Genomic DNA, 57,671 nt, shown 5'->3' with positions numbered 1-57,671 from the left:
AACCTTGGCAAGGCTCGGGCGTTGAAAGACGAAACCGATGCCGCCATCGCGAAATACGAGGCTGCTCTGGCAGAAGCTCGTGAAGCCGCTCAGGCTGACATTCGCGAAGCATCGGAAAAGGCTGCTGCAGAGCAAGCCAAGAAAACCGAAGCTATGGTCAAGAAGCTGTCTAAAAAGACATCTGATGCCGAGAAGGCAATTGCGGACGCCAAAGCGGATGCAATGACGGGTGTTGCAGAAGCAGCATCGGAAATTGCCCGTGAAGCAACCGACAAACTTATCGGTGTCAAGGTTCAGGCCAAAACTGCCGACAAGGCTGTTTCGGCAATCGTAGGAGAGTAAGACAATGGCAACCCAAGAGGTTACTTTCCTTACCGATCCATACACCTGGACCACGCTTTCTTTCGTGCTGGTCGTCGGTTTTGGCGGTTTCAAAGCCGTCAAAGGGATCTCTGCCGCACTTGATAAACGTGCACAGAAGATTTCCGACGAACTGGACGAAGCACAGCGTCTTCGCGAAGAAGCCCAGGAGCTTCTGGCCAATTATCAGGCCAAACAGCGTGAAGCGCTTAAGGAAGCTGACGAAATCCGTGCGCATGCCAAGGTGGAAGCCGACCGTATGCTCGAGAACGCCCAGGCAGAACTGAAAGCGGCGCTCAAACGTCGTGAACAGCAAGCTCTGGACCGTATCTCCAACCTCGAAAGCCAGGCTATTGCCGAAGTTCGTGCACATGTTGCCGAAATCGCAGCCAAGGCCACCATGGCCCTTGTCAGTGACAAGGTTTCTGGTGCAAAGGCAGACGAGTTGGTTGATAGCGCGATCGCGGAACTCAAAGGTCGTCTAAACTGATTTTTTCCGGTTTCCGGAAACTGAAAACCCCGCAGCATCGCTGCGGGGTTTTTTTATTGTCGACTGACAGGCTTGGTGTCTTCGGAAGCGTTACTGCTTTTCAGCTGCAAGCACGAGGAATGGCGGACGCCGGCGATGATTATCCCAGCGTCCATCGTGTCCATGCTCTTGGGGTTCTCAGGCTCGAGAAGACGTAGAAGGTTAAACCCTGCGTCTAGTAACCCATTTACATAGCTTTCGACGGTCCTGTGATATTTGATGACGCCGTCAATGAACCAGCTCGTTTCGCGCGGGCCCTCATCGCGATAATTATCCAAAGGCCAGTGCAGCTTATTTCCATCGGCATCCAAAGCCCACTTTTGTGCGGCAAGCGCAGTGCAGATAGGATGTTCAACCGAAAACACAAGCCTGCCTTTGGCAGGAAGCCATGAAGCGAGCTTCAACAGAATATCTTCGTAGTTTTGTACATAATGCAGCGCCAACGAAGAGATTATGCAGTCAAATTTGTCTGTGACCTGAGGTTCGAACGTTTCAACTGCAGCATTGAGATAGGTTACTGCATCGTCGTCAGTCTTCTCGCGTGCGGCAGTGATCATATTCTTTGACGGATCAATTCCAATAACCGATGCGGCACCTTTTGACTTGGCAAAGCGCGCAAAATCGCCAAAACCGCATCCAATATCAAGCAGGTGCAAACCTTCGAGTGATTGAGGAAGCAGGCTACGAATTGCAGGTTGCTCGAGTACGTCGTTCAATGCGGTTCCCGACTTGCGAAGCTCTTCGTATCCCTTATAGAAATCGGGCTCGTCGTAAATGTTTTGCGGCTTGGGCATATAGACCTGCAACTCGTAAGCACAAAATGGCATGGGTGCCGTCAGAACAGGCTATTCTGTTCTGACGGCACCTGCCAAGTTTTTGATCATTGATGATATGCGATTTGCCGCGGCAACGTCTTAGGAAAAGCGATCCCGGCCATGCGGTTCATCAAGGTCCAGGACCGGGCCCAATGGCACCACGCCGGACGGATTGATCGTCGGGTGGCTTTCGTAATAGTGGCCCTTGATATGGTTCATAAAGACCGTCTCTTTGATCCCCGGGTGCTGATACAGGTCGCGGGTATAGGCCCAAAGATTGGGATATTCGTTCAGTTTGCGCAGGTTGCATTTGAAATGGCCGTGATAGACCGGATCAAAGCGCAACAAGGTCGTGAACAGGCGCCAGTCGGCTTCGGTAAGCTGGTTGCCAACAAGGTAGCGTTGCTTTGAAAGGCGTTCTTCAAGCCAGTCCAGCGCATCAAACAGCGTGGTGACGGCTTCTTCATAGGCAGACTGCGTGGTGGCAAAGCCGGACTTGTAAACGCCGTTATTCACATCGTGATAAACCCGTTCGTTCACTTCATCGATTTCGGTGCGCAAATCTTCGGGATAGAAATCAACCGCCGTTGCGCCAAGATCTTCAAACGCGCTGTTAAGCATGCGGATGATTTCAGCCGACTCATTGCTGACCAGCTTGTTGCTCTTCTTGTCCCAAAGCACCGGCACGGTGACACGACCGGTGTAATCAGACATCGCATCGGTATAGACCTGATGCATGAAGTCACGGTCTTCTAGATGGTCGGGAAGGCCCGCATCGCGATCAAACTTCCAGCCGTTCTCACCCATGTGCCAATGAACGACCGATACACTGATCATGTTTTCCAGTCCCTTCAGGGCACGGAAGATCAGCGTGCGATGTGCCCAGGGGCAGGCGTAGGATACATAAAGGTGGTAGCGGCCCTTTTCGGCCGGGAATTCGGCATCCTGATCGGCAGACACCCAGTTGCGAAAAGCTGAGTCCTGACGTTTGAATTTTCCGCCGTTGCTTTTGGTGTCATACCATTTGTCGTGCCAGACTCCGTCGACAAGTAATCCCATGTCCGTTTCCCAAATTTTGTTAATCGGTTCTGGCAGGCATTCTGCCGCGGTTAAGCTTTATTGTGCTTATTTGCGCGTTGAAGACAATCCGTTGATGTGACATTAATTTGTTTCCAATCGCGCAACAGTATCCCGCCCAGGAGCCGCATAATGCTGATCGGAAATCTTGACGGCATGACCGTCTTTGCCCGTGTCGTCGAGGAACGCAGTTTTTCCGGTGCGGCGCGCAAACTAGGCATGTCCAAATCCGCTGTCAGCAAACATGTAACCAAGCTTGAAGACAATCTGGGCATCCGGCTTCTGAACCGCACCACCCGTCGGCTCAGCCTTACAGATGCCGGGTCGACCTTCTATCAGCACTGCGCGCGCGTGGTTGAAGAAATCGAAACAGCCGAACATGCCCTGACCGATTTGCGCGGCACGCCGCGCGGCACTTTGCGTATTTCAGCCCCCCTGACCTTTGGGCAGATGTATCTGCCGCAACTGGTGACCGAGTTCATGGATAAGTATCCCGGGCTGCATGTCGATATCCATCTGGCCGATCATATGGTCGATCTGGTGGCCGAGGGGATTGATATGGCGATACGCATCACCCGGCTTAAGGATTCCAGCCTGATTGCCCGCAAACTGGCCGATTTTACCGGCCATGTCGTGGCCTCACCGGGGTATCTGGAACAGTATGGCGAACCCAAAACGCCACAGGAACTGGCCGAGCACCGAACGATTTCCTACACTAACGTGCCAAGCCCCAATATCTGGGACTTTGATGGACCTGATGGTCAGGTCTCAGTCCGGGTTAATCCGGTGATGTCATGCAACAATGGTGAATTCACATCCGTCGCGGCCATTCGCGGCCTTGGTATTGCCCGTGAACCGGAATTCATCGTTGCGGAGGCGCTGAGCGAAGGGCGTCTTGTCCGCATCCTGCATGATTACGATCCGCTCAGTAGTGGCGGTATTTACGCGGTCTATCCCGAACGCCGCCACCTGCCCAGCAAGGTGCGTGTGTTTATCGATTTTCTGGTCGAAAAGTTCAAAGGCGGATTGTGCAACTTCCATCAGGAAGCCTGCGCGGAATATCGTGAAGGACGCGGTCGTCAAAGACCACGACCCTAATCACTTGCTTTCGACCCGCCAGCCCAGCAAACAGATCGCCCCGATCAAAAGCGCGACAAACGGGATCGGCAGCAAGTTTGTAATGCCGCCAATCACGGTCTTGAAACTGTCGGTCTGAAGGAAACCGGCCCAGTTGCTGCCATGCCAGATACGGTCATCGGGCACATGGCGGAAGTCTGGCAACCCATCTTCGATCCGGCCGATATAGCCATCATTTTCCGCAACCAGCCCGGCCAAAAGATCCGGGGTGGAGTTGGTGTTCCGTGTTTCGGCGGTCAGGACATCACGGTCGACATGCAACGCGGTTTGACTGCGATCATCCTTATCACGCACCCGAACCCGGATCAGACCACGGGTTTCAATCGGAACAGTCGCCTGCCAGGATTGATCGGGCAGTTGTTCGAACGGCGCATTGATCTGTTCACCGGTTTCCGGATTGATCACGCTGGCTGCTTCGGGGGCCGCGCCGATCTTGCGCCAATTGAGGATCAGGCTCTCGCCATCCGGGCTGCGTTCGGTCAGCACAGTGTTCTCGTCAAGGGCTGGTTCCTTCATCAGCCAGTGCGACAAGCGCCGCAGCAATTCTGCCACAGGGCCGCCGCCATCATGGCCACGCTGCCAAAGCCACATCTGATCGGAGCTTAACATCGCCACACGGCCTTCCTCGACCCGCTGCATGGTCAGAAGCGGCAGGTCATCAACACCGGTCAAAAGCGTCATGGCATCGGGATCAGAAGTACGCGTTTCGATCTGACGATACCATTGGCCCCATTTCGGGGGGGTGTTCGGAGAACCGGCAATGGCAGTTGTAACCGGGTGCAGGCGGCCAGCCTGATTAACCCGCGGGACAAAGGCCTGCTCGATAACCCGTCCGGTCGGCGTGGCAGGCATCAGATCATTCAACGCCGTGCTGGCAAGCCCGTCCGGCCCGACATATTCCGGCCCGGCGACGACCAGTGCCGCGCCACCCCATTTGACGAAATCAACGACCTTTTCAAGATAGTGCGGCGGCAAAACACCACGCATCTGATAGCGGTCAAAAATGATCAGATCAAATTGGCGCAGGCGCACTTCAAACAGATCGCGGATCGGAAACGGAATCAGCGCCAGTTCATTGATCGGCGTGTCGTCACCCTTTTCTGGCGGGCGCAAAATCGTGAAATGTACAAGGTCCACACCGGGATCAGCCCGCAAAAGATTACGCCAGGCCCGCTCGCCCGGGTGGGGTTCACCAGATAACAACAACACGCGCAACCGATCTCGCACACCGGCGGTTTCAAGGATCAGACGGTTGTTGGATTTGTCGGTTTCTTCCTCAAGCGTATCCATACGCAATTCGGCAAGAACCGATCCGGCATGCGGCACCGGGATGCTGACCCGGCGTTGTTCGTTGGCGGGCAGGGCAACTTCGCGTTCTGTACCGTCTTCAAGCAGCATGCGTACCGGGATCGCCGTGCCGGGGGGCAATTGCGGATCGACCGCCTCGATCATGAATTCGGCATCCTTGCCGACAATGCCGTAATCTGCACTTTGGCGAATGACCAACCGGCGATCACGTTCATCACGCCCGCCACTGATCAAAACATGCAGGGGCGCGTTCAGATCAAGGCTGCTTGGCACGTCGTGAACCTGCCCGTCGGTAATCATCATGACACCACCCAGCCGTTCACGCGGCAACCCGCCCAGCAATCGATCAAGGACGGCAAACATGCGGGTATCGGTATCGCCAGGAACATCTTCAAAGCGAAGCTCCACCGATGGATCCTCGGCAAAGCGATCTTGCAGTTCGGCAATCGCCGCATCGGTTTGTGCTGCGCGGTTTGCGATATTCTGGCTTGCCGACCGGTCAACAAGGACCAGAATGATATCGCTTAGTTTTTCGCTTTCACGGTCAGTAAATTGCGGTGCCAGAAGGGTCAGAAGAACCAGCACCATCACCACCCCGCGCCAGACCGTGCCACGCAGCCGGAAGATCGTGAAGACAATGACGGCACCCAAACACAGAACAGCCAAGCCTTGCAGGATGGTGATGTCGAGAAGCGGGGAAATCTGAAGGTTCTGCCATCCCTGGTTCATCGGCCTAACCTTTCCAGAATGGCCGGGATATGGACCTGATCGCCCTTGTAACTCCCCGTCAGGGCATACATCACCAGATTAACGCCAAACCGATAGGCCATTTCGCGTTGCCGGGGGGATATGTCTTCGCTGCGCAGTTCATCGCGGCCTTCGGGAATGATCCAGGCCGATGCCCAGTCATTGCCCCCGAACAAAACCGATGCGACCCCATCCAGACGTTGACTGGGACGGGCATCAAGCCATAACGGTTCGGAAAACCGGCCAAAGGCATGATCAAGCAGATAGAAACTGCGAAACAGGATGTGATCACTTGGCGCACGGTCCAGAAGCGGAACTTCCAACCCGGCCAAAAGACGCCGCAAGCGCGCCGGTTGGACTTCGCGGTCACGGCTGTCGATCAGGATCATGCCACCATTATTCAGATAACGGTTCAATCGTTCCTGTGCGCGTTCTGAAAACGGTTCCTGCCCGTCAACCAGCGGCCAATAGATCAGCGGATAGAAACTAAGCTCGTCGGTTTCCGGATTAACGCCATCGACGGTGTTGAGGTCTGCCGCACTACGCCTACGCAGGATTTCGGTCAGGCCTGTCATCCCGGCACGGCTGAGGCGATCTACCGGCGCATTCCCGGTCTCAAGATAAGCCAGACGCGGTTGCAGGGCTGCTTCGGGCAGTGTTGCCGCCATGGATGCTGCTGGCATCATCATGCTTGCTGCGGCCGCACCAGTTATGACGGCGACCAGCAAAAGCGATGTCAGGGCATTGCTGCGTCGACTGCGCCGGAGTGAGACATTGTTGAGTACCAGCAAAATCGCGGCATCAAACAAGATCAGAATAAAGGCCGCCAACAGGCAAAGGGCGGCAAGATCAACCTGGCTTTGATCGGTGATTTCACGTGTGCTGATGCCCGAAGGCCAGACCACATCGCGTCCGATATCGGTAAGTGACGGGCCAAGGTTCAGCGCAACCGCCTGTCCGTCTTCACCGTAAATGCCCGGCGGATGGCGCGGATTGGGTGTCGGAAGCGGGGTTTGAACTGGCAGGATCAAGGCATCTGGCTGATGCGGTCGGCCAAAACCATCCAGAATGGTCTGGGCTGGCAGGCTGCTTTGCAGTTCTGCATCGCTGCGATTGCTTGGACTGGCAAGAGGAAGAAGCCGCTGCCAAAGCTCGACAAACAGGCCCGACATCGGCAGGTTCGACCAATCGGCCCAAGGTGTGACATGGAAAAGAACAATCCGTCCAGCATTGCGCGGTGTGCTGGTGATCAGGGGCGTCCCATCGGTCAGACGTGCCCAAGTCTTGCTGACAATGTCGGGGTCGGGTTCGGCCAGCAATTGTCGGGTGACCGTGATGTCGTCAGGCACTTCAATCCCGTCGAACGGGCTGTTGTCCGGAAAGTCGAGCAACCTTTTGGGCTTTTCCCACGACATCGATCCGCCAAAGTCGCGGTTACCCAGCCTGAGTGTGACGGGCAGGAAATCGTTGCCGATCTGCGACGAACTGTCGCCCGCAAACCGCACCAGCATGCCGCCTTCATTGACCCAGCGTTCCAGCGCGTCAAACTGGCTACCCAGTCCTGAAATCGGCCCGGCGGAGACCAGAACATCTACCTTGTCTTCAAGCAACGTTCCAAGCGGCGCATAAGTCACATCCGCATAGGGCGAAAGCGCCCGATCAAGGAAGAAATACTGATCAGACAACACCCCCGGACCGTCGCCAGAACTGACCACGACACCAACCCGGCGTTGTTGCCAGCGGGCACCGGTCTGAAACACCGACGCGGCACTTTCCATCCCCTCAATGCCAACGGATTGAATGGCGTTGGAAATATCGCGCGGCAACAGAATGGCGACATCGCTTTGATCACTGTCCGGCGTGATTTCCACCGCATGGCGCAGGATCACATTGCCGCGTTCGCCGCGGGCAAGAAGATTAATCTCGCGCGGTTGATCGTCGCGATTATGGGCCAATGTTGCCAACATGCCGGTACCTGACCGGCTAAGCGACCGGATGGCGATACGGTCGGTGATGGTTGGTGAAATCGTTGTGATTGGCGCGATATCAAGCAGTTCGGATGCGATTTTGGCCTTGCCGGGGTTGTCCATCTCGCTGGTTAGCCACAAGATGCTGCCAACAGCCCGGTTCATTTCCGGGCGTTCGGAAATCAAATCCGAAAGGGCGGTATAATCCGAGGGCCAAGGACGTGGTTGCAAGCGATCAAACAGGTTTTTGGTATCGTTGGGCGATACCGGCCCGACAATGTCTGGCAGTTTCCATGTGGTCGCACCTGCTGCCTCGGGCGCGGTTTGGGCAATATAGACCGTTTGCAGCTCGAACCGGGCCTGATTGGCGATCTGTTGCAATGCCGTGCGGTATTGCCGCCAGTTTGCCGCACTGTCCCAGCCATTATCGGCAATGATCAATATCGCACCATCGTTGGCGGCAAAATCATTGCGGTTCATCACCGGGCGGGCAGCGGCAATGATCAGAAGCGTCAGGATCAAACAGCGCAGAATGGTTTGCCAGATCGGTGCGCGCTGAATATCGCGGCGTTTGCTTTTAAGGCCCCGCAAAATACGCGCAGCCGGGAAGATAACGGTTTTGGGTGACCGTGGTGCCGATCTGATCAAAAGCCAGACAATCGGCAATGCCAGCAACCCGGCCAGCATCGCAGGATACAGGAATGTGATGGCCGACAGGCTCATGACATCTCCTGCGTGTTATGGCAATGCAGGTTAGGACGGCCGCGCCCGTTCGATCCGCTTTGATTTTGCCGTTCGCTCAGATGCTGATAAAGGGCCAGCAATGTCGGGCTGGCACTTTCGGATGTGACATGCCGGTCATAAAGCCAGTCATTCTGGCGCGCCGCATCGCGGACCAATGCCCGCCATTTCTGGGCGCGAAGTTTATAGCCCTCCGTGAGGTCTTCGAACTTTTCGCTGCGGAAAATCATTTGATCATCGGTATCAAACAGATCAACCCGCCCCTGAAATGGTGGGGCGATTTCTGCAGGATCAAGAATTTGCACCAGCGCACCGTCATTTTGATACTGGCCCAAACGCCGCACCGTGCGTGCCGACTGTTCGCTTTGATCCGCAAATTCAAGGAAGTCACCAAGGATCAGCACCGAATGTTTCCGACCAGGGTGAATGTTTGTCGCCTGGCCCGCGATGCTTTGCGGACTTGCCAGCATCGCGTGACCGAGTTTTTCAAGATGCTCTGCCGATGTGATGCGCGTACGTTCGCCGTCAAAGGTGCCAACGGTTTCGCCGTTGCGGATCAGAAGGTCGGCCAATGCGATGGAAATGATCAGGGTGCGTTCGGCTTTCGACGGCAGCTTGTCACCTGATGCCCAAAAGGTCGACGGCGAAAGTACCGGCCAGATCCAGTAATTATGACTGGCCTGCCACTCGGTCTGGCGGATGAAGGTATGTTCGCTGCGCGCAGACCGCCGCCAGTCAATCTGGTTGGTTGGATCGCCAGGAACATAGGGGCGGAATTGCCAGAAATCACTGCCCGGTCCGACCTTGCGATTGCCATGCAGGCCGCTGCGCAGACTGATGGCCGTTCGGCGCGACTCATCAATCAGCTGTGGCAGTTTTGCCGCAAGGGCGCGGGCGGCGGCAACATGATCCTGCACGGGGGCGGTGACCAATTAGTTTTTCTCCTGCAGGTGGGCAAGCGCATCGGTAATCAGCCCCTTGGCGGTAAAGCCTTCGGCGCGTGCGCCATAGGTCAGGCCAAAACGATGGCGCAAAACAGGAACGGCAAGTTCTTCGATATCCTCTATCGAGGGGGCAAAGCGCCCAAACAGCATCGCACGCGCCCGGCACGCCAGTGACAGGGCCTGTGCCGCACGTGTACCGGGGCCCCAGGCGACATTTTCACGAATATCGGCAAGTGATGTGCTTTCCGGGCGGCATTCGCGACACAGGGCAATGATGGTATCAAGAACGCGGTCCGGCATTGGCAGCCGGCGGACAAAGTCCTGTGCCTCTACCAGATCATCGGTTTGAAGAACCTGTCGTGGGCGGGCCGGGTACCGGCCGGTGGTTTCGGTCACGATCTTGCGTTCTTCATCAGCATCGGGATAGCCGAGACGGACTTCAAGCAGGAAACGGTCAAGCTGTGCTTCGGGCAGGGGATAGGTGCCTTCCTGCTCCAACGGGTTCTGGGTCGCCAGAACATGGAACGGTTCGGGCAGTTTGTGGCTGTAACCGGCAACCGAAACCTCGCGTTCCTGCATCGCCTGCAACAGGGCGGACTGTGTACGCGGGCTGGCACGGTTGATTTCATCGGCCAAAAGCAACTGGCAAAATACCGGTCCCTTGATGAAGCGAAACGCGCGTTTGCCGTCTGCCCCTTCTTCAAGAACTTCGGAACCCAGAATATCGGCGGGCATCAGATCGGGTGTGAACTGAACACGCTTGTCAAGCAGGCCAAGAACCTTGCCCAGTGTGTGCGCCAGAAGTGACTTGCCAAGGCCCGGCGCACCGACCATCAGCACATGTCCTCCGGATAAAATGCCGATAAGTGTTTGCTCTACGGCATCATTCTGCCCAAATATAATACTGGAAATCATTTTGCGGGCTTCGGCCAGCCGTGCGACACACTCGTCCAGACGGGCTGCATCGCGTTCAAGACTGCTTTCCTGGGAGAAACCCATTTCTTCGGGGAATTGTGGCGCGTTTGTCATGGCGGTTGACTGTGCTTCCTATGTTGCAGTGCAGGCGTTGGCAGGCCAGAGAACGCAGATGAAATCGCATAAGCATAACGGGAAAACGTCTGGTTCAGGATCAACTCTACAGCATGAATGAAAACCAAAAAACCATCGATCTCGCCGAGAAGTTGTGGACGCGCTTGCGCGGGCAGAAGCCCGACACCGGGCGGCACCCACAAATCTGCGGCGATATCCCTATGTCTATAGGTCGGGATGGAACCTGGTTCTATCAAGGTGGTCCGATTGGCCGAATTGAGCTGGTGAAGCTTTTTTCTTCCGTATTGCAGCGTGATGAGGAAGGCGGGCACTGGTTGGTGACCCCGGCCGAGATGGCCCGGATCGAGGTCGAGGACGTCGCCTTCATCGCGGTTGAAATGCAAAACGAAGGCGAAGGCAAAGATCAGAATATCTGTTTTCGGACCAATATCGACCAGTGGGTGGAACTTGATGATGATCATCCCCTGCGCGTCGAACACGACCCTGAAACCGAAGAACCATCGCCCTATGTCGAGCTTGAGCGCGGCCTTGAGGCGCGCCTGAACAGGGCGGTGTTTTATCAGTTGGTCGAATTGGCCGAAGAAATTAGTGACCCTGACCACAACATGATACGTATCGGTGTTTACAGTCATGGGAAGTTTTTTGAGATCGGTCGGATGGAGGCCACGGAATGACACCCGATGACATCGTTGCCGCCTTGCGCGCGCCAACTGGCGATGTTTTGCAGCGCCGTGGCGACCATGCGGTGGACTTTCCGGGTTCGAAATCGCGCGCACGTGCTTTTGCTGACGGGGAACTGATTTCGCGTCCGGCGGCTGTTCTGGTGCCTCTGGTCAAGCGCGAAGCGGGTTTGCATGTGATCCTGACAAGGCGTACCGATCATCTCAGTGACCATGCAGGTCAAATCAGCTTCCCCGGTGGGCGGCAGGAAGAATTCGACGCCACCCTTGAAGAAACCGCGCTCCGCGAGACAGAGGAAGAAATTGGTCTTGCCCGCCGTCACATCGATCTGGTGGGGCGGATTGATGATTATTACACCGTGACCGGCTATCAGGTGACCCCGGTTGTCGGTCTGATTACACCGCCATTTGATCTTAAGCCCGATGACCACGAAGTGGCCGAAGTTTTTGAAGTGCCGCTCAGTTTCATTCTTGATCCGCGAAATCAGAAACTGCAAACCGTGACGTTTGAGGGCACCCGCAGGCGGTATTTTGCGATTCCGTATCGCGAATATTACATCTGGGGCGCGACCGCCGGGATGCTGGTCAACTTCTCTGAAGTCATCCGGGCCAATGCGCCATCGCTTAACCGTTAATCCGAATATTAGGACAGAGCTTTATGTTGCGACAAATCATCCAGATCGGTCTTCCTCTGATCCTGCCCTTTGTGATTTACGGGCTGTGGCTGAAATGGGCCCGTGCCAAGGCCATCCGTGAAGGTCATGATATCATCCCGCCATGGAACAAGGGGCCGTGGCTGATGCTGTTTGGTTTGGGCGTGTTGCTGACCGCTGCAATCCTGATTTTCACTGCACTTGGGACTGGTGCGCCGCCCGATTCCATTTATCATGCGCCGGTATTGCGTGACGGCGTGGTCGAGCCGGGCTATTTCGAACCCAAGGAATAGAACAGCCCAGCCACCGTCGTGGCACTTGATATGACAGGTGGCAACAAGGCAACGATGACAGCACTCGAAGTAACCGGCAGATTGCGGCCATACGGGATCATGGTCGCCGATGATACCGCCCGCGTGTTTGATGCCATTGCGCAGCAAGGTGGCTGTGCGCGCTTTGTTGGCGGCGTCGTGCGCGATGCGTTGCTTAAACGTGATCTGGTCGATGTCGATATCGCCTGTGATCTCGCGCCTGAGGAAACGCAGGCCGCGCTGGAAGAGGCGGGTATCCGGGTCATCCCCACTGGCCTTAAGCACGGAACTGTCACGGCAATTACCGATGCCGGGGCGTATGAAATTACGACGTTGCGTGTCGATGTCCTGACCGATGGCCGCCACGCGGAGGTCGCCTTTACCGACAGCTGGCTTGAAGATGCCAAGCGCCGTGATTTTACCTTCAACGCCATTTACTGCGACCTTGATGGCACGATCTATGACCCGTTTGATGGCGAAACCGATTTGCGCGACGGGCGCGTGCGGTTCATCGGGGTGGCCGAAAACCGGATTGCCGAGGATTTCCTGCGTATTTTGCGGTTCTTCCGCTTTCAGGCGTGGTTTGGGCGCCCACCGATTGATCCCGTCGGGGCAGAAGCCTGCCGCAAGGCGGCAAACGGTCTTCATGATATTTCGGTCGAACGTATTCGCGACGAGATGTTCAAGCTTCTGCGCTCGCGCAGTCCTGCCGGCACGATCAATGACATGATCGGGTTTGGCATTTTGCCGGCCATTCTGCCCAAGCTGATCCACACAGATTGCCTGCGCATCATGCAGTGGCTTGATAGCACCGCCCTTGCCGATCCGGCGATCCAGCCCGATCCGTTGCGCCGCCTTGCGGCACTGTTTGCGCCGGGGGGCGATAGACGCAACAGCGACGATGACGAAGACAATCTGGCGGCGGCCGAACGCTTTGCGCGCGATTTGCGACTGTCGAACGAAGAAACCGACCGTTTTGCTGAAATGGTTGCGCATGCGCCGCTGATTGATCCGAAACTGCGGCCTGAAATCGTCCGCCGCGATCTGTACCGGATGGGGGCCGCCGCATTTCGTGATGCGGTGCTCTTGGCGTGGAGTGCGCGCGCCGCGGTGCCACCACGTTGCACACGCGCAGAAAATGACGAATGGAAAGCCCTGATTGAGGCCGCAGCAAACTGGCAACCGGTGAAATTGCCAATACAGGGCCGCGATATTCTAAAAGCTGGCCTTGCAACTGCGGGGCCGCGTGTCGGGGCGCTTTTAAGACAGGCCGAGGAATACTGGATCGATCGCGATTTCCAGCCCGGTCGGGATGAATTGATGGACTATATTGCCCGCCAGATCACGGCAGGCGATGAGGAGAACGAATGACGACAGGCGCAATTGGACATCGGATTTGCTGTTTTGGCGACAGTCTGGTCAATGGTGTTCGCGACGGTGAAAAGGGCGGCTGGCCGATGCGTTTGGCCCGGCGTCTTCTGGACGAGGCCGGGCGTGACGTCACGATCTATAACCTTGGTATTCGCGCGGAAACGTCCGAGGGGCTCAAGGCCCGCTGGCAGGTTGAAGCCAACCTTCGGATGGTTGAAGAATTCCCGACGGTCCTGATCTTCAGTTTTGGGGTGAATGACGCCAACCACGCCGAAGACCGGGGCGAGGAAACCACCATGCGAGTTTCCCCGGCAAAGTCGGCCGCCAATGCCGCCGAAATTATCGGGGCGGCTTCCAAACTGGCACCGACCCTTTGGGTCGGGCCGCAGGCCGTGATTAACGGCAGCAAATCCAGCCAGGAAATCAACCAGCGTCTGGAAGGGCTGAACCAGATTTATCTCGAAACCGCGCGCGGGTTTGATGTGCCCTATCTTGATCTGCTTGCCACGACGCTTGAAGAAGATACATGGCAACGCGCATTGCGGCGCGGGGATGGCTATCACCCGGACAAGTTCGGCTATGACCGGTTGGCAGATCTGATCTGGGAATGGGGTGCTGTGCAAAAGACCATTGGTCTTTCGGCGTCAGAGGACTAAGGGTCGGACAAACGATCAGGTCAGAATATCGAAATACTGACCACGTCCGCCGGCACCGGCGGTCAGATTATTCAACGGATCGCCAGATGCGCTGTATGTCGGTGATGAGATCTTTTCGACATAGCTGTCTGAAATTGTTTTCTGTTCGCCGTCTTTCAGGAACTGCTTTTGTTCATTGCGGTCGCGCTGATAGGACTGAACAGCGCGCTCAATCTCCTGATCCGATGTCAGGACAGAGGCGCGTGTCCCATCAATAATCCGGTTTTGCTCGGCAAAACGTTGCTCATCGCCACGTTGCTGGGCGATGGGGCTGGTCTGGCGGACGGGATTGGACAGCGAAAGATCAGAAAAAGGCGCGATATTTACCATTGACGGAACTGCTCGTTTGAACCGATTGGTGTTTTTAATTCGGCCGGAATATTACTCAGAGTGACTCGGATTTGAAGCCCTAATTTGCGCTTCAGAGCGACAAAAATGACAAGTCTTTGAAAAAGCGATCAAAGAAGTTTTGGTTCGCTGGCGTTGTTGCTGTCCGGATCATAAATACCTGCTGCGAATCGGCGTGGACTGGTCTTTGCTAGCGCCTTGAGTTTTGCCGCTTCGACCGAAATATGATCAAGGGTGATGTCGGTGCGTTCTGCCGGAATCCGGATCAGCGCGGCGCTGACACTCATCAGATCAAACCGTGCGGGTTTCCCATCGCGTCCCTTGCCCGTGAGGTATCCACTTTCACGCGTTTCCGGGTCATAGAAGCTTTTGATCTGGGCATCAAACATGGCCTGAACCCGTTGGACAGCCGCGACCGCATCCTCAAAATCAATCGATTGCACATAGGCAAAGAAATCATCACCGCCGATATGGCCAACAAACCAGTCATTCTGGCTCAGGACCTTGCCCAGGATATCCTTGAAAAGCAGGATCGCGCGGTCACCCTGGCGGAACCCGTACTGGTCATTGAACGGTTTGAAATTGTCGAAATCGAAATAGACGGCAAAACGTCGTCGGCGCGGCTCGGCCAGGGCGCGCGCGGCATAACGGTAAATCGCACTATTGCCCGGCAGACGGGTCAGCGGGTTTTCATCGCGTGCATTTAGCGTATTGCGTTCATTGACCGCGCGCAAAAGCGCACTTTGATCCAGAACCCCCAGATACTGGTCATTTTCCGTCAATATCACCCCGTCCAGCGCCTCGGTCGCGACAAAGGTTTCAAGAAGCTCCGACAGGCTGGTGTGGATATCAGCAACCGGACAACGGCGCAAAAAGCGTTTGATATTCGCGCGGTTGGCAGGGTTTTGCAGCAATTCACGGCCGAAAGGCGTGTAGATAAACGCCTTGAATTCTGAATCCCGGACAATGCCCAATGGCTTGCCATCATGGTCGACGACCGGCACCAGCGAGATATCCGGATTTTGCTGGAAGTAGCTCAGGATATCGACCGGATTGATATCAATCGGCAGGGCCGGTGTTTCCAGCAGGTAGGACCTGACAACATCATCATCGCGATCTGACTGGCGGCGCGAATCTGCGGCAATGTCGGCGGCTGACGACACAATATCGGTCTGTTCGGGAATATCGAGTGACGGTCGCGCGATAAAGAAACCCTGCACCAGATCACAGCCCAAACGCCGACAGCACAGGAACTCCTCACGGGTTTCGACACCTTCGGCAACCACCTGTGCTGCGATCATGTGGGCGAACGCCGTAATTTGCGTAACAAACAGTTCCTTGCGGCGGTCACGGTCGATGCCATCAATAAAGAACCGGTCGATCTTGATGATGTCAGGTTCGCATTCGTAAAGCGCACGCAATTGGGCAAAGCCGCTGCCGTAATCATCAATGGCAATCTTGAAGCCCTGACTGCGGTAGCGCACCAGAATGTCTTTGAGGTACCCGGCATTGCTGATGTCGTGGCGTTCGGAAATCTCAAGGAAGATGGTATCGCGTTCAAGTCCGGCATCGCTCAGCAGGGCGGCAGTTTGACCGGGTTGGTAATCCTCGGTCTTAACGACGCGATTGTCGAAATTGTAAAAAAGCTTGAGCCGCTTGGCGCCGGGAAAGCGCGCGAATTTCTCAATCGCCTTGGCGCGCAGCATCATATCGACACTGTGCAGGTTGCCAGTATCCCATGCGGTATCAAACAGCGCCTGAATAGATGTAAATCCGGCTTCTTCCCAGCGCCGCAAAAGCGCCTCATAGCCGAAAACATGACCGGTGTGCGGACTAACAATGGGCTGGAAGGCGAAGTCGACTTTTTCGACGACCTGCTGCCAGTTACGGAGCATGACCGGTTGGGTCATGGGTCGGTCGGATATCCACTGTTCATCTGCATCAAAGGTCAAATGCAGTACCCCGATCTTCAAAATGGTCGGCTTTCCCGGAAGTTGTGAGAATTAGAAGTTCCGAGGTTTGCTGTTATCCCAGATATGACAACAAGTTCATGACAGTGGGGTTACGAATATGTGACATCCGCAGAAAACATCCGCTTTTTCATCAAGAAACGGCTAGATCTCTATACAAAGGGGTTAGACAAATCGGCGAACCCGATACTGCCTCGACTAACCAATTGCCCGTGTGGCCAGCGGATGATGTTCCTGAACCAGTCCGCGCAGCCGTGACTCGAGAACATGGGTATAAATCTGGGTGGTCGAGATATCTGAATGGCCCAGCATCTTTTGCAGGCTGCGCAAATCAGCCCCATTGGCCAGAAGGTGACTGGCAAAGGAATGGCGCAAGACGTGCGGCGATACCTTTGATGGCGGGACACCGGCCTCAATCGCCAGATCCTTGATCATTTTCAGAAACATCTGACGGGTCAAATGCCCGGTTTTCCCCCGTGACGGGAAAAGGTATGAGGATTGCCCAGGGCGGTCGGCATGGCCGTTTGATTTGTCTGATGGAATGAAGGCATCACGCACTTCAAGATAATCACGCAGCGCATCACGGGCCGGATCGGAAAGCGGCACCAGCCGTTCCTTGCTGCCCTTGCCCCGCACAATCAGCATCTGCGGATCACGCGCGGCTGCTGCAAAGGGGAGCTCGACCAGTTCGGAAACGCGCATGCCGGTGGCATACATCAGCTCCACCATCGCAAGTAAGCGCTTGCCCTTGATACCCGGATGATTGGTGGCGGCGATGATCAGGCGATCAATTTCCTCAATCGACAGGAATTTGGGCAGGGTCTGCCCCTGTTGCGGGCTGTCGATATTCGACGACGGGTCATCATTGCGATACCCGTCGGAATAGAGGAACTTGTGAAACTGCCGCAAGGCCGACAGGCGCCGTGCCTGTGTCCGCGGGGCGAGCCCGGCAGACCCCAGTTCGGCCATATAGCGCCTGACATCCGCATCGCTTGCCGATACCGGATCGGCTTTGCCCGCAGTCAGCGATGACGCATAATCTTCAAGATCACGCCGATAGGCATCAAGCGTATGCACACTGGCCCCGCGTTCTGCGGCCATCATTTCCAGAAAGGCCGATATCAACGAGCTTGTCAGTGCCTTGGCCATGACCGGTCCTGCCAGTGATTAAAGAGCCTACTGATTAAACGACATCAGCAGTTCTGTCGCCAGACGCCGTGCGTCATTTTCCTGCCCGATGATCAGAAGCGATGTCACAGTATCGCTCAGGACCTTGGGGTCGGCATTATCAACGGCTGCGACCTGTTGGGCCTGAATGGCCAAGGCCGCGGTTTTCGCCTTTTGCCGCGCAGCCGCAGCTGCGTTGAGTTGATGCGAAACCGCACTGTTGGTTGTCATGCGTTCTTCGGCATAGGGGGCAATCAGAATGCTGTCCCACAACGTATTGGGGACTTCGATGCCGAAACCTTCAAACAGGTTGAAGATCAGTTCGGTATAACGTCGTGCAGCGGCCTGATCACCGCGCGCAGCCTGCATTTCCTGCCATTCGACCATGCGGGCACGATGACGGGCAAGGGCTGCTGCGCGATCAGATGCACTTTGCACATCCTCGGCCGAGGCCGAGTTGGGCATGACAGTTGCCGACGCCATGCCGCCACTTGATGTCGGTGCGCCCGGCACGACGGCGCCGCCAAGACCAAAGTTTTGCGTCGGGCCGGATTGCGGATCAGACCCAAAACTCTGCGAAGAGCTTCCATCCGATGCCATCGCGGTTGGTCGAACGGCACCTGTTTCTTCAAGGCCGGAAATCGCCAGAACCGGATAAAGCAGGCTCAGGCGAGATGAAATGTCATTCGATGCATTGGCCGATGATTTGGCAACCTGAAGCCAGTTTTCAGCCCGCTCGAAATTGTTTGCGGCAATTGATGCCCGAAGGGCGGGAACAGCAAACCACGAAAAGTCGCCATTCACCGGAATGTCGGTCATCAGGGGCGCTGCCAGCCTTGCGGCCTGCATGAAATCGCCTTCAAAATCCGCGGCTTCAAACAGGGCGGCCAGAATTTCAGCCCGTGCGGCGGCAACATCACTTTGTGCTGCGGCCTGATAAAGCTTGGCATATTGGCGCGCCTGAATGCCTTCGCTGGCATCATCAAGAACGCTTTCCAATGCCGCCGGTTCGAAATTCACCGACTGATACACATCAGCCAGCTTTTCCGGGCTGATCAAGCCAAGATTTTCAGCCTTGCGGGCGGCTTCTAGGCGAACATCGGTCGCAGTCGCATCGGCAGTGGTAATGCCAATGATGGCGGCTGGATTGTCGGTTTCAAGCTGGCTCGTCGGGATCGATTGTTTGGCAATTGCCAGAAGTGCCAGATCGATCGGACGCAAATCATTTAGCAAGTCGGCATCGGCAGTACTGCCACTGCGGATTGCGGAAACCAGACCAAAGAAGGTGGCATCACCTTCGCCACCCATTTCACGTACAAGGTCGACGGTGAAGGCCGCCGAAGTCGGGTCATTGGCATAAAACGCGCACATCGCCGCCGCCTTAAGCCAGAAAAGTTCCTCGTAACTTGCGCTGTAACCTTCAATCGCGTCACATGCCGCATCGATGTTTGAACCAATCAGAAGGGCATTAACCTCTGCCTGCGCCAGCATGGAGCCGCGCGATCCTTGCGGCGCGGCGCGGACAAGTTCGATGGCATCATCAAGCGCGCCCATCTCGATCAGTTTGGCAACACGTGCTTCAAGCAGGCTGATATCGGCCGACCCCTGTGGCAGGGCGGCTGCGGACAGGAGCATGCGTTTTTGCAAGTCACGCGCAGCATGGGTCGCCGGGGTCGCAGGCAATTCTGAAATCAGTTTTGCCGCAGACCGGCGGGTGGTGCCGTTCCACATGTCAGTGCCAAGGCCACCGCGCGATTGATCAATGGTCCCGACGGCCTCGGCGTCGACTGCACCAAGCGACAGCGATTGCACCGCGTTCGGATCCGACGGGAATGCATCAGTCTCGCTGGTGCCAGATGACGTATTGCCAAAGCCACCTGATCGCGGGGCCGATGTGGTCCCCGGATTTGTCGGGCTTGGGGCAACCTGGCGTTCCGCGTCCTGTTCTGCTTCCTGTTTTAAAAACAACGGCACGGGGGCCGAGTTTTGCGCGCTTGCAGGGGCGGAACCAAGTCCCGTTCCCGTCATCATGGCCAGTACACAGGTCTGCATTAACAGGCGGGAACGCAATGTCATCTTAGTTAAACCTCGAATTCGGGATGGTTTCTTCGATTTGGGCGGTCGGGGCAGGAATGTCCCAGGTCACCAGGAAAGTGGCACCGCCAGCAATCACGGCGATAACCAGCAACAGGATGATGCGCGATAAAATTCTCATTTTAATCCAGACTTCGAAGCGTTTAAGCGATGGACGCGAATATCAGTATGCGGACGAAAATCAAAGATGCAAGAACCGCAACCGCCAATCATTCTGGCCATCCGTCCAAGTATCTCGAACCTGTCATCGCATTGGGGTGGTCGCACTCCAATTCGGCAACTTAAAGGCAGTATAAGTGCCTGTTACTCACAGAGAGTTAATGCCATCGCGCAGAACAACATTGGGCAAAACGATGCATAGGCATGCCTAAAGTGACTGAAAGGGGCAATTTGGCGCAGTATTTTTGTCGTGTTTTCTGTCCGGTTTGCTTGCGTTCGGGGGCAAGCTGGCCTAAAGATTTGGGTAATTTGTATCTCAATGATTGAACCACAGGACTGCAAACCGAACATGGACAGCAACATTGCCGAGTCGGGTTTGCACGAAGACGTGATCGCCAAAATTCGGGACGGCCTGAAAGGCCGGACATTGGTGTTCATTGGACTGATGGGTGCAGGAAAAAGCTGCATCGGCCGGATGGTCGCCAAGGAACTCAAACTGGATTTTGTCGATGCCGACCGCGAAATTGAAGAAGCCGCTGGCTGCTCGATCGCCGATATCTTCAAGCTGTATGGCGAAGAGGCGTTTCGCGACGGCGAGGAACGTGTAATTGCCCGTTTGCTTGATGGCGAACAGATCGTGTTGGCCACAGGCGGTGGTGCGTTCATTCGCGAACGTACCCGACAATTAATTCTCGAAAAATCCGTATCGGTCTGGCTTCGTGCCGACCTTGATCTGCTGATGCACCGCACCAGCGGGCGGACCCATCGTCCGCTGCTTAATAACGGTGATCCCAGACAAATACTCGCGGATCTGATCGAGACGCGTTACCCGGTCTATGCCGGGGCAGACATTATTTTCGACTGTGATGAATCCTCAAAGGAAGCCACCCGCGATGCGGTTCTTGAACTGCTTGCGAATTCCTTTGATGACAGCGGTCATTTGATCAAGACAGGAACCTGACAGAGTGAGCAATCACGACACCCTTCGCGTCGAACTTGACGCGCGCAGCTATGACATCCTTGTTGGCAGCAACCTTTTGGCCGATACCGCCAAATATATTGCCCCGTTCGTCAAGAAGGCCGGTGTGGTCGTGATCAGCGATGCGGCACTGTCGGACAATCATTTGCCTACCGTGCTGGCATCGCTTGACGGGGCGGGTATTCCCCACCGCGAAGTCGTCGTGCCGTCTGGTGAAAAGTCCAAAAGCTTTGCCATGTTCGAAAACGTCGTCGAACAGATTTTGGCGATGGGGATCGAACGCTCCACCCTGATTATTGCCCTGGGTGGCGGGGTTGTTGGCGATCTTGCCGGGTTTGTTGCGGCATCTTTGTTGCGTGGCCTTGATTTCGTTCAGATCCCGACCACTTTGCTGTCGCAAGTCGATAGCTCCGTTGGCGGCAAGACCGGGATCAATTCCAAGTCGGGCAAGAACCTGATCGGTGCGTTTCACCAACCGCGTCTGGTCCTGGCCGATACATCCGTTCTTGATACCTTGCCGGCACGTGAATTGCGGTCGGGTTATGCCGAGGTTGCCAAATACGGCCTGATCGATGATCCGGAATTCTTTGCCTGGCTTGAAGAAAACGGGCAGGCGGTTCTTGATAAAGACGGATCTGAACGCCGTCAGGCCGTGATCAAAAGCTGTGCCGCCAAGGCCCGCATCGTGTCCGAAGATGAACGCGAAGGCGGCAAACGCGCGCTTTTGAACCTTGGTCACACCTTTGGCCACGCGCTGGAAGCCGAAACCGGATATGGCGAAAAGCTTTTGCATGGCGAAGCCGTTGCCATGGGTATGGTCATTGCCCATGACGTTTGTGGTGCCATGGGTATGGCGCCTGCCGGCGAGAAAGACCGGATTGTTGCCCATTTGAAATCGGTTGGTCTTCCGGTGATGGCGTCTGAGGTCACGGGCATGCATTGGGATATCGACAAGGTGATCAGTCACATGTCGCGCGACAAAAAAGTCCGCGACGGCGAGATCACCTTTGTCATGACCCGCGGGATCGGCAAGGCGTTTACATCCAAGGCAATGGATGTTGAAAAAATGCGTGCCGCGATCACCCGATCCTGCCGCGGTTGATCAAGATTATTCTGATGCACAATGCGTGTGGGTCGACGGACGTGCATGGTGGCGGTCACTTCGCGGTGGTGACTTTGCTGCCAATGTGTTGTTGTTAACTTGTTTAACGGCATTTGACCTTATAGATGAACACAGAACAAACTTGCTCTGTTGCAATCACCGCTTGGAGACGGCCCTGAATGACGATCACGATTGTCGTGATTTTTTTGCTGCTGATGCTTTCGGCATTCTTTTCTGGCTCGGAAACCGCGCTGACGGCGGCGTCGCGTCCGGTCATGCATCACAAGGAACAGGATGGTGACATTCGGGCCGCGATCGTCAACAGGTTGCGCCGGTATCAGGAACGGTTGCTGGGCGCGATCCTGCTTGGCAACAACATGGTCAATATTCTGGCCTCTGCCCTTGCAACATCGGTGATGATCGAACTGTTTGGTGAAAACGGTGTCGTGTATGCAACGGCCGTGATGACCGCACTTGTTCTGATTTTCTCGGAAATTCTGCCAAAGACCTACGCGCTTCAGCATGCCGATACCATGGCGTTGCGGGTCGCGCGCCCGATGAGCATCCTTGTCGTGCTGTTCGCGCCGATCACCCAGACCATTCAGGTCCTGGTGCAGGCCACCCTGCGCCTGTTTGGCAGTGGCGAGGGCCCTGGGCTTGATAGCGAACGCGAATTGCGTGGTGCCATCGAACTGCATGCCGATGACGTGGTCGTCGGTAACCATCATGCCGAACGCACGATGTTGCACGGGGTGCTTGATCTTGAAGATGTCGGCGTTTGGGAAATTATGGTGCACCGTCGCAAGGTGCAGATGATCGATATATCCCGCCCGATGGAAGAGATCCTCGATACGGTTCTGGCTAGTCCGCACACCCGTATTCCGATCTACGAAAAGGACCCGGACAATATTGTCGGCGTTCTGCATGCGCGTGAAGTTCTCAAGGCGATTGTACGAGGGGCCAAGCCCGCCAGCGCCGAGGATGTCCGCGAACTGAGTTCCGAACCCTGGTTTATCCCAGATTCAACAACCCTTGCCGATCAGCTCAAGGCATTCAAGGAACGCCACGAACATTTTGCCATCGTCGTTGACGAATATGGTGCGTTCGAAGGTGTTGTGTCGCTGGAAGACATTCTGGAAGAAATTGTTGGCGATATTGCCGATGAAACCGACGTCGAAGTGGTTGGTGTACAGCCGCAGGCCGACGGGTCGGTCATTGTGCGTGGCGATGTTACCATTCGCGACCTGAACCGTCGTTTCGGCTGGCGTCTGCCAGATGAAGAGGCCGCAACCGTGGCCGGTCTTTTGCTGTATGAAACCCGCCGTATTCCCGATGTCGGGCAACAATTCCGCTTCCATGGTTTTGAGTTTGAAGTGCTGCGGCGTATTCGCAACCAGATCACCCGGGTGCGTCTGCGCGCGGTGACCGACCCGGCTGGGGAAGAACAGGAATAATCCTTCTTCCCCGCTTTGTTGGTGTGTTGCCGGCAAACCACTATAGCGTAAAAAATTTCAGCTTTATCTACTTATGGGTTAAACTCTTGTTTCAGGGTCTTGACCCAAAGGATTGCAGGGCCACTTGCAAATAAGGGCCCGTCACACTGTGTCATCCAGTGACGTCATTTCTATATGACGTAAGTCAGTGTGAAACCAGATGATCTGATCGGGTTTGGGCATGTGGCAACAGCAACCTGCAGAGAGAGATGCATGGATACGAAAATTGTACCGGGTGTGGTCCAGGAACAATCCATCGCGACACTCAACCCCGCCGATTCCGTGATGGATGCCGTCACCATGATGGCCGAGCGTAAGATTGGCGCTGTCATCATCGTTGATAACAACGCCAGACTGGCTGGAATTTTTACCGAGCGTGACCTTGTCAACCGTGTGGTGGCAAAGGGGCTGGATGCGGCATCTGTGCCGCTATCCAAAGTCATGACCGCTGATCCCGATACGCTTGGCCCGAACGATTCCGCCATGAGTGCGCTTGACCTGATGAGTGCACGGCGATACCGCCACCTGCCGGTTGTCGATGGCGACAAGGTTGTTGGCATGGTGTCGATCCGTGACTTGTTTAACGTGGTCAAACGTCAACTCGAAGAAGATGTTCGGGAACGCGAAAAGTTCATCTTCGGCTCAGACTACGGCGTGGCCTGAAGCCACCGGTTTTCTGGATAAGGCATATGGCATCGGTCTGACGGGGAATTCCCCGTCAGGCCTGTGCGCCGTGATAAATTCCGATGAATTTCCCGAAATTCCAGTGACCGTCTTTCGCCGCCAGGTTTGGGCGGCGGGAATGACGGAAAATGCGTTTGCGACTTGACAGCGTGCAGGTGAACGTCTTTACGTTTACGTAAAGGAGAAATTCCGATGCCACTGTCCCGCCCCGCAGAACGCGAACACATCCATACCCGCACGGTGACCTGTCAGGGGTTCCGGCGCAAAGACGGCCTTTGGGATATCGAAGGCCACATCACCGATGTCAAAACCTATGGTTTTTCCAACCATGATCGTGGTGAAATCCCCGCTGGCGAGCCGGTCCACGGGATGTGGATACGCGTTACCATTGGCGATGATCTTGTGATCCGCGAGGTCGAGGCCGTAACCGATTATGCCCCGTTTTCGGCCTGCGATGCGATTGCCCCGAATTACGAAAAGCTGGTCGGTTTGAAGCTTGGCCCGGGCCTTCGCAAACAGATCCGCGACCGTGTGGGGGGCGTTCATGGCTGTACGCATCTGAATGAATTGATGGGCCCGGTTGCCACCACCGCGTTTCAGACAGTCTTCCCCATCCTTGCAAAGGAATCCCTGCAGGCGCGCGATGAAAACGATGACAAACCGCCACGACGCAATCCCTTGATCAATACCTGCCATGGCTGGCGCAGTGACGGGCCCGCCGTCAAACGGATATCTCCGGAACTCTACACCGGTGACGATTAACCGGGGCGTCTTGCAAGTGCATCTGCGCGGTCCAATATCCAAATGGTCCGTAACGTGTAATTGTCAGGTGGCGTGTGTTCATGTTGCGCCGGTGTGGAAACGCCAATAACGAGAAAGATTGCAAAGGCTTCTTGCGCCCGTTTGAAATGGCGGTGTTCTGTTGTTGTGTGACTGCCATACTGCTTCTGACGTCATCCTTGGCGAACGCGCATGATCTTGCATCGCCACAGGCAGAAGCCGGACAAGCCAATGTTGATCAACAGGATGGCTTCCTGATCTTGCAGACTAACCTGCACCCCCCCTATCAGGAACTTCAAAACGGCATACTCAGCGGATATTCGGTCTCAATCCTGAACTGTGTGTTTGATCGGCTTGATATTGGTTATGGGCTGGCGATTGCCCCCCGCCAACGCAACCGCGAAATGGTGCGCACCGGCAAGGCCGACGGCTTCTTTTTGGCTCGCATCAGCGACGCGATGGACGAATATGCCGTGGCGTCAAATCCGTTGGCGCTTGAAAAATGGGTTTGGGTATCACCCGCGATCAAATCGGATGATCCCCGTGCCAGTCGGCGGCCAAAGCCGGGTGATTTTTCTACAGTGGGGGCGATACTGGGATCGAACGAGGCCGAATGGCTGCTCGAACAGGGTTACACGGATGTCATGCGGGTACCTTCGATCGCGTCACTGGTCGGGCAAGTCGCTGCAGGTCGGGTCGAATATGCCCTCGTGGATAAGCACAGTTTTGAAATCGCCCGCAAGGAACTGAAACTGAATGCCGATAAGTTCCGGGTACAATTCGAACGCTATGTGCCACTGGTTGTGTATTTTTCCAAACATTACGTTGCGACTTTCCCGCGGCTGCTTGATGAGCTCAATGCCGTTTTGGAATTTTGTGAAACCCGCCCGATGCGTCTGGAAACCTGGGAACGCGAAGCAATCGAAAATGTTCAACTGCCCGATATTCGCCAGTTTGCAAGTTCCCTGGAACTTTGGGGCCATGTTTTTAACCAGTTGGATGGGACAGAAATACAGGGCTCTGATCAGAAACGTCTGACCGATGAAGAATGGATAACGCTATCGCGCGAAGGTGCCGCCAGTGCAATCGCGACGGAAATCCTTGGCAATGATTTATCAAAATATCTTCGTACGTTTCAGGCCAGTATTGGCGAACAAGTGGCAGAAGCATTCGTGTTTGATACCCATGGTCAGATCATCGGCATGAGCCACCTGACGTCTGATTTTGATCAGAGTGACGAAGCCCAGTTTCAGATGATCGATAGCCTTAATCGTGAAAAGGCATTGATTACCGATATTTGGTATGATGCCTCGACCCGTGCGTTCCTGTCGCACATTACGGTGCCGATCATTGACCCGGATAGTGGTCAGACACTTGCCGCCCTTACGGTGGGCCTAAACGTTTCCGCGGCATTGCGTCCGGAAAGCTGAAATCAGGCATCGGTAAATCGCCCGGATTACTTGCCGGGCGGCTCGGAAATTTCAATCGCGATATTGCTGTACCAGTCTGCCGCGGCCTGCATTTGCGCATCCGTCAGGTCCTTGGCAATCGGTGTCATCACGTCATGAACCCGCTTGCCGGTGCGAAACGCCTTGAGTTGCGTTTCGATATAAATGTTGGTCTCGCCCGCCAGATTGGGGGCGTCTTCCAGTGTCGAAATGCCATTCGCACTGTGACAGCCCACGCAAAGCTCGGGTGCATCATCCTCGGATGTGTTGGTGGGCAGGGTGCCTGATACCTCGAAATGGCTGAACCAAAGCGCAACCGTGCTTATCTGATCATCAGACAGGCCGCTTGCCACCACGGTCATCATTTCATGTTCACGTTCGCCCGTCTTGAAGGCGTTTAGCTGGGTGATCAGATAATCGACCGGCTCGCCCCCGATATGCGGCGCGATCGGAATGCGTGCCAGCCCATCAAGCCCGTGACAGGTGCGACACATTCCGGCAACTTTGCGCCCGTCCTGAAGGGCGTCGGCATCTGGCGTGGACGCATCTTGGGCCGCCACATCGGACATGCCCCCGGCGGACATAAGCCCGCCGAGGAGTGCGATCATAAATCTGCGCATCAATTGCCCTCATACCAGATGCGATACAGCGCACCGGCCAGATCATCGGAAACAAGGATCGAGCCATCACGCAATTGGGCAACGTCAACCGGACGTCCAAGATATTCCTCGTTCTCGTCAATCCAGCCTTCGGCAAATGGTTCGATGGTGGCGTTACCTTCATCGTCAATGAAGGTTACCATCACCCGCGCGCCCACGGGGGTTGTGCGGTTCCAAGACCCATGCTGGGCCGAAAAGATCGCGTTCTTGTATTTGGCGGGGAACATGTTGCCGGTATAGAAGCTCATGCCAAGGTCTGCGGCATGGGCCACGGTTTCAACCGCAGGCATGACCACATCATACGGCACTTCCTGACCGGCATATTCATTGGTGCGGACATCACCGCCGCCATACCACGGATGGCCAAAATGTTGGCCTGCGGCGGTTTGATGGTTGATCTCGCCGGGCGGGATATCATCGCCCATGCCATCGACCTGGTTATCGGTCCACCACAGTTCGCCGGTTTCCGGATGGAAGTCATGACCAACGGAGTTGCGGACCCCGTATGTGTAGACTTCGCGGCCGGTGCCATCGGTATTGATGCGGATGATACCGCCAATTCCCCACTCGCGATAAAGATCGAGCTTGTCTTCCGGCGCCACGTTGAACGGCTGACCAAGCGAGATATAAAGTTTCCCATCCGGGCCGATTTTGCAAACGCGCGCGGTGTGGTTATAGCTTTCCTCGGCCGGTGGGATCAGATCACCCTGTTTGACGACATTGAACGCGGCAACGTCCGGGCTTTCATAGAAAAACTCGGCTGCGGGGAACACCAGAACACGGTTCTGTTCGGCGATATAAAGGAACCCGTCCGACGAGAAGCACGGACCGTTCGGGATGCTAAGCCGAAGCGACGGGGCGAAGTCCTTGACCTCGTCGGCGACACGGTCCTTGTTGCGGTCTGTTACCGACCACACCTTGTCCTTGCGCGTGCCGACAAAGGTCACAACCCCCTGTGGCCCGACGGCAATATGGCGGGCATCGGGAACAATGGCATAAAGACCGATCTTGAAACCATCAGGAAGCTTGATGCGCTCAAGGGTCTTTTTGATCCCTTCGGCGTAATCACCACCCTGTTCGATGACGGTGAATTCTGTCGTTCCGGTTGATTGGAAGTTGGAGAGTTTTTCAAGATTGTCCGGCGCTGGTGCTTGCGCATAGGCGGTTCCGGACATGGCAAGCGCAATGCTCGCCATTAGAAGGCGTTTCGTCATTACGTAGTCCTCCCGATTGTCGCGGATGCCATTGACCGGCATCCGTGCCGCGCGAATTTCACCATTCGCACGGCTTGTGTATAAGCATTGCGCCTAATCGGGATGAACGTCTAGGTTGATTTCACTATGTGGAATTATTCTTAATTGTTCTTGTTGGCCAGGGCGTTTTCGTATTCCGCTGGTGTCATGGTTTTGAGTGCCAGCGCGTGCACGCGATCTTTCAGCAAAGTATCAAGCGCACCATATACAAGACGTTGGCGATTGACGCGGTTCTCGCCTTCGAATTTTTCGGAAACCACAAGAACGGAAAAATGGGACTCGCCACGCGGGTCTGCACCGGCATGACCGGCATGTTTGGACGAATCATCATTGATCTGTAGTTCGACCGGGCTGAATTGTTCGGTCAGGATGTCACGGATCTGGTTGGCGACCTGCATGTTAAGGGCCTCTGTTTTCTGGTGATGTTTGCATATTGCTGCAAAAACGTTTCTTTACGTCACGTTCTGTCATGCGGTGACCGTTTTTCAAGCCTTTTATCGCATTTAAAGCGCCCGTATGATATTGCGCGCATCGAATTTTCAGAACATATAGACGCAAATGAACCGAGGACACCGCAACAAGCGCAAGACGCTCTACCATGAAGAACCCGTTCTGCCGGAATGTGACTGGCCGGAATGTGACGGGCATGGGGAATTCCGTGCGCCCAAGGATCGCAAGTTGCGCGACTATTACAAGTTCTGCCTGGAACATGTCCGCGAATACAACAAATCCTGGAACTATTATGCCGGCATGAAGGCCGAGGATATCGAAAACGACATGCGTCGCGATACCCACTGGCAACGCCCGACATGGCAGTTCGGTCATATCCGCGGATCAAAAAAACCGTTCAACTTCAAATTCAAGGACGGGTTCGGCTTCTTTAACGAAGACGGCGACCAGACCCATCATGGTCCCGGCGCCGAAGCCAGGGACAATGCCGAACGCAAACGCAAAAGCGAAGAAGCCCAGCGTCGTGCTGGCGCCATGGGCATGCCTGCCGAACAGCAAGAGGCCATGGCGACCCTTGATCTTGGCTGGCCGTTCACCCGCGATGAACTCAAGACGAAATACAAGGCACTTTCCAAAAAGTACCACCCTGATGCCAATGGCGGCGACAAGGCGGCCGAGGAACGGTTCAAGCGGATCAGTGCGGCCTATACGTCACTCACGCGCTATATCCGCGATCTTGAAGCGCGTGTGACACTTTAGCTTTCTGGCTAATTTTCTGCGAAATTTGATCAAAACCGGTCTATCTGGTTGCAGTTTGCGTATCTGGAAGGTCTTATCGACCAAACCTTTTGCGATAATAGATATTTTTTGCGCATCTTCCCTTTGTGTGATGCGTCATAACCGCTATTAATGAGCAAGTTTAACGAAACGACCGCGTCACCAGCGCCGGTCCGAAAAACGCGCGAGTACTTATGAGCCAAGGTTACGAAGCGAGCGGTGCAGCGGCAGAACATCCGCTTGATACACCCGACATCACCATTTCCGTCCGTGAAACGTTCGGGATCGATATCGATATGGAAGTCCCGGCGTTCAGTCAGGGCAGCGAACATGTGCCGGCGATTGATCCGACCTATCGTTTTGATCGCGACACCACGATGGCGATCCTGGCGGGCTTTGCCCATAACCGCCGCGTGATGATCCAGGGTTATCACGGCACCGGTAAATCGACCCATATCGAACAGGTGGCAGCGCGCCTGAACTGGCCGTGCGTGCGTGTAAACCTTGATAGCCACATCAGCCGTATCGATCTGATCGGTAAGGACGCGATTGTTCTGCGCGATGGCAAACAGATCACCGAATTCCGCGAAGGCATTTTGCCTTGGGCGCTCAAACGCCCTGTTGCGATGGTGTTTGATGAATATGATGCCGGTCGCCCGGATGTGATGTTCGTGATCCAGCGTGTGCTTGAAGTCGATGGCAAGCTGACCCTTCTTGATCAGAACAAGGTCATCCACCCGCATTCGCATTTCCGCCTGTTTGCGACCTCGAACACGGTCGGTCTTGGCGATACCACGGGCCTGTATCACGGCACCCAGCAGATTAACCAGGCCCAGATGGACCGCTGGTCGATCATTGCGACGCTGAATTATCTGTCGGTCGAAGACGAAACCAATATTGTCACCGCCAAGGTTCCGGCATTTGATACTGCCGAAGGCCGCCAGAAGATCGAAGCAATGGTTGCCCTTGCCAACCTGACGCGTCAGGGTTTTGTGGCCGGTGATATCTCAACCGTCATGAGCCCGCGTACCGTGATCACGCTTGCCGAAAACGCCAAGATTTTTGGCGACGTTTCCTATGCCTTCCGCGTAACGTTCCTTAACCGTTGCGATGAAGTCGAACGTCCGATTTTGGCGGAATATTACCAGCGTTGCTTTGGTGAAGAACTGCCCGAGGAAGCCATTAATGTGATGGTCCGCTAAGGCGTGGCTCTCAAGCAGATTGGCGAACTGGTTCCACAAGCGAGTAGTGCGATGAAGAATGATGAGGCTCTTTCCGGCTTCTTGCGCGGCACGGCAGCGACGTTTCGTGCGCTTGCCGGGCGCAATGATCTGGAAGTCGGCTTTGTCAAAGGCGGGCGTCCGGGCGGCTATGGTGAACATGTGCGTTTGCCTATGCCCAAACAGTCCATGCCCAAGGATGAAGTCGCCGATCTGCGCGGTGTTGCCGATGGCTGGGCGCTTAAGATGCGTCACCATGATGCGACCCTGCACGCCAAGCGCATGCCCGAAACGGCCGAGGCTCAGGCTGTTTACGATGCGCTTGAAACTGCGCGTGTCGAAGCAGTGGGGTCGCGGTATTTCCCCGGTGTGCGCAAAAACCTTCGCGAACATGCCGAACAGGACTGTCATGCCAAGAACTATCACCGTGTGACATCACGCGATGATGCCCCGTTTGCCGATGCGATCGGGATGCTGGCGCGTGAAGTCTTTACCGGTGAAAAGGCCCCTGAATCCGCCGGTCCGCTGATTGATCTGTGGCGTTCACATATCGAAGAAAATGCCGGTTCAGACCTGAGCAATCTTCGCGATCTGCTCGATGATCAGGATGCCTTTGCGCGCGGCATGCGCAAATTGCTTGATCACCTGTCGCTTGAAGACGACCTCGACGATGCCCCGCCTGAACAGGAAGGCGAGGATGACGAGCAAAAAGACGGCGAAAACGATCCCGATCAGGAAGACATGGAAAGTCAGGGCGGCCAGCAGGGCCAGAATGACGATTCCGAACCTGATGGCAGCGATGATCAAACCGATGCCGGTTCAGAAGAAGCCGAAGCCGGTGAAGGCGATATTGACGACCAGCAGCTTGAAGCCATGTCGCAGGAAGAAAAGCCTGCCGGACCGGGTGAGCAGCCGGAATTTGATGGCCGCAACGAGCCGGTTGAACGTGGCTATGAGCCGTTTACCCGCGAATTTGACGAGGTCGTCACCGCAGATGATCTGTGTGAAAACCTTGAACTGTCGCGCCTGCGCGCCATGCTTGATAAGCAGCTTGCCAACCTTCAGAACGTGGTCTCCAAGCTTGCCAACCGTCTGCAACGCCGCCTGATGGCGCAGCAGAACCGTGGTTGGGACTTCGACCTTGAAGAAGGCATTCTTGATGCCGCCAAGCTGGCCCGCATCGTCTCGACCCCGTCGACGTCGCTGTCTTTCAAGCAGGAACAGGATACCGATTTCCGCGATACGGTTGTCACCCTTCTGATCGATAATTCCGGCTCCATGCGCGGTCGCCCCATCACGATTGCCGCCCTGTCGGCTGATATTCTGGCCCGCACACTGGAACGTTGTGGCGTTAAGGTCGAAATCCTTGGTTTCACCACCCGTCAGTGGAAAGGTGGCCAGTCCCGCGAAAGCTGGGTCGAGGCCGGAAAACCGCCGAAACCCGGTCGTCTGAACGATCTGCGGCACATCATCTACAAGGCTGCTGACACACCGTGGCGTCGGGCGCGCAAGAACCTTGGTCTGATGCTGCGCGAAGGGCTGCTTAAGGAAAACATCGACGGCGAAGCGCTGCTTTGGGCGCATGAACGTCTTCTGGGTCGTACCGAACAACGCCGGATCATGATGGTGATTTCCGATGGTGCGCCGGTTGATGACTCGACCCTCTCGGTCAATTCCGGAAACTATCTGGAACGTCATCTGCGCGAAGTCATCGAATGGATCGAAACCAGATCACCGGTCGAACTTCTGGCGATCGGGATTGGTCACGACGTCACGCGTTATTATCGCCGGGCGGTCACGATCAACGATCCGGAAGAGCTTGGTGGCACCATGCTGCGTGAATTGTCCGATCTGTTTGACGAACAGGGCGCACGTCAACCAAAACGCCCGATGCGCCATGTGCCCGCCGATAACGCGCCGGCCCGCGATCATGCCACAGGCGATCGCGACCGCTGGTAAGGGCAGGGGTGCTTGAAGGATGACCGCGATCACCCGCTTTGCACCAAGCCCGACCGGATATCTTCATCTCGGCCATGCGGCCTCGGCCCTGTTTTCTGCAAAACAGGCCGGGCCGGATGGCCGTTTTCTTGTGCGGATCGAAGATATCGACCAAACCCGATGCCGCCCGGAATATCTCGAAGCGATCTATGAAGACCTCGCCTGGCTTGGCCTTGAATGGGAAACGCCGGTTCGGGTGCAGTCCGATCACTTTGCAGACTACCAAGCTGTGCTGGATCGCTTGTCCGACATGGAACTGCTTTATCCGTGCTTTTGCACGCGCAAGGACATTCAGGCGGAAACAGCCCGCATCGGAAACGCACCGCACGGCCCGGATGGCGCGCTTTATCCCGGCACCTGTCGACAGTGTTCGCCAACCGAACGGAAGGATCGCATCGTGGCTGGTGAAAGCTATGCACTCCGCCTTGATATGGCTGCGGCGATCAAACAGGTTGGCAAGGAGCTGACATGGTATGACCGCGCGGCAGGCAAACAGATCGCCACACCCGAAATCTTTGGCGATGTGGTTCTGGCGCGCAAGGATACCCCGACCAGCTATCATATCTCGGTGACCCATGATGATGATCTGCAGGGCATAACCCTCGTCACTCGTGGTGAGGACTTGTTTTTTGTCAGCCACCTGCATCGGTTGTTGCAGGAATTGCTGGGCTATGACGTGCCGGAATATTACCATCACGGGCTTCTGACCGGGCCGGATGGCAAACGCTTTGCCAAGCGTGACAAATCCAGGACGCTCAGATCCATGCGCGAAGACGGATTGTCGGCGGCAGACGTGATCAAGCTGGCTGATCAATTCTGATTGACCGGGGCTGGTCGGTGATCTCTTAGTAAGCCGTAATATTTTGTGTTTTTCATATTCCCGTTGTCGTTGATTATTACCTCCGTATAGGATGTTTTGATCGAACGATGATGTCGGGGGCACAAGACCAGATGAAAAAAGATGCTGGCTTGGTTAGGGGAATTGCGAAACGCATTCTCGACCCGGGCATAGAAATAAGTGCCGGGGAAGAGTTGAACGGAAAGGTTCAGCGCGACCTTCTTGATCTGGCCTATCGCAATAACTGGGCTAACATTCTGGTCAATCTGGCCGCTGGCACCAGCATGGTTGCTATGTTCTGGCTGCGCGGCGATTTGCGCGCCGAAACCGTTATCTGGCTTCTGGTCGTCACTTTGATTTGCAGCATTCGGCTTTGGGGTGGTTATCTCTATCACCTGACGCGTGAAAACAGTACGGAGCTCTCCTCTGATCTGCTTCGAAAATGGCGCTTTCGCTATCAGATCGGGGTGATTGTCACCGGCCTGCTGTGGTCCATGGTTGGTGCGATTGAAATTCCCGCGGTTCAGGGCGAAAGCCAGTTTCTGACCATGATCATCATTGCCGGTATGGCTGGGGGTGCCACGGGTATTCTTGCTCCTGTCTTCCTCGTCGGGCGCTTTTATCTGTGTGCGCTGCTATTGCCGCCAGCCGTGATCCTGTCGGTGATGGGGGATGCGAACTATATCCTGTCCGCCTTGGCGCTGGTGTTCCTGCTGGTGATGCTGGTTACGCATCGCAATAATCACGCGGTTCTTTTCAGATCTTTTGTCCTCAAGCATCAAAATCAGGGGCTGGTCGAAGACCTAAGGCAGAAAAACCGGATTACCGAAAACTGGAATGCCACCCTTGAAGCGCGGGTCGAACAGCGCACAGAGGAGCTGCGCAATCTGGTCGAACACGATGCCCTGACCGGTATTCTTAACCGTGACGGGATTGTCGCCTGGTTCGAACATAAAAAGAGATCGGACGCGCTTCTGGATTATGCCGTGCTGTTTATTGATCTGGACCGGTTCAAACAGATAAATGATGGCCTCAGTCACGCGATTGGCGATGAAGTTCTGCGTGCTGTCAGCATGCGGCTTAGGGAATGTGTTGATGACCGCCATGCTTTGGGCCGTTGGGGCGGGGATGAATTTCTGATTGTTCTGGCTGCCCCGCATGAAGAGCTTCACCCACTGGTCGAAACCACAGTTGAACTGGCCCAGCGCGCGGTTAATCACCCGATCAATATTGTCGGTCATACATTGCATGTCGGGTTCAGTACCGGCGTTGCCTTTTCGTCCGGACGTAATCCGTCGATATCGGAACTGATCCACTGGGCGGATCTGGCCGCGGCCGAGGTCAAGCGATCCGGCCGGGGCAGTGTGCATAACTACGACAAGATGCTGCTGACGGAACAGGAACGCCGCCTGAGTGTGACCCAGGCGCTGCGCCGGGCGCTGAGTGCCGATGAGTTTTATATCGAGTACCAGCCGGTCATTGATGCAACCAACGGCGACATCATCGCCTACGAGGCGCTTTTACGCTGGAACAGCGCGGTGCTTGGCACTGTTCCACCCGATGAATTCATTCCGATTGCCGAGGAAAGCGCGCTCATCGTTGATATCGGGGAATGGTGCATGCGGCGCGCCTGCCAGACCCTGCATGACAATACCGAGATTCCCGTCACCACGAAAATTGCCATCAACGTCTCGATCCGTCAGATCGTGATGCCAAATTTTCCCGATATGGTTTCGCGCATCCTGACGGAAACCGGTCTTGCATCCAGTCGGTTGGTTTTGGAAGTCACGGAATCGATTTTTGAAAAACGTCAGACGTCGCAGATTTCCGCAGTGCTAGATCATCTGCACGCGATGGAAGTCGGCATTCATATTGATGATTTCGGGACCGGGTATTCATCCTTGTCGCGGCTGCACGAAATTCATGTGGATGCGGTCAAGATCGACAAGTCATTTGTCTTGTCGATGGATGAAAATGCCCGCGTGGTGATCGAGGCCGCAATTCTGATCGCCCATCGCTTTGGTCTTAAGGTCATTGCCGAGGGGATCGAGACACCGCAACAGCGTGCGGAACTCCACGCGATGGGGGTAGATGCCTATCAGGGATACTTCTTTGCCCGTCCGGGGCAGCTCCCGTGTCGCGACATTCACTGGCAAACCGATCCGGATTTGCCCGCCTGACGGTGTTTCTTTGGAGCTGGCGCAAAAAAAAACGGCCTGCCGCAAGCGTGGCAAGCCGTTCATAGTCCTGTTCTGCTGGGGGACAGAATCAGCGGCTAAAATCAATCAGAACAAGGAAGCTGACCGGCACAAGCGCCAGCGCGACATAAATCCAGAAGGACGCGATCGGAACGCCGAACGCGGCAAGAACATAACCGGCAAGATAAAGTGCCAAGCCGATTACAGCGACCAGCAGAATGCCCAAAAGCGGCAGAGAAACTTTGCTATCTGATTTCATGTCCCGTCATGCTCCCGAAACGGATTTCTTAACTCATGGTGTCGAACCTACCATGTTGTGTGCGTAGGCGTTTTGATCAGTATCAATAAACGCGACAGATTGAATCCCAAGGCCTTTGCAGGCATCAAGCAGGGTACTCTTATTATATAAACACAGAGAATCGATTGTTCGCCCTGTGTCAGAATGGCGCAATTGCCTGTAAATGGGGTCTTAGTTATTGTCGCCCCGGTTTGGAAAACATCAGATTCCGTGCGGTTGAGTTGGGCAAATACCGGCACAAACCAAGGATTATCGTCAAAACAGCTCTGATAAGCGTTTTTGTCGCGGTTTTCGGTTGATGAAGGCTTGACGGCATGGGTTAGAGGCGGTAATAACCCGCTTCCAAGCGCGGGCCTGCATGTTCAGGCCAAGCGTCCTTTTGCGAATTTATAGACCAGGAGATCAGGTCATGGCACGTCGCTGCCCGGTATCCGGCAAAGGCGTTTTGGTCGGCATGAATGTGAGCCACGCCCACAATCGTACCAAACGTCGTTTCCTCCCGAACCTGCAGCCGACCTCGCTGCTTAGTGAGTCGCTCGGTCGTTCGGTGCGTCTGCGTCTGACCACCAATGCTGTCCGCACCATCGAAAAACGTGGTGGTCTGGATGCGTATCTGCTCAGCACTGCAAATGCAAAGCTGCCGGCAGATTTGGTGAAAATCAAACGCCAGGTCGCCAAAGCTGTTGAAGCAAAAGCTGCCTAATTCAGGCTTCTGCTTTACAGACAGAATTTACGAAGGCTCGCTTTTTAGCGGGCCTTTCGTTTTTTTCGGCTCTGTGCCTGGGTAACCGATGTGTCGGTTCGGGGGCTCCAGACAGGCTGCCAGACATCGTCGGGCGGCTTTTTTTGTGTCGTGCCGTACTGCAGTTCTCCAAGGGTTCCTTGGGCTGCGCAAGGGGGCTGTCTTAATAAACGCGACTCGGCAGAACACGAGCTTTGCGCTTTTGGAAATTTGCTCTATACTTTGCTCTATCAGTGGTTTACGTCGCCGTGTCGCCCGGTTTGGTGAAACGTCATGATATGTTCATCAACAGCGATTCCCGGACCTGCTAAATAAGGCAAGCGACTCGGTAAACACGGTGGAGCGGATGGTATGCATTTATCGCCCAATGCGTGTCCGGCACTTGTTCTTAACGCCGATTTTCGGCCGTTGAGCTACTTCCCGCTATCTCTTTGGTCATGGCAGGATACGCTCAAGGCAGTCTTTCTTGAACGCGTCGATGTTCTTTCCGAATACGACCGCGAAGTACGTTCTCCTTCCTTTAAAATGCGCCTGCCGAGCGTTATCTCGCTCAAGGAATATGTCCCGCTTAAAAGCAGCCCGGCCTTCACCCGGTTTAACGTCTTTTTGCGCGATGAATTTTCCTGTCAATATTGCGGTGACCGCCTGCCGACAAATGAGCTGACATTTGATCATGTGATCCCGCGTGCGCGCGGTGGGCGAACCAATTGGGAAAACATCGTTACGGCCTGTTCTGACTGCAACCTGTTTAAAGGCAGTCGATCGGTGCGCGAGGCGGGCCTGCGACTGCGCAGGACGCCGGGACAGCCCTCGATGCACGAACTTCAGACCACAGGACGCCGTTTCCCGCCAAACTATCTTCACGAAAGTTGGCGGGATTTTTTATACTGGGATACCGAACTGGAATACGACTTCTAGGCAGCGGGTCTCAGCCCGCCATAGAGCCAAGAAAAAAGCCGACGGAAACTCCGTCGGCTTTTTGTTTTTTGGTCTTCTCAGTGCGAGAAACCTCAGATGATCAGAAATCCGCCGTAAGCGAGAATGTCGCGGTAAGCGGCTTGCCTACGGTCATATAGCTGGTTTCTGTGCTGGCAGTTTCCCAATAGTCATTATCGGTCAGGTTTTCGACATTTGCACGGAAGGTGACCGGATAGTCATAAAGCTCGGTTACATAGCGTGCACTCATGTCAAATCGCGTCCAGGACGGGATTTCAACCGTGTTGGTGGTGTTAACGTATTGCGCAGCGGTATGGATCAGGCGTCCACCAACTGTCGCACCATCAAGGAACGGCAAATCATATTCCGCACCAAGGGCTGCCTGATATTCCGGAACGCCGGGTGCCGTGTTGCCGTTATTGGTGCCGTTCTCGGTTTTGGTCAGTTCGGCGTCGATAAAGGTGATGCCACCCAGAATGCGGGTGCCAATAATTGGTTCACCAAAGGCCGTCAGCTCAAGACCACGGTTTCGCTGTTCACCATCGGTGGTGTAGAGGTTGCTGCTATTAAGAAACGCCGATGGTTTCTCAGCCTGGAACACGGCAATGCCGCCTCCAAAGGTGCCGAAGTCAAACTTCGCGCCGACCTCCATTTGCTCAGTCGTGTACGGTGCTAACGTTTCACCTCGGTTGGTTGCAGTCGCCTCCGTCACGGTTTTTCCGGCCTCCAGACCTTCGATATAATTGGCATAAACCGTGATCTGATCGGTCACATTACCAACGAAGCCGAGCATCGGCGAGTTGGTCGAAGAGTCATAGTTGGAGTTCTTGGCGCCGGTTAGTCTGTCGTAACCGCGCGATTTGACGTTCTGACGGCGAACACCACCCGTCAGGTGGATGTTGTCATCAAAGAAGCTCACCGTATCGGCCAGGAAATAGCTTGTCAGGATTGTATGTGAGCTGAGATTGGCGTTACCGGGGTCGCCAAAAACGATGTTGGATGGGCCGCTGTTATAGATGTTACCGGCAACAGATGTGCCGAAATCCCAGTTTGTCCTTGCTTCCTGCCACATTGCGGTGGTTCCGGCATTGAGTTCGTGCTTAACCGGTCCGGTTTCAAACTCCTGACGGATGCCTGCAACACCACTGACATCTTCGCGCTCATAAACTGTCGCGAATCTGCCAAAATCGCCCGATCCATCCGTGCTGGTTAAGGTGACGGATGAAAAATCACTATCTTCGTCAGTGGTATGTGCGCCAATGGCAGTATAAAGCATCGTGCTGTCGGTTGCGTCATACTCGAAGCGCACCTGTGCGAACTTGTCTTCAAGATCACTATAAGTGCCAGCGGCGGCAAAGTTATGTGAACCGGACGGTGCATCAAGCATTGAGGTCAGATTGTTTGCCCTAACTGTTGGGCGGCCTTCTTCAACGCGCAGCTTGTTTATCGCTGCATCGAACGTGACCCGGGTATCATCGCCGCGGTAATCGAGCGCGATTGAACCAAGCGATGTCTCACGATCTTCATTTTCGATGGATGCTTCGCCTGCCCGGTGCATGATGTTGGTGCGGACCCCGAACTGATTGTCGGAACCAAAGCGACGGCCGAAATCAAAATGACCACCAACGTCGCTGGTCGCGCCATAGCTGCCGGTGAAGCTGGTTACGGGATCATCGACGGCGCGTTTGGGGACAAGGTTGATGTTGCCACCCAATCCACCAGAAGACGGCGCCATGCCATTCAAAAAGCCCGAAGCTCCCTTGATGACTTCGACGCGGTCAAACATTTCAAGGGCGACGGACTGGCGCGGTGCCGTTCCGTAAAGGCCATCAATTGAAACGTCATCAGATGTCAGGTCGAAGCCACGAATGGTGAAACGGTTGGCAAAGGTGCCAAACCCGTTGGTGTTGATCACCGATGGATCGTTATCCATCACATCCGAAATGTCGCGAGCCTGCTGGTTCATGATCAGCTCGCTGGTGTACCCGGTGGCGGCAATCGGTGTATCCATGATGTCTTTGTTGCCAAACGCACCAAGTCGGGTACCTGTAGCAACCTGTCCGCCGGCATAAACCGGTGGCGTGGGGTCACCGGCATCGGCCGCAGTGGCGTCGCCTTCAATGATCAGTGCTTCGGTGGTTTCGCCTTCGCTTGCTGTCGCGTCATCTGAAGACTGCGCCAGTGCAAAGTTTGGTCCGGCAAAAACCAATGCTAGTGCCGTACCCAGCAAAAGGGTCGAAGACAATTTCTGTCCTGTAAAACGCATTTGGGATTCCCTGTGTCGGTTGTCTTTGACGACGACCTGTCGGGCGGGAACCGGCGGGCCATCTATGATGATGGCCTTTTCGATATCACGCGGTGGGGGATAGAATATTGAACCGGATTTCGGCGTATTGAACGGAATTTGGCTTAAGTTACGCGATCTGTTCCTTGCGCCATGCACCCGGCGTGGTGCCAACGATTTTGCGGAACACGCGGGTCAGATGCGCCTGATCGGCAAAGCCGACCCGAAGGGCGACCGACGCTAGCGGTGTATCGGCATCTTTAAGCAGGTTCTTGGCGCGCTCCACCCGGGCTTTCATCTGCCACTGTTGCGGGGGCATGCCGGTACTTTCGCGGAAGGCCGAGCAGAAATAGGATTGTGAGAGCCCGGTGAGCTGTGCCAGTTCATCCAATCGAATGGTGCGTCCGCAGTTCTGTTCAATATAGTCGACCGATTTGCGTAAATGGTACGGTGCAAGTTTGCCGCGTTTGCGTTGCGGTTCGCTTGCCGCGCGCGGCTGCAGCAGGGCTGCGGTCAGCGCGCTGATCAAACCTTCGCCATAGATCTGCGGGCTTTGGTGTTCGCTTTGAAGGTCGTCGGCCAGCAACCGGACCAACGTATTGATGCGCGGATCGCAAAAACCGATGCGCGGTGTTTCCATGGTCGCGCGGTCAAGTGGCACGCCCATGCTGTTTTCAAGCGCGTCGACATCAAGATGGATATCAAGATGACGCAGACGACAAGCGCCGAAAACCTCTGATGAAACCTCCATCCCGGCCGGGATATAAGACAGACATCCTTTGCCGCGAGGTTGCTGATCTGCCAAGTCATCTGAGGAGCGGACGTTGATACGCCCATCGCCCACGCAATCAAGGATCGCCACCAGACGGGGGGCTTGTGACACGTAGGTTCCCCCAGCCTCTGCTTCACATTCCACATGCCATAAATCGGAAATGGCGGTGTTCCAGCGACGGAACCGCAGGTCATCAAGAAGGGAAATACCTTCGATGTGGCTGGTCATATGTGGATGGAATGCCATGGCGCTCACGACAATGGGGTCCTTTGTGCAGTCGGAACTTATGGTGCGAATGGGTCTCAATATAACCGGGAAATTTCTGCAAACAATAACAATTCTCATTATCATGCGAAGAATTGTCAAATTTCTGAGCAATTGTTCGCGCAAAAGGCGGCCCTTGGAGATGCAAAAACCCGCCTGACGTGTCAGACGGGTTTTCCAAAGATTTGATTTTGGTACGGCCAAAGGCGTCTGGTGTTACTTTTTCATCCAGCGTGACGGCGCGATCAGGCAGAAAACGGTAAGTGCTGCCGAAAAGAACACGTTGACGGTCGGCATGGTGATGCCAAACAGGGTCCAGTCGATCTTGTCACACCGGATGATCGGTTGAGCCATAAGCTGCGCCTTGAGGTCTGCCACGGATGCGGCACCGCTTTGTACCCCGCCACACATGGCGGGCCCTTCCCACCACAGTTCCTGAACACCAACGTGGTAAAACGCGATTGCTGTCCCGACGGCAAAGGTCGCAGCACACAGATATACCACCGCCCGTGCGGCGGCAGGAAAGCGGATCAGCAACAGCGCGATGATCGAAAGACCGGCAACCACATAGAACGGCACACGCTGATACAGACACAGCACACAGGGAAGCAACTTCTGGACATATTGCGCGTAAAACGCAAAGCCGATGCTACCTACTGAAACCAACAGCAGGGCAAGGGGCGGAAAGGCCGGGATGAAGCGTGGGCGCAGCAAATTGAACATCAGTTGGTCCGTTTATTGGCGTGCATAAAAAATTGGCGTCGGGTCAACCATGCGGGATCAGCTTTATCGCGGCAAACCCACCGACAAGAACCACGATAAATATGGTGAAAACGAGGCCCAGTCGACGTTCGATGAAGTCGCGGATGACAGGGCCGAATTTCCAGATCAGGGCGGCAATGACAAAGAACCGCAATCCGCGCGCCAGGATCGATGCCAGCGTAAAGACAACCGGGTCAAGTGCGGTCACACCCGACAGGATGGTGATCACCTTGTAGGGGAATGGCGTTACACCGGCAATAAACACCGCCCAGGCGCCCCATTCGTTGTAATAGTCGCGGAACTGATCAAACTTGTCGGCATAGCCATAAAGCTCCAACACAGGCTGTCCGACCGTTTCAAACAGGAAGAAGCCGATACCGTATCCGACAAGTCCACCAAGGACCGAGCCGACGAGACAAATCAGTGCATAGCGCCAGGCCCGCGTGGGGGCGGCAATGATCATCGGGATCAGCAGAATGTCAGGCGGGATCGGAAAGACAGAGCTTTCAATCGCTGCAATGAAAAACAGGGCCCAGCCGGCATGGCGGTGGCCGGCAAGGTTCATGGTCCAGTCATAGAGGCTGCGGATCACGGCAATAGCGCCTTGTCATGTTGTCTGCGATTTGGGGAGCGGCGCTTGGCCTTGAAAACAGGCCAGATCAAACCGCATTTTGCCGGCAATCGCAATGGCGCAGTTTATCCGTATCTACGCAGACGTATTTTTGCACAAAGCCCCATTGACCCGGCGAAATTTACGGCTATTATCCCGCCCGTTGATGGAGGGTGCGCACACGCACCCGAATTGCCTGCCCCTGTGGCGGAATTGGTAGACGCGGCAGACTCAAAATCTGTTTCACTTAGTGAGTGGGAGTTCGATTCTCCCCGGGGGCACCATCACTTTTCCCAAAGGATAGAGTGACAAAAAATGCGAGCTTGGTGAGACAGGCTGGTCGCCTGCATGTTTTGCCGGAGCGATAACCGATCATTTCGGGTGTTCGATTGATCGGTTGCCGCTCAAATTCCTTTTGAAGATCGCCGTTTTAAGCCATTTTTTTGTTGGCATTAGAATTGCTGTTCCCTGAGTCCTTATCAACTTAGGGAGGAAACAATGCAAAAAGTAAAAATCATGACCTTTGCAGCCGTTATGATGGGTGCAGTCGGAACCGTTGGGTCTGCGTCTGCCGAAGACAGGTTCAGTTCCCAATTTGGTCCGGAAGATCAGATCGGCGCAGCAAACTTTCTGACGTCGGACGTCACACTTGCAGCAAGCAAGTTGGTTTCCGAAGGCAAGGTCTATTCACTGGGTATGGAAATCTCGCGTGATACGCCGGCGTTTGCGCCGCGTGGTGTCGCGGTCACGGTTTTTTCACCCGGGCAAAGTGGCAACAAAACAATCGGCAGTAATGCCGGAACCTATAACGATGACATGTTCACCGGCTGGCTCGGTGTCGGGACACAGATTGACGGCCTTGGTCATCTGGGTGATCACCATACCTACTATAACAATAACCACGCCGAAGACATGGTCGCAGCCACCGGCCTGACCAAGCTTGGCATTGAAAACGTTCCACCCATGGCGACACGTGGTGTCTTGCTGGACATAGCCGCGATCAAGGGGACCGATCGCCTTGAAGGTGGCTATGTTATTACCCTTGATGACATCATGGACGCCCAAAAAGCTGCGGGTACCGAAATTCGCAAGGGCGATGTTGCGCTGATCCATACCGGCTGGCTTGATTTGGTTGGCAAAGACAACGAACTCTACGGGACAACGGAACCAGGTATTGGGCTGGAAGCAGCCGAATGGTTGGCAAAGCAGGGTGTCGTGGCCGTGGGGGCCGATACTTGGGGCCTGGAAGCTGTTCCCCATGAGGACCCCAGTGCTTTCTTCCCGGTACACGTCAAGCTTTTGGCTGAGAATGGCGTCTATATCCTTGAAAACATTGTCACCAAGGATCTGGCCGCGGATCGTGCCCACGAGTTTCTCTTTGTTCTTGGGCAGGCAAAACTCAAAGGCGCCGTACAGATGATCATCAACCCGGTTGCTATTCGCTAACCCGGTTTGATCATTGTGTTAAATTGAGAACCGGCGGCCAAGCGACCAAACAGGCCGCCGGTTCTTTTGCCACAATGCAAACGGTAAGTTTGCAAGCGGCCAACTCAATAAACGCTGCGATAAATCGCTTCGATTTCCTTGGCGGTCATGTCGCGCGGGTTGCTGTCGATCAGGCGATGGATCTTGGTAAAGACTTCATCGGCCATTTCCGGCAGGGATTCTTCGGTGACGCCAAGATCGCGCAGGCGGATTTCAAGACCGCTGGCCGGTACCATTTCCTCGATCCGTTTGACGAACGCCTCGGCAGCGGCATCTTCGCTGTTGAAATCGACCCCTTCGATCAGGCAGGGGGCAAGTTCGGCATACAACTTTTTCGCGGCTGGCAGGTTAAAACGGATCACTTGTGCCATGACCAATGCATTGGCATGTCCATGCGGGATATGGAATCGCGCACCCAGCGGATAGGCCAGACCATGAATGGCAGCAACCGATGCATTGGCAAAGGCCATCCCGGCAATCAGCGATCCCTGCAACATGGCAGAGCGTGCTTCCTTGTCACCGGGATTTTCAATCACCTTCATCAGGTTCTTGCCAAGCAACGACAGGGCGGTGACCGCCATGCCATCGGCAATCGGGTTTTTGCGTGTGCGGCTGGTATAGCCTTCGATGGCGTGCACCATCGCATCAAGGCCGGTGGCCGCCGTGACCTTTTGTGGCAGGCCATAGGTCAGTTCCGCATCAAGAAGCGCGATGTCAGGCATCAGTTGCGGGGTGTAGACGACCTGTTTGAGATTGTCATTATCGGTAATCACCGACACCCAGGTCACTTCCGAGCCGGTCCCGGCAGTGGTCGGGATCTGGATCAGTGGCAGACGATCACCGGTCGCCTTGTCCACCCCATAGATCTCTTCGATGGTCTGATCGCTGTCAGCCAGCAACGCAACCAGCTTCGCACTGTCCAGCGAGCTGCCGCCGCCAAGGCCAATCACGCCATCGGCTTTCCAGTCGCGCGCACCGGCAATGGCGGCTTCGACGATTTTCTGGGGTGGGTCGGCCTCGACGTCAGAAAAGATATGAACGGCGATACCAGCGGCCTCAAGCGCATCTTGTGCCTTTCTGGCAAAGCCCAGTTTGACGATGCCCGGATCGCAGACAATGGTGACACGGCTCGCACCGAGTTCCTTCATCAGGCTGCCGGTCTTGGCAATGCCACCGGCTTCACAGACGATGCGCGGTACACTTCGGAACATGAAACTCATGATGTGTCTCCTTATCCGGGGGATCAGTTGGCATTCCCGGCGAGACCGCCGAGGCACATATATTTAATCTCGACGAAATCATCGACGCCGTATTTCGATCCTTCGCGGCCGATACCGGATTCCTTGACCCCGCCAAACGGGGCTGATTCGGTCGAAATGATGCCTTCGTTGATGCCAACGATGCCATATTCAAGCGCCTCGCCAACCCGCCAGATACGGCCGATATCACGCGCATAGAAATAAGCTGCCAGACCAAACGGCGTGTCATTGGCCATGCGAATGGCGTCTTCCTCGCTGCTGAACTTGAACAACGGCGCAACCGGGCCAAAGATTTCCTCGGAGAAAATCCGCATGTCGTCGGTAACCCCGGTCAGGATGGTCGGGGTGAAGAAGTTGCTGTCGGGCTTGGCGCGATCACCGCCCAGAACGGCCTTTGCCCCACGGGAAACGGCGTCTTCGACAAGTGCCTCGACCTTTTCAATCGCCTTGGCATTGATCAGCGGCCCCTGGGTGACACCATCTTCGGTGCCGTGACCGACGCGCAATTTGCCAACAGCTTCGGCCAGTTTGGCGGCAAAGGCGTCATAGACATCTTCCTGAACCAGAATGCGGTTGGCGCACACACAGGTCTGACCGGCATTACGGTATTTTGACGCAATCGCGCCTGCAACAGCCGCATCGAGATCGGCATCGTCAAACACGATGAACGGCGCGTTGCCACCAAGTTCCAGACTGACCTTTTTGACGGTGTCGGAGCACTGACGCATCAGAAGCTTGCCGACCTGGGTCGAGCCGGTGAAGGACAGTTTGCGCACGATCGGGTTGGCGGTCAGTTCATTGCCAATTTCCGCCCCGTGCGATGCGGTGACGATATTGATCACCCCATCGGGGAAGCCCGCACGTTTGGCCAGTTCAACCAGTGCCAGCGCAGTGAGCGGCGTATCTTCGGCGGGCTTGATGACAACCGTGCACCCTGCAGCAAGAGCCGGGGCGCATTTGCGCGTGATCATCGCCATCGGGAAATTCCAGGGCGTGATCGCGGCAACAACACCAATCGGTTGTTTGACGGTGATGATGCGTTTATCCGCACCATGGGACGGGATGACGTCGCCATAGATACGTTTGCCTTCTTCGGCAAACCATTCAAGGAAGGACGCGCCATAGGCAACTTCACCGGATGCCTCGGCAAGGGGTTTGCCCTGTTCGCGGGTCATCAGCAGGGCAAGATCGGCCTGTGCCGCCATGCAGAGATCAAACCATTTACGAAGGATGTTTGCTCGTTCCTTGGCGGTTTTGGCCCGCCATGCGGGCAGGGCGGCATCGGCAGCATCAATCGCACGACCGGCTTCGGCCGCCCCCATATCGGGCACATCGGCAAGATGTTCGCCGGTGGCCGGATCGACAACCGCAAAGGTCTTGCCGCTATCGGATGCGACCCATTTGCCGTCGATATGTGCCTGGGTCTGCCAAAGGCCGGAATCATTTAGCTGGATGGTCATGGTGGCTATTCCTTTTCGTTACAGCACGGCGGCATAGATCGCGCGCGCGGCATCGAACGTCATTTCACGCGGGTTATTCATCAGAAGGCGTTCCACCTTCATCGCATCGGTTGCGAGCATGTCGAGATCGCTTTCCGCCACGCCCACTTCACGCAAGGTGCGGCTGAACGGCATGCGCTCGACCATGTCGGTCATGAAACCGATGAAACGATCACAGGCGGCATCGTCATTTGCGAATTTTTCACCCGGCAGAACAGCACGGGCGAGCTCGCCGTAGTGCGACACGGCGGCGTCCCGGTTGAATTTCAGCACTTCAATCAGGACCAGTGCATTGCTGTGCCCGTGCGGGACATGGAAATGCCCGCCCAACGGATAGGCAAGGGCATGGACCGCTGCCACCGGGGCATTTGCAAAGGCCATCCCGGCCAGCATGGAACCCTGAAGCATGGCTTCGCGCGCTTCGCGTGACGGGGTGGCTGAAACCGCATCATCAATATGGGCGGTCATCAGTTGCATCGCGCGGATGGCAAGCCCGTCCGACAGGGCGTTTTTCTTGTGCTTGGTGGTGTAGGCCTCAATGGCATGGACCATCGCATCAATGCCGGTCATGGCGGTGATCGGGGCCGGAAGGCCCATGGTCAGTTTGGCATCCAGCAGCGCGATATCGGGATAAAGCAGGCTGGACACCACACCCTTTTTCTCGTGCGTGGGCGTGGTGACGATCGAAATCGGGGTGACTTCCGAACCGGTACCGGCCGTGGTCGGCACCTGAATAAGCGGCAGGCGCGGACCCGTTGCCAGACCGATGCCATAAATCTCGTCAAGCTTCTGGTCCTTGCCACACAGAAGCGCGACCAGTTTGGCGGTATCCAGCGATGAACCGCCGCCAAGGCCGATGACGATATCGGCCTTGAAATCGCGTGCACCCTTGACCGCGGCGAGAATGCTTTCCTCGGGCGGGTCGGCCTGAACATCGGTCCAAAGCAGGGTTTCAATCCCGGCGTCCTTAAGGGCGGCATAGGGGGCGTCAATCAGGCCAACCTTCTGCAAGCCGGGGTCGGTCAGGAGAACGGCGCGTTTCGCGCCGAACTCCTTGCAGAGCGCACCGAGTTGCAAGGCACCGTCGAACTCGCAGATGACGCGAGGGGTGGTTTCAAACACAAAGTCTGACATGGGGAACCTCGTTTTTTGACTTGTCTGTTGTCGGGATCAGGCCGTTTCCAGTTCAGCCTTGGAAACGGTGCCACGTTCGATGCGGTAACTGCCCGCCACCAGATCGGCAGAGTGGCTGTCATCGGATTCAGAAATCAGGACACACAGGCCACTGCTGCCCAGATCGGAAATGACTTCCGACAGGCGGCGTGACAGGACCGGTGCGACCCCCTCGAACGGTTCATCGAGCAACAAAAGATTGCGACCGGGCATCAATGCGCGCCCGAGCGAGACCAGTTTCTGCTGGCCACCGGAAAGTTGCAGTGCACGTCGGTCACGGAACTGCGCGATTTCGGGCAACAGGTCATAAACCCATTTCAGCCGTTCCTCGGCGTCCTTGATGCCATTGGTCCATGCCGGAAGAAGAATGTTTTCCTCAACCGTCAGGGACGGAATCAGACGGCGATCTTCAGGCATATAGCTGATGCCGGTTTTGGCACGGGCGAAGTCGGCCATCTTGCGCAGGTCCTGCCCGTCAAAGGTGATGGTGCCCTGATCTGCGTCCAGAAGACCCATGATGGCGCGCATCAGGGTGGTTTTGCCCGCCCCGTTATGACCGATCAGGCCAAACATCTTGCCGGATGGCACCGAAAGCGAGACATCACGCAAGATCGGAATATTACCGATTGATACATCGAGATTGCTGATTTCCAGGGTCATGATGCGCCATTCCCTTGTTTGGTGGTGGGACGATGGCCGGTCACAAGATCGCGGACCTGCTGATCGGCGAGAACTGCTGCAGGTTCACCATCAGCAATGATTTCGCCGCTATAAAACGCCAGAACGCGCGAGACATAACGTTCGACCACATCCATGTCATGTTCGACAAACAGCACGGTCACGCCATGCTGACGTACGGCATTCATAACCGTATCCATCAGGTCGGTTTTTTCATCCATGCTGACACCACTGGTCGGTTCATCAAGCAGCAGCATCTGAGGATTGCCGATCAATGCCATGGCGATATCAACCAGTTTGCGCGCGCCCTGTGGAACGGCGGTTACCAGTGAATCGCGATAGTTTTCGACGCCGAATTCCTTAAGGATTTCCTCTGCACGGGCGATGCGGGCATCGCTGCGAAGGGGACTTAGGAAACTTGGTCGGGCACTTTCTGCGGCAGCCAGCGCGACAATCAGGTTGTCGAGCACGGTCATTTCCGGGAACAGCTGCGCAACCTGGAAGGAACGCGCCATGCCGGCACGTGTGATCGCACGCGGGGAATGCCCCATGATGGACTTGCCATTAAACAGGATCTCGCCCCGGGTCGGTTTGAGATAGCCCGTCACCATGTTGATGAAGGTCGTCTTGCCAGCTCCGTTGGAGCCGATCACACCAACGACTTCACCCTTGTTGATCTGAACGTTCAAATCCTTTGCGGCGATGACCGCGCCGAATTCCTTGTTCAGCGAACGTGTTTCAAGAATGCAGGTCATGCCCGTTCTCCTGTTTTTTCACGGCTGACCAGGCTCCACAGCCCTTTGGGCAGGAAGATGATGACCGCAAGCAGCGTGAAACCGAGGATCATCTGCCAGGTATGGGGCACGAATTCGATGGCGTAGGTCCGCACGAACGAGAAGACGATGGCCGCGATAAACGGTGCTGCCACATGGCCCAAACCACCAAGCAGTGCGATGAAGACGAATTCACCCGACGTGGTCCAATAGGCCATCTCCGGATCAACGTGGCCTGTGGCCAGTGCCGTCAGACCGCCGCCAAGGGCAGAAACCGCAGCCGCAGCAACATAGTTGCCATACAGCAACCAGCGCGGCGACAGGCCAAGATATTCAACACGGACTTCATTTTCGCGAACCGCCTCGCAAATGACGCCGATACCTGCCTTGGTGTAACGATGGATCAGAACGGCAATGATCAGACCGGCAACCACGGTCATGGTGAACACGGTGTGCTGGCTGCCGGCACCTGCGTCGGGCGCCCAGCCAAACACGGTCCAGTCATGCACGTTAAAGCCGTCCGTGCTGCCCAGTTCCTGACTTTTGACAAGGATGCCAAACAGGATCATCGAAAATGCCAGCGACAGCATGGCAAAGAAGATTTCGCGATAGCGCGTCAGCAACAGACCCAACAGCATGGCAACAACGATTGCGACAAACATGCCAAGTGACAGGGCGGCAATCGCATCATGAATGCCAAAGAACTGGCCGCCCATGCCAACGGTGTAACCACCGATGCAATAGAACAGACCCTGACCAAAGGATACGAGGCCGGAACGCATCTGCATGACGACGCCCTGGACGACAAGTGCCTTGGCCAGTGCGATGGTCAAAAGAAAGATCAGCCAACCCGGCGAGACGAAGCCGAACAGAACGCAGGCAAGCGCGATCAGTCCGAGCGAGATTTCAGTTTTATCAAGACGCATGTCAGATTTTCCTCGCCAAAGTACGGCCAAACAGGCCCTCGGGACGGAACGCCAGAACCAGCGACATCACGCCATAAATGACGAACAGTTCGAATTCAGGGGCATAGTGGACAGCGGCCGCACGGCTCAGTCCGACCAGAAGCGCGCCGACTGCTGCACCGCCAATGCTGCCAAGGCCGCCAATGACGACAACGGCGAAGGCCAGCACGATCACTTCGATACCGATCCCCGGCACAACCGAGATCGCAGGCGCGGTCAATGCACCGGCAAGCGCACCCAGCGTGGTGCCCAGAACGAAGGTGATGGTGAACATCAGTTTCACGTTCACGCCCATGGCAACCGCAATTTCGCGGTCATGGATTACTGCACGCAGGACCTTGCCCTGATTGGTGCGTTCAAGCCACGCCCACAGGCCAAGCCCGAGCAATGCGGATACCCCGACCAGGGCGACGTCGTAATTGGAAACCTTAAGCAAGCCGAGCGATGTTCGCCCAAGCTCGGAATAAGGCTGATAGGCGAAATACGGGCTGACACCCCAGACGATTTTCATACCGTCTTCAAGGATCAGAAGAAGGGCATAGGTAATGATCACCATCAGGATTTCATCGCGGCCATACATCAGGCGCAGCAATCCGCGTTCGACGATCACACCGACAATCAGACCGGCAACCAGCGCAGCACCAACCAGCAACAAATAGCTGACCCATGCCGGGCCCATGCCGTTGTTGAAATACCAGCCAACCAGTGACGCTGCCGAATAGGCGCCGATGGCATAAAAGCTGCCATGCGCCATGTTCAGGATGCGCATCACCCCGTAAATCACGGTCAGGCCGGCAGCCACAAGAAACAGCCACGATGCATAGATCGAGCCATCAATCAGGACGGCAAGAAGACTTGTCATCACAAATATCCAGTGTGCAGGGAAAGGGGCGGACACCCCAAGGGAGACGGGATGTCCGCAGGATCAGGAAGCTCTGTGAAACAGAGCGGGCAACTTAGTTACACTTAGCGCCCGGGAAGCCGTCTGCGATCCAGTCCGCAGCAGCAACACCTTCCGGGGGTGTTACGCATTCGCCATCAAACGAAACAGCGTTCTTGATCGAGGCAACGCCGTCTTCGTAGTGGTATTCACCATAGGTGATACCCTGCATGGCCTGATGACCATTGCCGCGTGCCATTTCAACCGTGCCCGAAACCGACTCAAAGGTTGCACCTTTCATCGCAGCAGCAAGTTGCTCTGCCGACGGGATTTCCTTATCGGCGACACCGGCATTCTCGGCGGCATACTTCAGACCCAGGATCGCCTGGGCCATCTTGGTTGCCGGATAGACCGGCTCAAGGTCATAGGCGTTCTGATAGACACCCTCAAACCAGGTGTTCAGTTCGTTGTCCGGGGCAAACTGGCCAAACGGGCCACGTGCACCGATGATCATGCCGTTCGGGGCCTGATCCTTGTAGGTGGCAAAGGATGCTTCGCCGCAGGTCAGAAGGCCGGTGGCGTCTTCAAGCAGGCCACGGGCATTTGCCTGCAGAACCAGGGCTTCCATGTCACCACCCCAGAAGGAGCTGTGAACGATTTCCGGGCGTTTCACGGACAGGGCAGAGATTTCTGCACCGTACTGGCCCTGATAAATTTTCGGGAACTGTTCTTCGACAACTTCTGCTTCAGGGAGGAGTGCCGATGCAGCGGCGGTGAAGTCAGCCCAGCTGTCCTGACCCCAGGAATAGTTCTGCTGGATACCGGCAAGACGGGTAACGTCCGGGCGGGTTGCCGCAAGGTAGCGAACCGCACCGATGTTATCGACAGATGCGTCAAGGCCGGTACGGAACATGTAGGCCGCGTCCGGGTTATCCGCAAACAGGCGGGGAGTACCGCAATCATATGCGATGGTGAAGGTTTTCAGTTCTTCGGCAACCGGTGCAATTGCCAGGCAGTCGCCCGAAGAAACATAGCCGATGACAGCATCGACTTTCTGACGCTGAACAAGGTTGCGGTATTCTTCAACCTGCTTGGTTGCACCACCGGCTTCGTCGATGATCACGGCTTCGATTTCAGCACCATTGATGCCGATCTTGTCGTATGGTGCGGGCAGGTTGCCCTTGTTCAGTTCTTCAACAAGAACCTTGGCGGCATTTGCCGACGGAACGCCGAACGGACCAGCTGCCGGACCGGACAGGAAGGTCACGATCCCGACGCGGAATTTGCCGTTCTCAGCGGCCGATGCAGAACCGGCTGCGCCAGATGCAAGGGCAAGCGCTGCGACGCCCGATACAAGGTATTTGCTGAATTTTGATTTATTGTTCTTCACTATTTCCTCCCTTGGGAAAGGTCATGGAGTTGGCGGTGGAACTGCCTCTGACCCGCCGGCCACGGCATCGCGGCGACGTTTGACCATCTCTTTTGATGGTTTGAGGTCTTCGGCATCGTAGATCGCCCAGTTCCCCACCATCAGTTTCGATGGCGGAAAGTCTTCGTTGTGGACGACCGTGCCCACGGCTTGCGCCTGGACAATCTGGTGAGTTTCGGGATCGATATAGGATGCAAATCCCGGCGGATCTTCGGGCAGGGCCAGTTGCAATCCTTCAAGTGCGGTGATGAGCGCGCGGTCATCGTCAATGCCGCCAGCCTTTTCAATGGCGCGTGCAATGGCGATGATCCCGGTATAGGCGCCTTCGGCCGCATAGGTCGGATAACGCCCGGTCATGTCGTGAAACTGTTTGACGAACCGCTTGTTACGTCCGGTGTCGGGCCAGTTATTGTGATGGCGCGCCGACAGGATCAAACCCGGATAGGGCTGATCACCAAGGGCCATCATCACATCGTAATTTGCACCGGTATCGAAATTGGCCAGACGGGTGGTTTCAAAGAAACGGGTTGATGCCGCCTGTTTGATAAAGGCGATGAAATCCCCGCCCCAAAGGGCGGTTACGACCACGTCGGCCTTGGCCGATTGCAGGGCGTTGATGTAAATCGAATAATCCGGCTCATAGAGCTTCGGCCACAGATCGCCGACGGTTTCATATTCGACACCCAGCTCATCAAGGGCGAGTTGCAGATCCGTCCAGGAAACATGACCGTAATCATAATCCGGTCCGACAAAGGCAAGGCGTTTCCAGCCGGTTTCCTTTTGCAGATCACGTAAATAACGCGCACCGGCGGCCATCGACGTCCAGCTGTCATTGGTGACGCGGAAGTAATAATCGTGACCAGCCTCGATGCTGAGCCGCGATGACGCATGATCAGTACCGACCATGATGATTTTTTCGTTCTTGGCGAGATCGCTTACGGCGTGGGCCACACCCGATGACACGATGCCGCAGAAGAACTTGGCATTGTCATTGGTGATGAAATCCTGTGCCAGACGGACTGCATAGGATGCCTTTGATCGCGGGTCATCAGCGATGACGCGCAGATTGGGCACATCCAGGCCGGATTTTGCTTCGGCTTCGAGGTCCTGAAGGGCGATCTTGATGCCGGAAATACTGTCGCGGCCATAGGTGGCCGACCGTCCGGTCATCGGGTACAAACAGCCGATGACAGCATCTGCGTTCTGTGCAGATGCGCCCAGCTCAAAACGTTCTGCCTGTGCGGTATTGGCCGCAAACAGTGCGAACGTAGCTACAATAATGGTGATGCACCCGGAAACCGGGTGTTTGAGCATCTCCATGACTTTCCTCCCTGCGAATGGTTGTTCCATCCGCGTTTGTACCTTTGTCTCGCTATTCCGCAAAGGCTGTGCCAGTTGCGAAATTTCAGCGCAAAGTCAGGAAAGCTGCGCGATTGACCGTTTTGGGCCAAAATCATGGAGCGGTCTTGAGCGCGAATATGAGCGTTAGGCGCTCAAACAGCAAAACACCCTTGAGCGGTTTCCGCTCAAGGGTGCATCGGAAATGCTTCGAATTGGGGATAGGTTATTGCAGGCCCAGCCTTTGTAGTCGGCGTTTCAGGGCATGACGTGAAATACCAAGTATTTCTGCCGCACGGCCTTTGTGACCGTCGGCCTGATCAAGCGCATCTTGCACCAGATGACGCTCGGTGTTGTCCATGCGGTCCTGCAATTGCGCATTACCATCCGAAACTCTGCCATGCAGATCATCCGGGTTATCATCCGTGACGTGGAATTCAGCCGGCAGCAGGTCCGGCGAAATCTGTTTGGATGGATAAAGAATGGTCAGACGCTCAATCAGGTTTTTAAGTTCGCGCACATTGCCGCGCCAGCGATGATGGCGTAGCAGATCAAGGGTTGCATCGTCAAAATGGATCGGATGGCATCCTTCGGCCTTGGCCTGACGATCGGCGAAATGATCGACCAGTTTGATAATGTCCTCGCCGCGGTGGCGCAGTGCTGGAATATCAATGGTGATGACATTTAGACGGTAAAACAGGTCTTCACGGAAATTGCCCAGACGGACTTCCTCGGCAAGGTCGCGGTTGGTCGCGGCAATTACGCGGACATCGGCCGATGCGGAATGTTCGCTCCCGACCGGGCGATAGTCGCCGTTTTCAAGGAAGTGCAAAAACTTCGCCTGCAGCGCCAGCGGCAGTTCGCCGATTTCATCCAGAAACAGACTGCCACCATCGGCAAGACGGACAAGGCCGGTGCGTTTCTGATGCGCGCCGGTGTAGGAGCCCTTTTCGGCGCCAAACAGTTCGCTTTCAATCAGCTGTTCTGGCAGGGCGGCACAGTTGACTTCGATAAAGGCGTTGGAAGCACGCGGGCTTTGGCCGTGAATGGCACGCGCAACCAGCGCCTTGCCGGTCCCGGACTCCCCTTGCAACAGGATGCGGCTGGCACTGCTTTGCGCGACACGGTCAATCGTTGTGCGCAATTCACGCATCGGCGTGCATTCACCAATCAGGCCATTGGTCGGGACATTGCGCTTGCGGTGGTAATCAAGTTCAAGTGCGGTGCGGTTCTGATCAAGGGTGGTGTTGATGGTGTGGATCAGCTCATCAAGTTCGAACGGCTTGCTAAGGTAATCGGCTGCACCGAGTTTGACGGCCTTCACCGCCGCACGGGTATCGCCATGCGCGGAAATCATGATGACGGGCACGTCGATATCAAGTTTGCGGATGCTATCAAGGACCTCCATGCCATCGGCACCGGGCAGGCGCAGATCAAGCAGGATGATATCGAACTTGTTTTCACGGACTTGCAAAAACGCATCTTCACCGGAATGGACGCCGGTGACATCCATGCCTTCGGTACGAAGCGCAAAGCTTAGCGATCGGACGAATGATTCCTCATCGTCAACGATCAGAATCCTGATCTGGCGGGGCATTTTTCGATGTTTCCTCCTTTGAAGTTTCCGATTTCGTTGCCGGGAACTTCAATGTGATTGTCGTGCCCTCTTGCGGGGCACTTTCAATATTGATTGAACCGTTATTTGATTCGACCAGTTGTTGGCTGATTGTCAGGCCAAGTCCGGTTCCTTTGCTTTTCATGGTAAAAAATGGCTGCACGACGTCAAGCAAATGCTCTTTGGGGATGCCCGAACCATCATCGGTGACGCGGATCTCGACCTGATCCCGGTGGCGCTCTGCGCGCAGGCTCACCGTGCCGCCGGGCTGACAGGCCTGAATGGCATTGATCCCGATATTCAGCAGGATCTGCAGCACTTGATCCGGGTCGACAAAGATCGTCAGGCGGGAATCGCCGCTGGTGTAAAACCGGACTTGCGCCTCTTCGGCGACCGGGGTCAGGACGCGCGATGACTGACGAAACAGATCCCGTACCTCGGTGTTCTGCGGGCAGGCTTCACCGGGTCGGCCATAAGCCAGAAGATCATTCACCACGCGTGACAGACGATCAATCTGGTGGCCCATATCATCCAACAGTGTTTTGCGCTCGCCATCGGGTTCCTTGCGCACAAGGGCCTGAACGGTGGTTTTCATCGTCGCCAGCGGATTGCGGACCTCATGCGCCACACCGGTGGCAAACTGGCCCAGAACGGCAAGTTTTTCGGCGCGCACTGTCCGATCAATCAGGTCTTTAAGCTGCCACGCCATGGTGTTGAAGGCCTTGGCGACCGTGCTGATTTCATCGCGACGGCGACCTTCGGGCAGGCGGTAATACAGATCGCCTGATGCAATACTATGTGCTCCCTGAACAAGTGTATCGACCCGCCGCCGCAGGCTGCGCGACAGGGCAAAAAAGATCGCAAGAATAACCACAATGATGACAGCGGCCGTCACCGTCAGCCAAAAGCGCGTTTCATCAATCGGTTGCAGGATAGTGCCCGGTCGCACACTCATCACCAGGTTCCAGCCGGGCAGGATGCTGGGGCCTTCGATCAGTTCGCCATTGACCTCGGTCGGACGTCCGGTGGCATCAAGAACAATACCGCCCGGTGTGCGTAAAAGCGGGTCAATCACGCCCGATACCCCGGCACTCGCCAGAAGCTCGGTCAACGATGCCAGACGCACATGCAGGGCCACAGACGTGTTCTGCCCCAAACCGGTGTCGCGAATATGCGCGCGCATTAAAATCCACCCGGAATTGCCATTGTCGGGCAATTTGGGGCCGATAAATTCAATACCTTCATGCTCAACACGCGGCAGGCCGGAAATATCCCAGCCGTATTTCGACCAGTAAGGCGGGCCGGATGCCGCTTGCCCTGCGACCAGTCGATCAAGGTTGTCGTACCAGTCAAAAAACAGCACGCCATAAAGGTCGGGGGAATCCGCCTCGACCCGAAGCAGTGTCAGGGCTTCTTCAGCTTGTGGGGAGTTCGGCGATTCAATAAAGGCCGGCAGGGCCGGGTGGTTTGACAGGGTGACCAACTGATAGATGCGCGCATCAAGAAAGGCAGAAAGCTTGTTTGATGTCGCAGCGACCTGCGCGCTGAGCCGTTCACCTGTCAGACGGTCAATCAGTTCATTGGAAAAGCGCTGATAAAAGAAACTGAGTGCCAGAAGCGCGCACACGACAACACCGACCGATAACAGGGTATATCGGCCTACAAGGCTTAGTCGTTGATTTCCGGACCAATGAAATCCGGCCACCGGGTGCCTCCCCTAGACGGGAACTTTCAAGACAATTCTAACCGCGGCTTGGCTCTTGTGAAAGCGCTGCTGCTTGTTAAGTTCCTGCTTCTTGTTGTGTAGAATTGCCGTAAAAATAGCAAGCTATCAAATAGGCGTCGCCATGACGCGCAACATTGAAATACGCTTTTCTCACCCCAGTCAATTCGCGGGGGGGGGGGGG

The 57,671-nt window shown here is 55.5% G+C and carries 52 protein-coding genes and 1 tRNA gene (1 of these 53 only partly in view); 23 read left to right on the top strand and 30 right to left on the bottom strand.

Annotation, left to right across the window (positions count from 1 at the left end; genetic code table 11):
* Positions 1 to 342, top strand: the 3' portion of a protein-coding gene (locus FHI25_RS14645; protein WP_008889877.1) for an ATP synthase subunit B'. Its footprint begins 144 nt before the window's first position; only the last 342 of its 486 coding nucleotides appear in the window; its start codon lies off the left edge, out of view; the stop codon is at positions 340 to 342.
* A 4-nt stretch (positions 343 to 346) separates the two neighbouring features.
* The gene (locus FHI25_RS14640; RefSeq protein ID WP_064781144.1) at positions 347 to 850 is read left to right on the top strand and encodes a F0F1 ATP synthase subunit B; all 504 of its coding nucleotides are present in this window, start codon (positions 347 to 349) and stop codon (positions 848 to 850) included.
* A gap of 53 nt (positions 851 to 903) precedes the next feature.
* Here FHI25_RS14640 and FHI25_RS14635 read toward each other — a convergent pair whose 3' ends face one another.
* Both FHI25_RS14635 and FHI25_RS14630 read right to left on the bottom strand, forming a co-directional pair.
* Positions 904 to 1,683 (bottom strand): class I SAM-dependent methyltransferase, encoded by a 780-nt coding sequence (locus FHI25_RS14635; RefSeq protein ID WP_210518955.1) that lies wholly within the window; start codon positions 1,681 to 1,683, stop codon positions 904 to 906.
* Positions 1,684 to 1,803: 120 nt separating this feature from the next.
* Positions 1,804 to 2,763 (bottom strand): glutathione S-transferase family protein, encoded by a 960-nt coding sequence (locus FHI25_RS14630; RefSeq protein WP_210518953.1) that lies wholly within the window; start codon positions 2,761 to 2,763, stop codon positions 1,804 to 1,806.
* Positions 2,764 to 2,913: 150 nt separating this feature from the next.
* Here FHI25_RS14630 and FHI25_RS14625 point away from each other — a divergent pair, with 150 nt between their 5' ends.
* Positions 2,914 to 3,879, top strand: a complete 966-nt coding sequence (locus FHI25_RS14625) for a LysR family transcriptional regulator (protein WP_008889880.1) — start codon at positions 2,914 to 2,916, stop codon at positions 3,877 to 3,879.
* On the opposite strand, the gene FHI25_RS14620 is transcribed toward FHI25_RS14625, so the two are convergent.
* Genes FHI25_RS14620 through FHI25_RS14605 form a run of 4 tightly spaced genes read right to left on the bottom strand, consistent with a single transcriptional unit; the run spans position 3,880 to position 10,654 of the window.
* The gene (locus FHI25_RS14620) at positions 3,880 to 5,955 is read right to left on the bottom strand and encodes a hypothetical protein (protein WP_210518950.1); all 2,076 of its coding nucleotides are present in this window, start codon (positions 5,953 to 5,955) and stop codon (positions 3,880 to 3,882) included.
* Positions 5,952 to 8,663, bottom strand: a complete 2,712-nt coding sequence (locus FHI25_RS14615) for a DUF4159 domain-containing protein (RefSeq protein ID WP_210518948.1) — start codon at positions 8,661 to 8,663, stop codon at positions 5,952 to 5,954. The genes FHI25_RS14620 and FHI25_RS14615 overlap by 4 nt, the downstream gene beginning before the upstream one ends.
* Entirely contained in the window at positions 8,660 to 9,613 is a 954-nt protein-coding gene (locus FHI25_RS14610; RefSeq protein WP_210518946.1) for a DUF58 domain-containing protein, read from the bottom strand. Before FHI25_RS14610 ends, FHI25_RS14615 begins: the two co-directional genes overlap by 4 nt.
* The gene (locus FHI25_RS14605) at positions 9,614 to 10,654 is read right to left on the bottom strand and encodes a MoxR family ATPase (protein WP_063089141.1); all 1,041 of its coding nucleotides are present in this window, start codon (positions 10,652 to 10,654) and stop codon (positions 9,614 to 9,616) included.
* 113 nt (positions 10,655 to 10,767) lie between these two features.
* On the opposite strand from FHI25_RS14605, the gene FHI25_RS14600 reads away from it, so the two are divergent.
* Genes FHI25_RS14600 through FHI25_RS14580 form a run of 5 tightly spaced genes read left to right on the top strand, consistent with a single transcriptional unit; the run spans position 10,768 to position 14,346 of the window.
* A complete protein-coding gene (locus tag FHI25_RS14600) occupies positions 10,768 to 11,349 on the top strand; it encodes a DUF1285 domain-containing protein (RefSeq protein ID WP_210518943.1) in 582 nt (193 codons plus the stop codon).
* Positions 11,346 to 11,990, top strand: a complete 645-nt coding sequence (locus tag FHI25_RS14595; RefSeq protein ID WP_210518941.1) for a CoA pyrophosphatase — start codon at positions 11,346 to 11,348, stop codon at positions 11,988 to 11,990. The genes FHI25_RS14600 and FHI25_RS14595 overlap by 4 nt, the downstream gene beginning before the upstream one ends.
* A gap of 23 nt (positions 11,991 to 12,013) precedes the next feature.
* The gene (locus FHI25_RS14590; RefSeq protein WP_008889887.1) at positions 12,014 to 12,301 is read left to right on the top strand and encodes a hypothetical protein; all 288 of its coding nucleotides are present in this window, start codon (positions 12,014 to 12,016) and stop codon (positions 12,299 to 12,301) included.
* A 30-nt stretch (positions 12,302 to 12,331) separates the two neighbouring features.
* A complete protein-coding gene (locus tag FHI25_RS14585) occupies positions 12,332 to 13,690 on the top strand; it encodes a CCA tRNA nucleotidyltransferase (RefSeq protein WP_246879116.1) in 1,359 nt (452 codons plus the stop codon).
* Positions 13,687 to 14,346, top strand: a complete 660-nt coding sequence (locus FHI25_RS14580; RefSeq protein WP_210518938.1) for a GDSL-type esterase/lipase family protein — start codon at positions 13,687 to 13,689, stop codon at positions 14,344 to 14,346. Before FHI25_RS14585 ends, FHI25_RS14580 begins: the two co-directional genes overlap by 4 nt.
* A 15-nt stretch (positions 14,347 to 14,361) precedes the next feature.
* Here the strand turns inward: FHI25_RS14580 and FHI25_RS14575 are convergent, their stop codons facing one another.
* The 5 genes from FHI25_RS14575 to FHI25_RS14555 all read right to left on the bottom strand — a co-directional run bounded on the left by FHI25_RS14575 (position 14,362) and on the right by FHI25_RS14555 (position 20,085).
* Complete coding sequence (locus tag FHI25_RS14575; RefSeq protein WP_064788805.1) at positions 14,362 to 14,715, bottom strand: hypothetical protein; 354 nt, start codon at positions 14,713 to 14,715, stop codon at positions 14,362 to 14,364.
* Between the two features lie 128 nt (positions 14,716 to 14,843).
* Entirely contained in the window at positions 14,844 to 16,643 is a 1,800-nt protein-coding gene (locus FHI25_RS14570; RefSeq protein WP_246879115.1) for an EAL domain-containing protein, read from the bottom strand.
* A gap of 258 nt (positions 16,644 to 16,901) precedes the next feature.
* Entirely contained in the window at positions 16,902 to 17,852 is a 951-nt protein-coding gene (gene xerD / locus FHI25_RS14565; RefSeq protein ID WP_120225682.1) for a site-specific tyrosine recombinase XerD, read from the bottom strand.
* A gap of 27 nt (positions 17,853 to 17,879) precedes the next feature.
* Positions 17,880 to 19,946, bottom strand: a complete 2,067-nt coding sequence (locus tag FHI25_RS14560; protein ID WP_210518935.1) for an antifreeze glycopeptide — start codon at positions 19,944 to 19,946, stop codon at positions 17,880 to 17,882.
* Position 19,947: 1 nt separating this feature from the next.
* The gene (locus tag FHI25_RS14555) at positions 19,948 to 20,085 is read right to left on the bottom strand and encodes a hypothetical protein (RefSeq protein WP_165374927.1); all 138 of its coding nucleotides are present in this window, start codon (positions 20,083 to 20,085) and stop codon (positions 19,948 to 19,950) included.
* A gap of 387 nt (positions 20,086 to 20,472) precedes the next feature.
* Between FHI25_RS14555 and FHI25_RS14550 the strand changes: the two genes are divergently transcribed.
* From FHI25_RS14550 to FHI25_RS14525, 6 genes are all read left to right on the top strand, one after another.
* Complete coding sequence (locus FHI25_RS14550; protein WP_246879114.1) at positions 20,473 to 21,084, top strand: shikimate kinase; 612 nt, start codon at positions 20,473 to 20,475, stop codon at positions 21,082 to 21,084.
* Between the two features lie 55 nt (positions 21,085 to 21,139).
* Positions 21,140 to 22,204, top strand: a complete 1,065-nt coding sequence (gene aroB, locus FHI25_RS14545; RefSeq protein WP_349238024.1) for a 3-dehydroquinate synthase — start codon at positions 21,140 to 21,142, stop codon at positions 22,202 to 22,204.
* 179 nt (positions 22,205 to 22,383) lie between these two features.
* A complete protein-coding gene (locus FHI25_RS14540; protein ID WP_008889896.1) occupies positions 22,384 to 23,658 on the top strand; it encodes an HlyC/CorC family transporter in 1,275 nt (424 codons plus the stop codon).
* Positions 23,659 to 23,910: 252 nt separating this feature from the next.
* Positions 23,911 to 24,360, top strand: coding sequence for a CBS domain-containing protein (locus tag FHI25_RS14535; RefSeq protein ID WP_008889897.1), 450 nt, complete (start codon positions 23,911 to 23,913; stop codon positions 24,358 to 24,360).
* Between the two features lie 213 nt (positions 24,361 to 24,573).
* Positions 24,574 to 25,143, top strand: coding sequence for a DUF2889 domain-containing protein (locus tag FHI25_RS14530; RefSeq protein ID WP_210518929.1), 570 nt, complete (start codon positions 24,574 to 24,576; stop codon positions 25,141 to 25,143).
* A gap of 80 nt (positions 25,144 to 25,223) precedes the next feature.
* Entirely contained in the window at positions 25,224 to 26,591 is a 1,368-nt protein-coding gene (locus tag FHI25_RS14525) for a transporter substrate-binding domain-containing protein (RefSeq protein WP_210518926.1), read from the top strand.
* 26 nt (positions 26,592 to 26,617) lie between these two features.
* Here the strand turns inward: FHI25_RS14525 and FHI25_RS14520 are convergent, their stop codons facing one another.
* The 3 genes from FHI25_RS14520 to FHI25_RS14510 form a co-directional block, all read right to left on the bottom strand.
* Complete coding sequence (locus tag FHI25_RS14520) at positions 26,618 to 27,229, bottom strand: c-type cytochrome (RefSeq protein ID WP_210518924.1); 612 nt, start codon at positions 27,227 to 27,229, stop codon at positions 26,618 to 26,620.
* Positions 27,229 to 28,482, bottom strand: a complete 1,254-nt coding sequence (locus FHI25_RS14515) for a PQQ-dependent sugar dehydrogenase (protein WP_210518922.1) — start codon at positions 28,480 to 28,482, stop codon at positions 27,229 to 27,231. Before FHI25_RS14515 ends, FHI25_RS14520 begins: the two co-directional genes overlap by 1 nt.
* A gap of 140 nt (positions 28,483 to 28,622) precedes the next feature.
* Complete coding sequence (locus tag FHI25_RS14510; RefSeq protein WP_210518920.1) at positions 28,623 to 28,919, bottom strand: BolA family protein; 297 nt, start codon at positions 28,917 to 28,919, stop codon at positions 28,623 to 28,625.
* A gap of 160 nt (positions 28,920 to 29,079) precedes the next feature.
* On the opposite strand from FHI25_RS14510, the gene FHI25_RS14505 reads away from it, so the two are divergent.
* The 5 genes from FHI25_RS14505 (at position 29,080) to FHI25_RS14485 (ending at position 35,984) form a co-directional block, all read left to right on the top strand.
* Positions 29,080 to 29,730, top strand: a complete 651-nt coding sequence (locus tag FHI25_RS14505) for a DnaJ domain-containing protein (RefSeq protein WP_210518918.1) — start codon at positions 29,080 to 29,082, stop codon at positions 29,728 to 29,730.
* 212 nt (positions 29,731 to 29,942) lie between these two features.
* Positions 29,943 to 30,950 carry a cobaltochelatase subunit CobS gene (gene cobS / locus FHI25_RS14500; protein WP_008889904.1) on the top strand — a complete coding sequence of 336 codons (1,008 nt, stop codon included), beginning with the start codon at positions 29,943 to 29,945 and terminating at the stop codon, positions 30,948 to 30,950.
* A 3-nt stretch (positions 30,951 to 30,953) separates the two neighbouring features.
* Positions 30,954 to 32,927, top strand: a complete 1,974-nt coding sequence (gene cobT / locus FHI25_RS14495) for a cobaltochelatase subunit CobT (protein WP_349238021.1) — start codon at positions 30,954 to 30,956, stop codon at positions 32,925 to 32,927.
* Between the two features lie 19 nt (positions 32,928 to 32,946).
* Positions 32,947 to 33,786: a tRNA glutamyl-Q(34) synthetase GluQRS gene (gene gluQRS, locus FHI25_RS14490; RefSeq protein ID WP_210518916.1), complete on the top strand. Its 840-nt coding sequence runs from the start codon at positions 32,947 to 32,949 to the stop codon at positions 33,784 to 33,786.
* Positions 33,787 to 33,917: 131 nt separating this feature from the next.
* Positions 33,918 to 35,984, top strand: a complete 2,067-nt coding sequence (locus tag FHI25_RS14485; RefSeq protein WP_246879113.1) for a GGDEF domain-containing phosphodiesterase — start codon at positions 33,918 to 33,920, stop codon at positions 35,982 to 35,984.
* An 88-nt stretch (positions 35,985 to 36,072) separates the two neighbouring features.
* Here the strand turns inward: FHI25_RS14485 and FHI25_RS14480 are convergent, their stop codons facing one another.
* Entirely contained in the window at positions 36,073 to 36,261 is a 189-nt protein-coding gene (locus FHI25_RS14480) for a hypothetical protein (RefSeq protein WP_008889908.1), read from the bottom strand.
* 448 nt (positions 36,262 to 36,709) lie between these two features.
* Here FHI25_RS14480 and rpmB point away from each other — a divergent pair, with 448 nt between their 5' ends.
* Both rpmB and FHI25_RS14470 read left to right on the top strand, forming a co-directional pair.
* Positions 36,710 to 37,003, top strand: coding sequence for a 50S ribosomal protein L28 (rpmB, locus tag FHI25_RS14475; RefSeq protein ID WP_008889909.1), 294 nt, complete (start codon positions 36,710 to 36,712; stop codon positions 37,001 to 37,003).
* 390 nt (positions 37,004 to 37,393) lie between these two features.
* Positions 37,394 to 37,960, top strand: coding sequence for an HNH endonuclease (locus tag FHI25_RS14470; protein ID WP_008889910.1), 567 nt, complete (start codon positions 37,394 to 37,396; stop codon positions 37,958 to 37,960).
* Between the two features lie 100 nt (positions 37,961 to 38,060).
* On the opposite strand, the gene FHI25_RS14465 is transcribed toward FHI25_RS14470, so the two are convergent.
* The 4 genes from FHI25_RS14465 to FHI25_RS14450 all read right to left on the bottom strand — a co-directional run bounded on the left by FHI25_RS14465 (position 38,061) and on the right by FHI25_RS14450 (position 42,652).
* Positions 38,061 to 40,244 carry a TonB-dependent siderophore receptor gene (locus tag FHI25_RS14465; RefSeq protein ID WP_210518907.1) on the bottom strand — a complete coding sequence of 728 codons (2,184 nt, stop codon included), beginning with the start codon at positions 40,242 to 40,244 and terminating at the stop codon, positions 38,061 to 38,063.
* A gap of 148 nt (positions 40,245 to 40,392) precedes the next feature.
* Entirely contained in the window at positions 40,393 to 41,280 is an 888-nt protein-coding gene (locus FHI25_RS14460) for an AraC family transcriptional regulator (RefSeq protein WP_210519182.1), read from the bottom strand.
* A gap of 234 nt (positions 41,281 to 41,514) precedes the next feature.
* Positions 41,515 to 42,021, bottom strand: coding sequence for a disulfide bond formation protein B (locus FHI25_RS14455; RefSeq protein WP_210518905.1), 507 nt, complete (start codon positions 42,019 to 42,021; stop codon positions 41,515 to 41,517).
* A gap of 43 nt (positions 42,022 to 42,064) precedes the next feature.
* Positions 42,065 to 42,652, bottom strand: a complete 588-nt coding sequence (locus tag FHI25_RS14450) for a YqaA family protein (RefSeq protein ID WP_008889914.1) — start codon at positions 42,650 to 42,652, stop codon at positions 42,065 to 42,067.
* Positions 42,653 to 42,868: 216 nt separating this feature from the next.
* Here FHI25_RS14450 and FHI25_RS14445 point away from each other — a divergent pair.
* Positions 42,869 to 42,954 (top strand) — tRNA-Leu (locus FHI25_RS14445).
* Positions 42,955 to 43,168: 214 nt separating this feature from the next.
* Positions 43,169 to 44,116: a cyclase family protein gene (locus tag FHI25_RS14440; protein ID WP_210518903.1), complete on the top strand. Its 948-nt coding sequence runs from the start codon at positions 43,169 to 43,171 to the stop codon at positions 44,114 to 44,116.
* A gap of 104 nt (positions 44,117 to 44,220) precedes the next feature.
* Here FHI25_RS14440 and FHI25_RS14435 read toward each other — a convergent pair whose 3' ends face one another.
* The 11 genes from FHI25_RS14435 to FHI25_RS14385 all read right to left on the bottom strand — a co-directional run bounded on the left by FHI25_RS14435 (position 44,221) and on the right by FHI25_RS14385 (position 57,469).
* Entirely contained in the window at positions 44,221 to 45,375 is a 1,155-nt protein-coding gene (locus FHI25_RS14435) for an iron-containing alcohol dehydrogenase (RefSeq protein WP_210518902.1), read from the bottom strand.
* Between the two features lie 23 nt (positions 45,376 to 45,398).
* Positions 45,399 to 46,874 (bottom strand): NAD-dependent succinate-semialdehyde dehydrogenase, encoded by a 1,476-nt coding sequence (locus tag FHI25_RS14430; protein ID WP_210518900.1) that lies wholly within the window; start codon positions 46,872 to 46,874, stop codon positions 45,399 to 45,401.
* A gap of 18 nt (positions 46,875 to 46,892) precedes the next feature.
* Positions 46,893 to 48,047 (bottom strand): iron-containing alcohol dehydrogenase, encoded by a 1,155-nt coding sequence (locus FHI25_RS14425; protein WP_210518898.1) that lies wholly within the window; start codon positions 48,045 to 48,047, stop codon positions 46,893 to 46,895.
* Between the two features lie 36 nt (positions 48,048 to 48,083).
* On the bottom strand, positions 48,084 to 48,746 hold the full coding sequence (locus FHI25_RS14420) for an ATP-binding cassette domain-containing protein (RefSeq protein WP_210518896.1): 663 nt from the start codon (positions 48,744 to 48,746) through the stop codon (positions 48,084 to 48,086).
* Complete coding sequence (locus FHI25_RS14415; protein WP_210518894.1) at positions 48,743 to 49,519, bottom strand: ABC transporter ATP-binding protein; 777 nt, start codon at positions 49,517 to 49,519, stop codon at positions 48,743 to 48,745. Before FHI25_RS14415 ends, FHI25_RS14420 begins: the two co-directional genes overlap by 4 nt.
* Complete coding sequence (locus FHI25_RS14410; RefSeq protein WP_210518892.1) at positions 49,516 to 50,463, bottom strand: branched-chain amino acid ABC transporter permease; 948 nt, start codon at positions 50,461 to 50,463, stop codon at positions 49,516 to 49,518. Before FHI25_RS14410 ends, FHI25_RS14415 begins: the two co-directional genes overlap by 4 nt.
* Before the next feature lies 1 nt (position 50,464).
* Positions 50,465 to 51,364, bottom strand: coding sequence for a branched-chain amino acid ABC transporter permease (locus FHI25_RS14405; protein WP_008889930.1), 900 nt, complete (start codon positions 51,362 to 51,364; stop codon positions 50,465 to 50,467).
* Positions 51,365 to 51,458: 94 nt separating this feature from the next.
* On the bottom strand, positions 51,459 to 52,772 hold the full coding sequence (locus FHI25_RS14400; RefSeq protein ID WP_210518890.1) for an ABC transporter substrate-binding protein: 1,314 nt from the start codon (positions 52,770 to 52,772) through the stop codon (positions 51,459 to 51,461).
* Positions 52,773 to 52,793: 21 nt separating this feature from the next.
* On the bottom strand, positions 52,794 to 54,131 hold the full coding sequence (locus FHI25_RS14395) for an ABC transporter substrate-binding protein (RefSeq protein WP_210518888.1): 1,338 nt from the start codon (positions 54,129 to 54,131) through the stop codon (positions 52,794 to 52,796).
* Positions 54,132 to 54,375: 244 nt separating this feature from the next.
* Positions 54,376 to 55,746, bottom strand: coding sequence for a sigma-54 dependent transcriptional regulator (locus tag FHI25_RS14390; RefSeq protein ID WP_210518886.1), 1,371 nt, complete (start codon positions 55,744 to 55,746; stop codon positions 54,376 to 54,378).
* Positions 55,715 to 57,469, bottom strand: a complete 1,755-nt coding sequence (locus FHI25_RS14385) for a HAMP domain-containing sensor histidine kinase (protein ID WP_210518884.1) — start codon at positions 57,467 to 57,469, stop codon at positions 55,715 to 55,717. The genes FHI25_RS14390 and FHI25_RS14385 overlap by 32 nt, the downstream gene beginning before the upstream one ends.
* Positions 57,470 to 57,671: the final 202 nt, after the last annotated feature.

The sequence above is a fragment of the Thalassospira sp. ER-Se-21-Dark genome, assembly GCF_017922435.1.
Taxonomy (GTDB): Bacteria; Pseudomonadota; Alphaproteobacteria; order Rhodospirillales; family Thalassospiraceae; genus Thalassospira.
Note: the sequence above shows the minus strand (reverse complement) of the source record. Positions and strands in the feature narration are given on the sequence as shown.

What these genes read in the sequence shown, in the direction of transcription:
- FHI25_RS14640 (WP_064781144.1), top strand. Translation starts at nt 347, where the DNA reads ATGGCAACCCAAGAGGTTACTTTCCTTACCGATCCATACACCTGGACC.
- FHI25_RS14635 (WP_210518955.1), bottom strand. Translation starts at nt 1,683, where the DNA reads ATGCCCAAGCCGCAAAACATTTACGACGAGCCCGATTTCTATAAGGGA.
- FHI25_RS14630 (WP_210518953.1), bottom strand. Translation starts at nt 2,763, where the DNA reads ATGGGATTACTTGTCGACGGAGTCTGGCACGACAAATGGTATGACACC.
- FHI25_RS14625 (WP_008889880.1), top strand. Translation starts at nt 2,914, where the DNA reads ATGCTGATCGGAAATCTTGACGGCATGACCGTCTTTGCCCGTGTCGTC.
- FHI25_RS14620 (WP_210518950.1), bottom strand. Translation starts at nt 5,955, where the DNA reads ATGAACCAGGGATGGCAGAACCTTCAGATTTCCCCGCTTCTCGACATC.
- FHI25_RS14615 (WP_210518948.1), bottom strand. Translation starts at nt 8,663, where the DNA reads ATGAGCCTGTCGGCCATCACATTCCTGTATCCTGCGATGCTGGCCGGG.
- FHI25_RS14605 (WP_063089141.1), bottom strand. Translation starts at nt 10,654, where the DNA reads ATGACAAACGCGCCACAATTCCCCGAAGAAATGGGTTTCTCCCAGGAA.
- FHI25_RS14600 (WP_210518943.1), top strand. Translation starts at nt 10,768, where the DNA reads ATGAATGAAAACCAAAAAACCATCGATCTCGCCGAGAAGTTGTGGACG.
- FHI25_RS14595 (WP_210518941.1), top strand. Translation starts at nt 11,346, where the DNA reads ATGACACCCGATGACATCGTTGCCGCCTTGCGCGCGCCAACTGGCGAT.
- FHI25_RS14590 (WP_008889887.1), top strand. Translation starts at nt 12,014, where the DNA reads ATGTTGCGACAAATCATCCAGATCGGTCTTCCTCTGATCCTGCCCTTT.
- FHI25_RS14585 (WP_246879116.1), top strand. Translation starts at nt 12,332, where the DNA reads ATGACAGGTGGCAACAAGGCAACGATGACAGCACTCGAAGTAACCGGC.
- FHI25_RS14580 (WP_210518938.1), top strand. Translation starts at nt 13,687, where the DNA reads ATGACGACAGGCGCAATTGGACATCGGATTTGCTGTTTTGGCGACAGT.
- FHI25_RS14575 (WP_064788805.1), bottom strand. Translation starts at nt 14,715, where the DNA reads ATGGTAAATATCGCGCCTTTTTCTGATCTTTCGCTGTCCAATCCCGTC.
- FHI25_RS14570 (WP_246879115.1), bottom strand. Translation starts at nt 16,643, where the DNA reads ATGACCCAACCGGTCATGCTCCGTAACTGGCAGCAGGTCGTCGAAAAA.
- xerD (WP_120225682.1), bottom strand. Translation starts at nt 17,852, where the DNA reads ATGGCCAAGGCACTGACAAGCTCGTTGATATCGGCCTTTCTGGAAATG.
- FHI25_RS14560 (WP_210518935.1), bottom strand. Translation starts at nt 19,946, where the DNA reads ATGACATTGCGTTCCCGCCTGTTAATGCAGACCTGTGTACTGGCCATG.
- FHI25_RS14555 (WP_165374927.1), bottom strand. Translation starts at nt 20,085, where the DNA reads ATGAGAATTTTATCGCGCATCATCCTGTTGCTGGTTATCGCCGTGATT.
- FHI25_RS14550 (WP_246879114.1), top strand. Translation starts at nt 20,473, where the DNA reads ATGGACAGCAACATTGCCGAGTCGGGTTTGCACGAAGACGTGATCGCC.
- FHI25_RS14540 (WP_008889896.1), top strand. Translation starts at nt 22,384, where the DNA reads ATGACGATCACGATTGTCGTGATTTTTTTGCTGCTGATGCTTTCGGCA.
- FHI25_RS14535 (WP_008889897.1), top strand. Translation starts at nt 23,911, where the DNA reads ATGGATACGAAAATTGTACCGGGTGTGGTCCAGGAACAATCCATCGCG.
- FHI25_RS14530 (WP_210518929.1), top strand. Translation starts at nt 24,574, where the DNA reads ATGCCACTGTCCCGCCCCGCAGAACGCGAACACATCCATACCCGCACG.
- FHI25_RS14525 (WP_210518926.1), top strand. Translation starts at nt 25,224, where the DNA reads ATGTTGCGCCGGTGTGGAAACGCCAATAACGAGAAAGATTGCAAAGGC.
- FHI25_RS14520 (WP_210518924.1), bottom strand. Translation starts at nt 27,229, where the DNA reads ATGCGCAGATTTATGATCGCACTCCTCGGCGGGCTTATGTCCGCCGGG.
- FHI25_RS14515 (WP_210518922.1), bottom strand. Translation starts at nt 28,482, where the DNA reads ATGACGAAACGCCTTCTAATGGCGAGCATTGCGCTTGCCATGTCCGGA.
- FHI25_RS14510 (WP_210518920.1), bottom strand. Translation starts at nt 28,919, where the DNA reads ATGCAGGTCGCCAACCAGATCCGTGACATCCTGACCGAACAATTCAGC.
- FHI25_RS14505 (WP_210518918.1), top strand. Translation starts at nt 29,080, where the DNA reads ATGAACCGAGGACACCGCAACAAGCGCAAGACGCTCTACCATGAAGAA.
- cobS (WP_008889904.1), top strand. Translation starts at nt 29,943, where the DNA reads ATGAGCCAAGGTTACGAAGCGAGCGGTGCAGCGGCAGAACATCCGCTT.
- gluQRS (WP_210518916.1), top strand. Translation starts at nt 32,947, where the DNA reads ATGACCGCGATCACCCGCTTTGCACCAAGCCCGACCGGATATCTTCAT.
- FHI25_RS14485 (WP_246879113.1), top strand. Translation starts at nt 33,918, where the DNA reads ATGAAAAAAGATGCTGGCTTGGTTAGGGGAATTGCGAAACGCATTCTC.
- FHI25_RS14480 (WP_008889908.1), bottom strand. Translation starts at nt 36,261, where the DNA reads ATGAAATCAGATAGCAAAGTTTCTCTGCCGCTTTTGGGCATTCTGCTG.
- rpmB (WP_008889909.1), top strand. Translation starts at nt 36,710, where the DNA reads ATGGCACGTCGCTGCCCGGTATCCGGCAAAGGCGTTTTGGTCGGCATG.
- FHI25_RS14470 (WP_008889910.1), top strand. Translation starts at nt 37,394, where the DNA reads ATGCATTTATCGCCCAATGCGTGTCCGGCACTTGTTCTTAACGCCGAT.
- FHI25_RS14465 (WP_210518907.1), bottom strand. Translation starts at nt 40,244, where the DNA reads ATGCGTTTTACAGGACAGAAATTGTCTTCGACCCTTTTGCTGGGTACG.
- FHI25_RS14460 (WP_210519182.1), bottom strand. Translation starts at nt 41,280, where the DNA reads ATGGCATTCCATCCACATATGACCAGCCACATCGAAGGTATTTCCCTT.
- FHI25_RS14455 (WP_210518905.1), bottom strand. Translation starts at nt 42,021, where the DNA reads ATGTTCAATTTGCTGCGCCCACGCTTCATCCCGGCCTTTCCGCCCCTT.
- FHI25_RS14440 (WP_210518903.1), top strand. Translation starts at nt 43,169, where the DNA reads ATGCAAAAAGTAAAAATCATGACCTTTGCAGCCGTTATGATGGGTGCA.
- FHI25_RS14435 (WP_210518902.1), bottom strand. Translation starts at nt 45,375, where the DNA reads ATGAGTTTCATGTTCCGAAGTGTACCGCGCATCGTCTGTGAAGCCGGT.
- FHI25_RS14430 (WP_210518900.1), bottom strand. Translation starts at nt 46,874, where the DNA reads ATGACCATCCAGCTAAATGATTCCGGCCTTTGGCAGACCCAGGCACAT.
- FHI25_RS14425 (WP_210518898.1), bottom strand. Translation starts at nt 48,047, where the DNA reads ATGTCAGACTTTGTGTTTGAAACCACCCCTCGCGTCATCTGCGAGTTC.
- FHI25_RS14420 (WP_210518896.1), bottom strand. Translation starts at nt 48,746, where the DNA reads ATGACCCTGGAAATCAGCAATCTCGATGTATCAATCGGTAATATTCCG.
- FHI25_RS14415 (WP_210518894.1), bottom strand. Translation starts at nt 49,519, where the DNA reads ATGACCTGCATTCTTGAAACACGTTCGCTGAACAAGGAATTCGGCGCG.
- FHI25_RS14410 (WP_210518892.1), bottom strand. Translation starts at nt 50,463, where the DNA reads ATGCGTCTTGATAAAACTGAAATCTCGCTCGGACTGATCGCGCTTGCC.
- FHI25_RS14405 (WP_008889930.1), bottom strand. Translation starts at nt 51,364, where the DNA reads ATGACAAGTCTTCTTGCCGTCCTGATTGATGGCTCGATCTATGCATCG.
- FHI25_RS14395 (WP_210518888.1), bottom strand. Translation starts at nt 54,131, where the DNA reads ATGGAGATGCTCAAACACCCGGTTTCCGGGTGCATCACCATTATTGTA.
- FHI25_RS14390 (WP_210518886.1), bottom strand. Translation starts at nt 55,746, where the DNA reads ATGCCCCGCCAGATCAGGATTCTGATCGTTGACGATGAGGAATCATTC.